This window comes from Micromonospora sp. HM134, from assembly GCF_007833915.1.
Taxonomy (GTDB): Bacteria; Actinomycetota; Actinomycetes; order Mycobacteriales; family Micromonosporaceae; genus Micromonospora; species Micromonospora wenchangensis.
Window position 1 is genome coordinate 907,686 of the sequence record NZ_CP041061.1, and the last position, 55,783, is coordinate 963,468.

Consider the following 55,783-nt stretch of genomic DNA (forward strand, 5'->3'; position numbering starts at 1 on the left):
GGCCAGCTCGCGCACGTCGACCCCGTCGACCAGCACCGTGCCGGCGGTCGGGTCGACCAGCCGGGGGATCAGGGTCAGCAGGGTGGTCTTGCCGGCGCCGGTCGAGCCGATCACGGCGGTGGTCCGCCCCGGGGTGGCCCGGAACGAGATGTCGTGCAGCACCGGCGCGCTGGCCCCCGGGTACTGGAAGGCGACGCCGCGCAGTTCCAGCTCCCCGTGGCCGTGGACCCGGGTGACCGGGTTGGCCGACGGGACCACCGAGGACTCGGTGTCCAGCACCTCGGTGACGCGTTCGGCGCAGACCGCCGCACGCGGCACCATCATCAGCATGAAGGTGGCCATCATGACGGCCATCAGGATCTGCATCAGGTACGCCAGGAAGGCGGTCAGCGCGCCGATCTGGATCTGCCCGGAGTCGACCCGTTGGGCGCCGAACCACAGCACGGCGACGCTGGAGACGTTGAGCACCAGCATCACCACCGGGAAGATCAGCGCCATCAGCCGGCCGACCCGCAGGGCGGTGGCGGTCAGGTCGGCGTTGGCCACCCCGAACCGCTGCGTCTCGTACGGCTCGCGGACGAACGCCCGGACCACCCGGATGCCGGTGATCTGCTCGCGGAGCACCCGGTTGACCGTGTCGATGCGGGTCTGCATAAGCCGGAAACCGGGCACCATCTGGCGGATGACCAGGCCGAGCGCGACGGCGAGCACCGGCACGCTGACCAGCATCAGCCAGGACAGGCCGATGTCCTCCCGCAGCGCCATCACCACCCCGCCGACGCTCATGATCGGCGCGGCGACCAGCATGGTGCAGCTCATCAGCACGAGCATCTGCACCTGTTGCACGTCGTTGGTGTTGCGGGTGATCAGCGAGGGCGCGCCGAAGCGGGCCACCTCGCGGGCGGAGAACCGGTTGACCTGCCCGAAGATCGCCGCGCGGACGTCCCGGCCGAAGGCCATCGCGGTCCGCGCGCCGAAGTAGACCGCCGTCACCGCGCAGGCGATCTGGACCAGACTGACCAGCAGCATCCAGCCGCCGGTACGGATGATGTAGTCGGTGTCGCCCCGGGCCACCCCGAGGTCGATGATGTCGGCGTTGAGGCTCGGCAGGTAGAGCGAGGCCATCGTGCCGACGAACTGGAGCAGCACCACCGCGCCCAGCGGCCGGTGGTAGGGCCGCAGGTAGCGGCGCAGCAGGCTGATCAGCACGGACGGCTCCCGGGCCTCGGGTGGTCGGTCGATTCCTGGTCCTGTGTTGTTGTCAACCTCTTGTCCTCCCCGTCGGACATGGTCGTGATGACCTCGATCAGGAAATCCCGGATCACCTCGCGTCGGGCCGGGTCGGCGTCGACGGGGGTGAGCGGGGTGTCGGTGCGCATCCGGTCGACCAGGGAGCGGGTGTGTTCCCGCCCCTTGTCGGTCAGCGCCAGTCGTACGCTGCGCCGGTCGGCGTCGTCGCGGCGACGCTCGACGAAGCCGTCCCGTTCGAGGGTGTCGACGATCCCGGTGAGGGTGGCGGGCCGGACGAAGCAGCGGTCGGCGACGTCCCGGTGGGTGGCGTCGTCGAGGTGGTTCAGGGTGAACAGCACCCGCATCCCGGCCGGGGTCAGGCCGTGGTGTTCGGCCAGGTAACGACCCCAGTGCTGGTCGACGAGGTGGCCGGCGACCGACAGCAGCCGCCCGAGCGGCACGTCACGGAGCACGGCGGGAAAGACGATAAGTGGTTCCCTCTGCACGCTGAGTATGTTAGCCCCCAAACCGTCAGGGGCCAAACAGAATGGTCAGGGCGGTGCCGACGTACACGATCTGCATCGCCGTACGCGTGCCGAGCGGGGTGACCGGGCGGCCCGCCAGCGTCAGGCGTCGCCGGGCCGCCGAGACGTTCGCGGGGAACATCGCCACCAACAGCAGTGCCAGCCCGGCGGCGGCCGGACGGGCGGTGGCCGGGATCAGCAACCCGACCGCGCCGGCCAACTCCAGCACGCCGGTGACCGTGACCAGCATGCCGGGTCGGGGTAGCCGGGGCGGGACCATGGCGATCAGATCCTCCCGGCGGGGCGAGACGAAGTGAGCGAAACCGGTCATGACGAACAGTAGTGCCAGCCCGACGCGGAGTGCGGGGTGCCAGCCGTCGAGCGCGTCCACGCCGGCCAGCCCGGCCAGACGCGCGACGACGGAGCCGACGATCAGAGCGATAAACGGAACCACGGCTACCTCCTCGGTGGCAAATCTTTATGCTGACAAGATTTGATCGCCGATGGCCTTCTTGTCAATGCAAAGTTATCCTGGTGTCATGACCGTCACCCGGCCCTACCACCACGGCGACCTGCCCCGCGTCCTGCTCCAGGCGGCGGTGACGGCGATCGAGGAAGCCGGGCCGGCGGCCCTGAGCCTGCGCGACCTCGCCCGCCGCACCGGTGTCTCCCACGCCGCCCCGACCCACCACTTCGGCGACAAGGCGGGGCTGCTCACCGCCCTCGCCGGCGAGGGGTTCGACCTGCTCGCCGCCGCCCTGACCGCAGCCGGCGACGACCTGCTCGACGTGGGCGTGGCGTACGTGGACTTCGCCGTCCGCCACCGGGCGCACTTCGAGGTGATGTTCCGACCCGACCTCTACCGGGCCGACGCCCCCGAGGTCCGGGCCGCCCGGGAACGGGCCGGCGCGGCACTGCACACCGGCGTGGCGACCCTGCCGCCGGACCGGGCCGAGCCGGGCGAGGCGCGCACGGACGCGCTGGCCGCCTGGTCGATCGTGCACGGCTTCGCCACCCTCTGGCTCTCCGGCGCACTCCCCCCCGACGTCGAGGCCGACCCCCGCACCGCCGCCCGCACCGTCATCCGCCGCCTCTTCCCCCCACCCTGACCCCCACCGGCCTCCCCTCCCAGCCCGTCCCCCTCACGTCCGCCCTCCCCGCCCCGGCCCGTCTCGCCCCGGCCCGTCTCGCCCCGGTGATCAAGAAGTTTGCGTCAGACCACCGCTCTGAGTTGGCGCAAACTTCTTGATCACCGACGTCGGCGGGGTGGGCGGGGCGGTGATCAAGAGGAAAAGGTCAGCCATCGGGGTGGGGGTGACGTAAACCTCTTGATCACCGGGGCGGGGCAGGGGGAGAGACAAGGGCGGGGAGAGGGCGCGGGGCGGGGGCGGGGGAGGTGGGAGGGAGGCGGGGTAGGAGGAGGAGTTACCAGCTAGTGGGGAGGGGCATGCCTTCGGTGTAGCCGGCGGTGCTCTGGATGCCGACGAGGGCGCGCTCGTGGAACTCGTCCAGGGTGCGGGCACCGGCGTAGGTGCAGGCGCTGCGTACCCCGGAGACGATCTCGTCGATCAGGTCCTCGACGCCGGGCCGGGCCGGGTCCAGGTACATCCGGGCGGTGGAGATGCCCTCCTCGAAGATCGCCTTCCGGGCCCGGTCGAAGGCGCTGTCCTCGGCGGTCCGGGCGCTGACCGCCCGCGACGAGGCCATCCCGAAGCTCTCCTTGTAACGTCGCCCGTCCGGCTCGGTGTAGAGGTCACCCGGCGACTCGTAGGTGCCGGCGAACCAGGAGCCCACCATCACGTTGGACGCCCCGGCGGCCAGTGCCAGCGCCACGTCCCGGGGGTGGCGTACCCCGCCGTCGGCCCAGACGTGCCGGCCGAGGGCGCGGGCCGCCGCCGCGCAGTCCAGCACGGCGGAGAACTGGGGCCGGCCGACCCCGGTCATCATCCGGGTGGTGCACATCGCGCCCGGCCCCACCCCGACCTTGACGATGTCCGCGCCCGCCTCGACCAGGTCGCGTACCCCTTCGGCGGTGACCACGTTGCCGGCCGCCACCGGCACCGGGGGGTCGAGCTTTCGGACCGCCCGCAGCGCGGACATCATCCGTTCCTGGTGCCCGTGCGCGGTGTCCACCACCAGGGTGTCCACCCCCGCCGCGAGCAGCGCCTCGGCCTTGCCGGTGACGTCACCGTTGATGCCGACCGCCGCCGCGATGCGCAACCGTCCCCGGTCGTCGACGGCCGGCTTGTAGAGGGTGGCCCGCAGCGCGCCCTGCCGGGTGAGCACCCCGACCAGGCGGCCGTCGTCGTCGACCACCGGGGCCAGTCGCCGCCGTCCCGCGTTGAGCCGCTCGAATCCGGTACGGGGGTCGGCGTCGGCCGGCACGGTGTGCAGCTCGGTCGACATCACGTGCTGGAGTTGGGCGAACCGGTCCACCTCGTGGGTGTCCGCCTCGGTGACCACCCCCACCGGCCGGCCCGCCTCGTCGACCACCACCACCGCGCCGTGCGACTTCTTGGGCAGCAGGTGGATGGCGTCACCGACGGTGTCGGTCGGGTGCAGCGTGATCGGGGTGTCGTGCACCAGGTGCCGCTGCTTGACCCATTCGACCACGGTGGCGACCACCTCGATCGGGATGTCCTGCGGGATGACCGCGATCGCGCCGCGCCGGGCCACCGTCTCGGCCATCCGGCGGCCGGCCACCGCCGTCATGTTCGCCACCACCAGCGGGATGGTGGTGCCGGTGCCGTCACCGGTGGACAGGTCGACGTCGAGCCGCGAACCCACCTCGGACCGGGCCGGGGCCATGAAGACGTCGTTGTAGGTCAGGTCGTGCGCGGGCACCGCGCCATGAAGGAACCTCACCCGGCCATCATTCCCGCTTCCGGCCCGTCCCGCCGCCGTCGGTGGCTCACACCACCCTGCCCCGGTGGGCGTACGGCGGCGAATCAGGAGATGGTGCAGATCGCCGCTCCGGCGGTGAGCACCGCGCCCACCTCGGCGGCGAGCCCGGTGACCGTGCCTGCCTTGTGGGCGTGCAACGGCTGCTCCATCTTCATCGCCTCCAGGACGACGACGAGGTCCCCCTCGGCGACGGTGTCCCCGTCCGCGACGGCGATCTTGACGATGGTGCCCTGCATGGGGGAGGTGAGCGCGTCGCCGCTGACCGCCGTACCCGTGCCGGTGCCGCCACCCCGGCGGGCCGGCCTGCGGGCGGCGGGGGCGGCGGTGGTCGTACCCCCGGTGAGGCCGGCGGGGACGGTGACCTCCAGCCGCTTGCCGCCCACCTCGACCACGACGGTCTCGCGTGCCGCCGCCGTCTCGGCGGGGGCGGCGGTCGGGGTGAACGCCGGGACGGTGTTGTCGAACTCGGTCTCGATCCACCGGGTGTGCACGGTGAACGGCTCGGTGGTGAACGCCGGGTCGCGTACGACGAGGCGGTGGAACGGCAGCGCGGTGGCCATCCCCTCGACGACCATCTCGTCGAGCACCCGGCGGGCCCGCTCGATCGCCTCGGCGCGGGTCTCGCCGGTGACGATCACCTTGGCCAGCAGCGAGTCGAAGTTGCCGCCGATCACGTCGCCCGCGCTCACCCCGGTGTCGACCCGGACGCCGGGGCCGGTGGGCAGGCGCAGCGCGGTGATGGTGCCGGGCGCGGGGAGGAAGTTGCGGCCCGGGTCCTCGCCGTTGATCCGGAACTCGATGGCGTGCCCGCGCGGGACCGGGTCCCCGGTGAACCGCAGTTTCTCACCGTCGGCGATCCGGAACTGCTCGCGGACCAGGTCGACGCCGGCGGTCTCCTCGGTGACCGGGTGCTCCACCTGGAGTCGGGTATTGACCTCCAGGAAGGAGATGGTGCCGTCCGCGCCGACCAGGTATTCCACCGTGCCCGCGCCGTGGTAGCCGGCCTCCCGGCAGATCGCCTTGGCGCTGTCGTGGATCTGGCTGCGCTGCGCGTCGGTGAGGAACGGCGCGGGGGCCTCCTCGACCAGCTTCTGGTGCCGTCGTTGCAGGGAGCAGTCCCGGGTGCCGACCACGATCACGTTGCCGTGCCGGTCGGCCAGCACCTGCGCCTCGACGTGCCGGGGCTGGTCGAGGTAACGCTCGACGAAGCACTCGCCGCGACCGAACGCGGCGACCGCCTCCCGGGTGGCCGACTCGAACAGGTGCGGGATCTCCTCCAGGGTGCGGGCCACCTTGAGGCCGCGCCCGCCGCCGCCGAAGGCGGCCTTGATGGCGACCGGCAGGCCGTGTTCGACGGCGAAGGCGGTCACCTCGTCGGCGTCGGCGACCGGATCGGCGGTGCCCGGGACCAGGGGCGCGCCGGCCCGCTGGGCGATGTGCCGGGCGGTGACCTTGTCGCCGAGGTCGCGGATCGCCTGCGGGGTCGGGCCGATCCAGGTCAGGCCCGCGTCCAGCACGGCCTGGGCGAAGTCGGCGTTCTCGGAGAGGAAGCCGTAACCGGGGTGTACGGCGTCCGCGCCGGCCCGCCGGGCCACCTCGATCAGCTTGTCGATGCGCAGGTAGCTGTCGGCGGCGGTGTCACCACCGAGGGCGTACGCCTCGTCGGCGAGGGTGGCGTGCAGGGCGTCCCGGTCGGAGTCGGCGTAGACGGCGACGCTGCCCAGACCGGCGTCGCGACAGGCCCGGATGACACGGACGGCGATCTCGCCACGGTTCGCGATGAGTACCTTGCGCACCTGGTGCTCCTCCCGGGGTCGTTGCCTGGGGAGTGTATCGGCAGCCCGGAGGCCCCCTAACGATCACTCAGTGTGGGATGTCGCACTGTGGGCCCGGTCGACTAGTCAAACTTGGTTATTACGCTTGTACGGTGTCTGCGACTCGGTTGATGATCCTGGGGCTGGTCCGGTGGATGCAGCCCGTGCACGGCTACGACGTACGCCGCGAGCTGTTGAGCTGGAGTGCCGACAAGTGGGCGAACGTGCAGCCCGGCTCGATCTATCACGCGCTGCGCAAGCTGGCCGAGGAGGGACTGTTGCGGACGGTCGCCACCGAGCAGGTCGGTGCCCGACCGGCGCGCACCACGTACGAGGTGACGCCGAAGGGGGACGACGAGTTCGAGACGCTGCTGCGGGCGCAGTGGTGGCAACTGCACGAGGTGGCCGACCCGTTCGTGGCGGCCTTCTCCTTCCTGCCGGCGATGCCCCGCGAGGAGGCGGCGGCGGCGCTGCGCAACCGGGCGAACCTGCTGCGCGCCGGTGTCGAGTCGATGCGTGCCTCGTTGGACTCGGACTGGGTGCGCACCAGCAAGCCGGTGCACGTGAGCTGGATGTTCGAGCTGTGGCTGGCCCGGGCCGAGGCGGAGATGGCCTGGTGCGGGCGGATCGCCGAGCGGATCGACTCGGGGGTGTCGTACCTGCCTGCTGGGCTGACGGGGACGGAGGGCTGGTCCGGCTGGACCGACGGCGGTCCGCCGCGCGACAAAAAAAGCAATAATCAACGTTGACCATAAGAGCTATATCGCGTTAGCCTGCTTCCGGCCCGTTGGCGGGAGCACGCCGCATGGCGTCACGGGGGCAGACGACGGCCGGCACCACCCGGCCCGGACGACCAGGAGCAGAGATGATCGAGACCAGGGGGCTGCGGAAGTCGTTCCGCTCCCGGCAGGGTCGGGAGACGAAAACGGTCGACGCCGTCCGGGGGGTGAACCTCCAGGTCCCGGCGGGGGAGATCTTCGGCTTCCTCGGCCCCAACGGCGCCGGCAAGACCACCACCCTGCGGATGCTCGCCACGCTCATCGAGCCGGACGGCGGTGAGGCCACCATCGCGGGCGCCGACCTGCGCAAGGACCCGGCCGAGGTGCGCCGCCGGATCGGCTACGTGGCCCAGGGCGGCAGCACCTGGGACGAGTGCACCGCCCGCGAGGAACTCGTCCTGCACGCCAGGATGTACGGCATCGGCAAGGCCGACGCGCACCGCCGCGCCGTCCGCGCCCTGGAGGCCTTCCAGCTCACCGAGTACGCCGACCGCAAGTGCAAGACCTACTCCGGCGGCCAGCGGCGACGGGTGGAGATCGCCCTCGGCATCATCCACGAGCCGAAGATCGTCTTCCTGGACGAGCCGACCACCGGCCTCGACCCGCAGAGCCGTGCGCACATGTGGGACGAGATCCGCCGGCTGCGTACCGAGGGGATGACCGTCTTCATCACCACCCACTACCTCGACGAGGCCGACGCGCTCTGCGACCGGATCGCGATCATGGACCACGGCGAGGTGGTCGCCGAGGGCACCCCGGCCGAGCTGAAGCGGGAGATCTCCGGCGACGTCGTGCTGGTCGGCCTGGACGTGGCGAGCACCCCGCAGGCCGCCGAACTCCTCGACGGCGAGGAGTACCTCAACAAGCTGGAGACCGTCGACGAGGGCGGGCTGCGCCTCTACGTCGACGAGGGTGCCACCGCCATCCCGCAGATCCTGCGCCGGCTCGACCACGCCGGGCTGGTCATGAGCTCCATCGAGCTGCACCGCCCCAGCCTCGACGACGTCTTCCTCACCAAGACCGGCCGCTCGCTGCGCGAGTCCTGAGACACCGGAGACCACGGATGAAATTCGCCCGCGACACCTGGCTGATCTTCCAACGCCAACTCCAACTGCTGCTGCGCAACCCGGTCTGGGTCTTCGTCGGCGTCTTCCAGCCGGTGATGTACCTGCTGCTCTTCGCCCCGCTGCTCAAGCCGGCGCTGAACGCGCCCACCCAGGCCGCCGCGTACAAGATCTTCGTACCCGGCCTGCTGGTGCTGCTGGCCATCTTCGGCGGGCTGTTCCAGGGCTTCGGCCTGATCGCCGAGCTGCGCGCCGGGGTCATCGAGCGGTCCCGGGTCACCCCGATCAGCCGGCTCGCCCTGCTGCTCGGCCGCTCCCTGCGCGACGTCGTCTCGCTGATCGTGCAGGCGGTCATCATCACCCTGCTGGCGCTCCTGTTCGACCTGCGGGTCTTCATCGGGGACCTGCTGCTGGCGTACCTGATGCTGGCCCTGATCGCGCTGATGACCTCGGCCGTCTCGTACGGCGTCGCGCTCAAGGTCAAGAGCGAGGACGCGCTCGCCCCGCTGATGAACACCGTGGCCCAGCCGGTGCTGCTGCTCTCCGGCATCCTGCTGCCGCTCACCTTCGCCCCCGGCTGGCTCCAGGGGGTCGCCGAGTGGAACCCGTTCTCCTGGGCGGTCGACGGCACCCGCGCGTTGTTCGCCGGTGACCTCGCCAACGACAAGGTGTGGCAGGGGCTGGCCATCATCGCGGTGCTCGCCGCCGCCGGCGTCTTCTGGGCGGCCCGCCAGTTCGCCCGCAGCGTCCGCTGAGGGTCGTCGCCACCCCGGGCGGGGCCCGGTCACGCGCTCGTCGCGTCAGACCGGTGCCCCGCCGTGGGGGAGGTGATCGACCTCATGTCGCCAATTCAGCGGTATCGGTGCGAGGTGGACACCACAACATCGGCCCAGGGGAGGCGATCTTGCCAGGCTCCCCCGACCGGCCGGTCAGCGCACCCGGGCGAGGGTGACGCCGTCGGCGAGAGGCAGCAGTACCGCGTCGACACGTACGTCGGCCAGCACCTCGTCGTTGAAGGCGGCGATCGCCCGGTCGGCCTCGTCGCGCGGGGCGAGCACCCGGCCGGCGCGCAGCGTGTTGTCGACCGCGATCACCCCGCCCGCCCGCATCCGGGGCACCAACTCCGCCCAGTACACCGGATAGCCGACCTTGTCGGCGTCGATGAAGGCGAAGTCCAGGTGACGCTCGTGCGGCAACTCCCGCAGCGTCTCGGCGGCCGGACCGATCCGCAACTCGATCCGGTCGGCCACCCCCGCCCGCTGCCAGTACGACCGCGCGATGCCGGTGAACTCCTCCGAGATGTCGAAGCAGGTCAACCGGCCGTCCTCGGGCAGCCCCCGGGCGATCGCCAGCGACGACAGCCCGGTGAACGTGCCCACCTCGACGGCCTGCCGTACGCCCAGCAACCGGGTCAGGAAGGTGAGGAACGCCGCCTGCTCCGGCGCCACCTGCATCTCGGCGTGCGCCGGCAGCACCGCCCGGGTCTCCTCCGCCAGGTCACGGATGATCTCGTCCGGCGGAGAACCATGGGCGACGATGTAGGCCTGTAGTTCCGGCGTCAGCGGCAACGGCTTCGTGGTCATGACCGGACGTTAGCCGAGCGGCTCGACCTCCTGGGCTCCCGGCGCGACCTTCGTCCACAGGTCCGTGATGCTCAGCCGCAGATCGTGCAGGAGTTGACGGAGCAGCGGCAACGACAACCCGACCACCGTGCCCGGATCACCCTCGATCCCGGTCAGGAACGCCCCACCCAACCCGTCGATGGTGAACGCGCCGGCCACCGCCAACGGCTCGCCCGTGGCCACGTACGCCGCGATCTCCGCATCGGTGACGTCGGCGAAGTGCACGACCGTCGAGGCCACCGCCCCGACCCGCGATTCGTGCCCCACGTCGACGAGGTAGTGGCCGGTGTGCAGCACCCCGCTGCGTCCGCGCATCCGCTCCCACCGGCGGGTCGCGTCGGCCGCGTCCGCCGGCTTACCGAGGATCTCACCGTCGAACGCGAGCACCGAATCACAGCCCAACACGAGCGTCCGCTCGTCCGGAGTGGAACGCAGCCGGTCGGCGACGGCCTGCGCCTTGCGCCGGGCCAACTCCAGGCACAGATCCTCGGCCCGTTCCGCGACCACCAGGGATTCGTCGACGCCGCTGACCAGCACGTCGGGTTCGATCCCGGCAGCCTGGAGCAACTTGCGGCGGGCGGGGCTCTGCGAGGCGAGCACGAGACGGAGCGGCAGGGAGTTCGACACGGGACCGACGCTACCGGCTGATTCTCGGCGGCGGGTCGTCGGCACGTCGACGTCGACGCCACACCAGGAACCCGCCGCCGGCCGCCACGATCACCCCCAACGTGACCCACCCCCGCACGGCGGCACCGCCGTCGCCGTCACCGCCGGCAGGCTGCGCGGCGGCACTCGTCGCGCCGCCCGGCGGGGTCGCCGTCGCACCCTCGAAACCGAGCGGTGGTACGTCGGCGGTGAGCGCGGCCACCAGGTCGATGACGCCGTAGCCGTACTGGTCGTCCCGGCCGGGCGGACCCTTGTCGACAGCCGTCGCGGTGAGGCGGTGGACGACCTCGGCGGCGGGGAGGTGGGGGTACTTCGAGCGGACCAACGCCGCCGCCCCGGCCACAATGGCGGTGGCACTGGAGGTCCCTGTCCCTTTGGAGTATTTACCACCGGTGCTGGTGCTGTAGATGTCTACAGCTGGCGCGGTGATGTCGATTCGTTTTCCCGTTACTGAGATGTCGGCATGGTTTCCGTGCTGATCAATTCCCCCAACTGCAACAACTTTGTCTTCCAGTGCTGGGTAGCTGACTCCCGAATCCTCGGGCCGATTGCCCGCTGAAGCCACCACGACGACGTCGGATTGGATTGCTGCTCGTAGTGCTGCTTTTAGTCGGATGGTTGTTCCAGAAACTGCGGAAATGTTGATTATGTCCGCGCCGTTGGAGGTTGCCCATTCGACGGCGGCGGCCAAATCTTCTGGGTTGCCGGCGTTGTTCTTAATCTTAAATTTGACGGGCAGGATTTTCGCTGCGGGAGCGATTCCTAATGCTCCTGATTGAGAGCCGCTCCCATGGGCGGCTATCAAGCCGGCCATTGAGGTGCCATGGCTGTCCTGGTCGACGTAGCTGTCTCCGCCCTTGCCGGGCGTAAAATTTCTTCCTGGAAGCAGGTTTCGATGTAGGTCTGGATGCTGATCGACCCCAGTGTCCAGTACCGCTACTGTCACTCCAGCGCCATCGGATATACTGTTTGCGTCAGTGCTCCTCAAGTATCGTAGATGCCATTGATCTCGCCTTACAGAATCTGATCCAGGGGCGCCCAAGGCCGCCTCTGCTGGTGGTGGAAAGACCGCCAGGGGAGCGATGTTCGCAATTATTGCTATAGCTAAGGTGGCTGCTTTTGTGATCAACTTCACCTGCTAAGGCCAATTGCTGGTCCTGGGTCAATCGGGCCCTCATCTTCAGGTGGACGAACGACTGGAGGGACTCCCTCTGCGGTTTCCCACGGATGGTCCCGATCCCAAGGTGTTGCCCGGTCCTTCCCCTGCTCTTCCCAGCCTGTCTGAGCCGGGGTGATCCCTCTGGGCGACGTGGATGTACCTCCCACTGAGGACAAACCGTAGGGGCCGCCGGCTTGTGAGCGGCCCTGCCCGGGGCGGGATCCCGCTGATCCTGCGGGGCCAGTTCCTGCTCCGCCGCCACCGATCAGGCCCCCGATGGGGTTGATTTTCCGCGACGAGTTGCTGGTTCCTGCCTGGCCGGTACCCAACCCTGGAGTTCCACCTATGAGACCTCCGGGCGGCATGGCGTGAGGAAATCCGGAGCGTGCGCTGTGCGAAGAGCTGCGCCTGTTAGTTGCTGATTGATCTTCAATTCCACTTCGGCCGTGTGGCGATTCTCCCATAGGAGGGTTTTTGGTTCCGTTGGCGGCCCGAGGAATCGTAGGGAAAGCGGGGAATCCATATCCGGGCGCGGAGCTTGCGCTGGGAAGTGTGACGCCAATTCCCCCCGTATGAGGTGGGGTTATTGGGTTTATCGACCCTGCCGCGCCAAGAATGGGTCCCATACTTTTACCCGTCTGGGAGGGGGTGCGGTCGGCCTTCGAAGGGCCTGTGGCTGAGGCGTTGGATCGTGTGGCTGTAATCGGGACTGGCATTATCGGAGGGATAACTGGCGCTGAGCTCCCTGCATATACGTCAGAGTTTTCGTTCTGCCTGCCAGGAGTAGGTCTAGGTGGGGGTTTTTGGAGCATGGCTTGGGCTTGTTGGAGTTCGCTGCTGAGCCCGAACATCAACCCCCGTGCCTGCACGTTGAGCCGTTCCAGGTCCGCGTCGGTCACCGGCGGGTCCACCACCCGGCTGCCGGCCGCCGCTTTGGGGTCGGCCAGCGTCGCCTCGTACCCGCGCTTGCGGGCGAGCTTTTCGGCGTAGTCGTCGCGTATCCGCTTGAGTTCCGGCCTGGTGCTGTCGATGGCGCGGGTGACGGCGGCGAGGGCGTCGTGGTTGGCGGCTGCCGTGTCGTGGGTGCGCTGCACCTTGCTGATCAGCTCGTCCAGTTCCCCGAGGTATGTCCTGGCGGCGGCGTTCGTGGCCGGCGGCCACGCCTCGGCGAGGCCGGCGCGGTACTGCCGGAGTTGCCGCAGGTGGTTCTGGGCGAGTTCACAGACCTTGCGCCATCCGGCGACGTGCTTCCAGTGCCCCGGCGTCTCCTGGTCCTGGAGGCACGCCCACATGCTGAGCACGTCCATCAGTTGCCAGTCGGTGAGGCCGGACGTCCGGCCGCTGCCCCGTTCGATCACGGCAGCACCACCGGGCCCGGGTTCTCCGGGCTGTTGGGTTCGGGGGCCGTCCACGAGGAACGGTCGGTGAGCAGGGTGGACGCGGTGCTCTGCGGGTTGTGCAGGGCGCGTTCGACGTCGGTCACCCGGGCGTCGGCGAACGCGTCGGAACCCTGGTAGTCGGCGGCGATCCGGTGGGCGGCGGCGGCCAGCCGGCCGGTGTTGCCGGCCAACCCGTGCACCAGGTCGGAGGTGGCCTGCTGAGTTTCCCAGTGCGCCTGGAGGAAGTGCACCAGTTCGATGAAGGCGTCGCACGGGTTGGGCACTGCGGCGGTCATGTCGTCGGCGATGTACCGCAGGTGCGGCGTGTAGTTCCGGTCGACCTCGTGCTGGAGCCGGTCGGCGAACTCCCGCATCTGTCGGATGTCGGCCTCGATGCCGCCGTAGCCACCCGACCCGGAAGCTGGGCGGCCCTCCTCTGGGATCACTGGTCCTCCCGACTGTCACGACGCCGTCTCCCAGAGTGAGGTTAGTGGCAAGGCGTCGATCTCGGCAGCCCCGGGCCGAGTGGCGGGGGCGACTGCGCGTACCCGAGCCGCGCAGCGGGGGAGAGCGTCAGCGGGGCAGGCCGGAGGCGCGCCAGGCACCGTGACCGGGCGCGGGGGTCGCGCCGGCCGGGCGGGCGCTGCGCGCCCACGCGGACCCCGCCACCGGCGGGGGCGGGCCGGCCGGCCGGGAATGGAGCGCGAGCGCGCCCACCAGCGCGGCCAGTTCCTCGGCGGTCGGGACCCCCCGGACGATCCGGAACAGCGGCTCTTCGGCAGACATGACGCCAGGGTACGCGTCGACAACTTGACCCACGTCGCACAGTGGCGTGCCGGCGGTGTACGCGTTGGTGGGGCCGGGTACCGTCTCACCGATGTCTGACGTACCTTCCCAACTCGTCGCTGACCGGTACCGGCTGCTCTCGCCGCTCGGTCAGGGCGGCATGGGCCGGGTCTGGAAGGCCCGCGACGAGGTGCTGCACCGGGACGTCGCCATCAAGGAACTCGTCCCGCCGCCCAGCCTGACCGACGACGAGCGCCGCGAGATGCGGGAACGGTCGTTGCGGGAGGCGCGGGCGATCGCCCGGCTCAACCACGTCAACGTGGTCCGCATCTTCGACGTGCTGCGCACCGACGGCGACCCGTGGATCGTCATGGAGTACGTGGCGTCGAAGTCGTTGCAGGACACCCTCGCCGAGGACGGTCCGGTTCCGGCGTCCCGCGCGGTGGAGATCGGGCTGGGCGTGCTGGGCGCGTTGAAGGCCGCCCACAAGGCCGGTGTCATGCACCGGGACGTCAAGCCGGGCAACGTGCTGCTCGGCACCGACGGTCGGGTGGTGCTGACCGATTTCGGACTGGCCACCATCCCGGGCGACCCGAACGTCACCCGCACCGGCATGGTGCTCGGTTCACCGGCGTACATCGCGCCGGAGCGGGCCCGGGACGGCACCGCCGGGCCGGAGGCGGACCTCTGGTCGTTGGGGGCGACGCTCTACGCGGCGGTGGAGGGCAAGTCGCCGTACGCCCGGCCGTCGGCGATCGGCACCCTGGCCGCGTTGGCCACGGAGCCGTTGCCGCCGGCCAGGAACGCCGGCCCGTTGAAGCCGGTGCTGACCGGCCTGCTCCGCAAGGACCCGACCGAGCGGATCACCGCCGAGGTCGCCGAGCGCATGCTGCGCCGCGCCGCCGGCAAGCGGGCCAGGGGCATCTCCCTGCTCGACGGGGTCCGCCGACCGGGGCCGAACGGTCCGCGCGAGCCACGTACCCCGGTGGTGCCGGCGCCCCGCCCGGCGCAGGGCGGGACCGGCGCGAAGACCTCGTCGTCCCTGGCCGCCGCAGCGGGAGCCGCCACCGGTGCCGCAGCCGCGAAGGCGGCGGCGGACAGCGCCACCGCGAACGACAGCGCTGCCACGCGGGTCACGGCGGGCGGTGCCACCGCGACGGGTGGCGCGGCGGAACCGACGGTCGTCACCGGCGCGTCGACGGTGGGTGCGGACGCCACCGCGACGGTGCCGGCCGGGGTGGACGCCGGACCCACCACGAAGGTCACCCCGCCGACCGGGGCCGACGCCGCGTCGACCGGCCCGGGGGATTCGGCCGACGCCCCCGCGACCGGCGAGGCTGTCGCACCGGCCGACGCGGACGCCGCACCGACCAGCAAGATCGACCCACCGGTCCGCGCCGGTCGTTCCGACCAGCCCCCGCCGGCCAACCCCACCGCCGTGCTGGACGCGCCGGTCAGCCCGCCCGCCGGGTCCGCCGGGGTCGCCTCCGTCCCGGTGTACGACGGGACGCCACCGGACCACAAGCGCCGTAACCTGCTGATCGGTGCGCTGGTCGCGGTGCTGCTGGTGGGGTTGGCGCTGGCCGTCCCGCTGCTCACCCGCTCCGACGACCCGGAGAACGGCACCCCGCAGGCCACCGACCCGACGAGCGCCGCCGCCTCCTCCGCCGCCCCCACGTCGGCTCCGGCACCCCCGCCCCCGACCAGCGCCGCGCCCAGCCCGACGCCGTCGGCCACCCCCTCCACCGACCCGAACGCGCTGCCCGAGGGTTGGGAGATGTACCAGGGGCCGACGTTCAAGGTCCCGGTGCCGAAGGGCTGGCGGCGCAGTGTCCGTTCCGACTCGGTGGTCATCACCGAGCCGAACGGGGTGCGGGAGCTGTTCATCCAGTGGACGTCCAGCCCGCTCAAGGACGCGGTCGCCGACTGGAAGAGCAAGGAAGCGGACCGGAAGAAGTACGTCAACAACTACGAGTACATCGACATCAAGGCGTGCGGCGGCTACCGCACCTGCGCCGACTGGGACTGGCTGGAAACCCGGGACAACACCCGCATCCACGTCCGCAACCGGGGCTTCGTCACCGCCACGAACCGGGGCTACGCGATCCGGTGGGAGGTCGCGGCGAAGGAGTGGAACGCCAACCTGGCCAACCTCGCCCTGATCACCAGCCGGTTCGTGCCGGACCGGAGGAACTGATCCCGGGGGATTCCCGCCGGGGGTGAAATCGTTTCGCATGACTTTCCGTCATCCGGGGTATCTGACCCGGGACGACGGAAGGAGGTAGCGAGATGAGTTACCGACGCAGGGACGCCCGGCCGCGACTGGCACTGTGGATGCTCGTCGCTCTCGGCGATGTCGTCCTGCTGCTGCTCAGCGCCGGCGTGGCCGCGCTGGTCGTGTCGATCGCCGTCGTGACGGTCGCCGCCGCCGGGGTCGCCGCCTGGCGGCTGAGCCGACGGGCCGCGACGACCACCGCCACGGATGCCGTGACCATGCCGTTGACCAGCCGGAAGAGCGCCTGACCCGACGCCGGTCGTCGACCGCGACGGCGGCAGCGGGACCAGCCATCGACCGTACGGTGATGGCTGGTCCCGCTGCCGCCGAGCCGTCTGCGGGGGCGGTCAGGTGTTGTTCGCCAGCGCGATCAGCCGGGAGCGGTCGCCGTTCCAGTAGTTGCGGTCGACGTTGCCGCTGATCCCGGAGACGCTGCCGGTGCTGGTGTACTGCCAGAAGCTCCAGACCGGGGCGCCCGCCGGCAGGGTCCCCGGCGCGCTCGCCCAGCGGGCCAGCCAGAGCGGGTGGTTGGCCCACGGGCCCGTCCAGCTGCCGGTGCACTGGTTCCACCAGCTGGTGGTGGTGTAGATCACCGCGTACCGGCCGGTGCGGGAGCGGTAGGTGTTGAGGAAGTCCTGGATCCAGTTGCGCATCCCGGTGGTGGACAGCCCGTAGCAGGTACCGCCGCTGTACGGGTTGGCCTCGATGTCCAGCGCCGCCGGCAGGGTGCGGCTGTCCGCCGACCAGGCTCCGCCGTTGCTGGCCAGGTAGCCGGCCTGGGTGGCGCCGGAGGAGGCGTTCGGCAGGGCGAAGTGGTAGGCCCCGCGGATCACCCCGGCGTTGTAGGCGTTGACGTAATTGGTGTTGAAGTTCGGGTCCTTGTAGGTCGTACCCTCGGTGGCCTTGATGAAGGCGAACTCGATGCCGGCGTTGCGGACGCTGGTCCAGTTGATGGAGCCCTGGTAGCGGGAGACGTCGACGCCGGCGGTGGTGGCGGCGGCCGCAGGTCCGGCCGTGACGACGAGGGCCGCGGCCGCGGTGGCGGCCACGGTGAGACCGGCGGCGAACAGCCGGCGCATCGAGAATCTGGTACGGGTCATGGATTCCTCCAGGGACGCCAATCGATTGACGCCAATCTTTGGAGATTCCTGCCCTTGATCGCAAGAGGGCTTAAGGAAACTTTCATCGACAACGGTCGACTCGACGTGCGGTGATCTGAACCGGTCAGGGCAGGCCGGAGGCGGTATCAGGCAGCGGGTCGGCTCAGCGCAGCGTGGCCGGGTCGAGCTGCCAACGGAACGGCTCGGCCAGGGTCAGCGTCTCGCCGGCCTTCGCGACCCGGTCCTCCACGGCGTTGCCCGGCGAGACGATCTCGCAGACCAGGGCCACCTCGCCGGCCTCGACCACCGTGCCCTCGTCGTCGGTGTCGGCGACCACCACGTCGGGAATGACGATCCGGTTCGGGGTGTCGCCCATGGCGAGGTAGCCGGCCTCGGTCCAGGGGCCGACGTGGTGGTCCAGGGGAGCCGGGTCCACCGGCCCTCACCTACCGCTCCGCTCGGCGCCCGGTCAGGTCTCACACGGTACGGGGCGACGACCGTCGAGTGACACGATCCGGCCGGGTAGGCTCCCCGGCCATGGTGTCGATCGACGGGCTGGGCGACCTCTGGGACCGGCTGTTCAGCGCCCAACCCGACCCGCCGCCCCTGCTGGTGGTGCTCACCGCCGTGGCCGCGCTGGTGGTCGTCGCGGTCCGGTCGTCCTGGCGGGTCGCCCGCAACGCGGTGACCATCGCGCACGAGGGCGGTCACGCCCTGGCGGCGCTGCTCACCGGACGACGGCTGCACGGCATCAGGTTGCACTCGGACACCTCCGGCCTCACCCTCAGCGCCGGCCGTCCCACCGGCCCCGGCATGATCCTCACCCTGCTCGCCGGGTACGTCGCGCCGTCCCTGGTCGGCCTGGGCGGCGCCTGGCTGCTCGGCGGCAACCGGATCACCCTGCTGCTCTGGGTCGCGGTCGCGCTGCTGCTCGCCATGCTGCTGCTCGTCCGCAACGTCTTCGGGGTGCTGTCCCTGCTGGTCACCGGCGGGGTGGTGCTCGTCGTCTCCTGGTACGCCACCCCGCAGGTGCAGGCCGTGTTCGCCTGGACGTCGGTCTGGTTCCTGCTGTTCGGCGGCGTCCGGCCGGTCTTCGAGCTGCAACGGCTGCGCAGCCGGGGTCGGATGCCCGAGTCCGACGCCGACCAACTGGCCCACCTGACGCCCTTCCCGGCGCTGCTCTGGGTGCTCGTCTTCGGGCTGGTCAACCTGTTCGCCCTCGCCGTCGGCGCGGTCCTGCTCGCCGGCCCGCTGCTCGCCGAGGCGGGCATCCCACTCTGACCCGGGGCGGGCGTCCCGCGTCGGGCCGGGGGCGGGCGTCCCGCGCTGACCGGATACGGCGTCCCGCGCCGGTCGGGGAGCGTCCGATCGGGCCCGGGGTGACCGGTGGCACCCCGACGTCGGGTCGCCGACCTGGGCGGATGCGGGCAGAATCGGTCGGGTGCGATACCTGATCATCGGAGCGGGCGCGGTCGGCGGCACCATCGGCGTACTGCTGGGGGAGGCCGGCCGGGACGTGACGCTGGTGGCGCGCGGGCCGCACCTGGCGGCGATCCGGCGCGACGGGCTCACCCTGCGCACCCCCGGGCGGGCGGTGACCTGGCGGGGGCCGGCCACCGACGGGCCGGGACCGCAGCCGTTGCCCGCCGACACCGTCCTCGTGCTGACGGTCAAGTCGCAGCACACCTGGGCCGCCCTGGACACCTGGGCGGACGCCCCGGTCGCCGGGGGCGGTACGGCGGGCCAGCGGCTGCCCCTGTTCACCGCGCAGAACGGGGTGGCGAACGAACCCACCGCGCTGCGCCTGTTCGCGCAGGTGCATCCGGTCTGCGTGTGGCTGCCGGCCACCCACCTCGACCCGGGCGTGGTGATCGCCAGCGGCCACCCGTACCCGGGGATGTTGCACCTCGGGCGCTACCCGGGCGGTGCCGACGAGGTCGACGCGGCGGTGTCGGCGGACCTGACCGCCGCCGGTTTCCTCGCCCCCGTCCGCGACGACGTGATGCGCTGGAAGTACGGCAAACTGCTCAACAACCTCGGCAACGGGGTGCAGGCCCTGTTCGGTGCCGGCCTGCCGGACCGGCTGCTCGACCGGGTCCGGGCCGAGGGCGTCGCCGTGCTCGCCGCCGCGGGCATCGCCCACCCCTTCGACGAGGAGGAACGCGCCGAACGCGGGGACCGGGTAGGCACCCGGCCGGTCGACGGGCAACCGCGCAGCGGCAGCTCCACCTGGCAGAGCCTCACCCGGGCCGCCGGTACCACCGAGGTCGACCACCTCAACGGCGAGATCGTGCTGCTCGGCCGCCGGTACGGGGTGCCCACGCCGGCCAACGCCGCCGTGCAGACGGCGGTCCGGCGGCTGGCCCGGGAACGCCTCCCCGCCGGCACCTTCCCGCTCGCCGAGCTGACCGACCTGCTCGACCGGGCAGAATGACCGGCTGACCACGCAACCCACCGGGGCGCGGCACGCGTGTCACCTCTGACCGCCACGGGGGAGGTAACCAGGGTGCCGGACGTCGACGGCTTCGACGAGTTCTACCGGGGCAGCCGGCAACGGCTGCTCGGCTTCGTCTACGCGCTCACCGGCAACCTGGCCGAGGCGCAGGACGCCGTGCAGGAGGCGTACATCCGGGCCTGGCAACGCTGGTCGACGGTGAGCGGCTACGACGACCCGGAAGCCTGGGTACGCGTGGTGGCCTCCCGGATCGCGGTGAGCCGGTGGCGCAGCCTGCGCAGCCGGGCCCGCGCCTACCTGCGGCACGGGGTGACGACCGAGAGCGTGCCCGGCCCCGGCACCGAAACCCTGGAGGTGGTCGCCGCCCTGCGGCAACTGCCCGAGGAGCAGCGCACCGCGCTCGCCCTCTACTACCTGCTCGGCATGCCCGTGGCCGAGGTGGCCCGGGAGACCGCGGCCCCGGTGGGCACGGTCAAGGCCCGGCTCTCCCGGGGGCGTGCCGCGCTCGCCGGGCTGCTCGCCGGTGGCGACCTGGAGGAGGTCCGATGAGTGAGGAGCTGGCCTTCGTCGACCGGCTGCACCGGGACCTGCGTGAGGTCCGCTGGCCCGAGCCGGCGGAGCTGCGGGCCCGCGCCCGCCGCCGCAGTCGTCGTACGGCGGCGCTGTCGGCGGCGACGGTGCTCGTCGTGCTGGCCGGTGCCGCCGTGGCGGTACGGGAGCGGCCCACCGGGCCGGCGACGCCCACCGCCCCGGTCGCGGCCCCCGTGTCCGCCCCCGCGTCGGCCCCGGTTCGGACGGAGATCCCCCTCGACGCCCTGCTGACCCCCGCCGACCTGCCCACGAAGACCGGCGTACGGCTCGGCGACACCGGCCTGGGGGAGATCGTCCGGATCGATCCGCTGCTCGAATCGTGCGGGCGGGAACGCGACGTCAGGGCCCAACTGTCGGTGTCCCGCGCCTCCCGGTCGCAGACCCTGCTCCGCCCGACGACCCGGGCCGGCCGGCCGGCCACTCCGGTGCTCAGCCAGGACGTCTACCGCATCGAACTGGCCCGGGGGCGGTTGCTGTTCGGCGAGATCGACCGGCTGCTCAACGCCTGCGCCGAGTGGACCCTCAACGCGTCGACGCTCGCCGCCGACCAGCAGCCGGTGGCCACCGGGCAGGAGCACCGCTGGGAGCCGACGGCGCGGGACTTCGCCGGTGACCAGTCGGTGCTGCTGCGGCACGTCGCGTCGCAGCCCCTGGCGCAGACCGGCGGGAAACCGGTCGGCGCGGCGGCGACCGTCGAGACCACCCTGGTGGTCCGGGTCGGTGACCTGGTCACCGTGGTGGTGCCCGCCCCGGACACGGTCGCCGACCGGGTCGACGGCACCGGGTCGGGGATGAGCCAGGCCGACCTGCTCGCGCTGGGCGGGACCGCCGCGAAACGCCTCTGCCCGGCCGCCGACGCCCCCTGCTGACGGGCGTGGCCACGCCGGCCACGCCCGCGCGCCCCGCCGCTCGGTGCGGGTCACGCGGAAGGGGCCGGCCGGAGCAGCGCGGCTACAGCGGGATGTTGCCGTGCTTCTTCGGCGGCAACGTCTCCCGCTTGGTCCGGAGCACCCGCAGCGCCCGGACGATCTGGGTCCGGGTCTCGTGCGGCGGGATCACCGCGTCGACGTACCCGCGTTCGGCGGCGACGTACGGGTTGGCCAGGGTGTCCTCGTACTCGGCGATCCGCTCGGCGCGGACGGCGGCCGGGTCCTCGGCGGCGGCCAGTTCCTGCCGGTAGAGGATGTTCACCGCGCCCTGCGCGCCCATCACCGCGATCTGCGCCGTCGGCCAGGCGAAGTTCAGGTCCGCCCCGAGGTGCTTGGAGCCCATCACGTCGTACGCCCCGCCGTACGCCTTGCGGGTGATCACGGTGACCTTCGGGACGGTCGCCTCCGCGTACGCGTAGATGAGCTTCGCGCCCCGGCGGATGATGCCGTCCCACTCCTGGCCGGTGCCGGGCAGGAAGCCGGGAACGTCCACGAAGGTCAGCACCGGGATGTTGAACGCGTCGCAGGTGCGCACGAACCGGGCGGCCTTCTCGGAGGCGGCGATGTCCAGGGTGCCGGCGAAGTGCATGGGCTGGTTGGCGACCACCCCGACGGGACGGCCCTCCACCCGGCCGTAGCCGACCACCATGTTCTGCGCGTAGAGCGGCTGCACCTCCAGGAACTCGCCGTCGTCGAGGACGTGCTCGATGACCCGGTGCATGTCGTACGGCTGGTTGGCCGAGTCGGGGATCAGCGTGTCCAGGTCCCGGTCGGCGTCGGTGACGTCGAGGTCGGCGGGCGCGTCGAGGACGACCGGCTCGTCGAGGTTGTTCGACGGCAGGTAGGACAGCAGCGCCTTGACGTAGTCGACCGCGTCGTCCTCGTCGGTGGCGAGGTAGTGCGCGTTGCCGCTGCGCGTGTTGTGGGTACGCGCGCCACCCAGCTCCTCCATCGCCACGTCCTCGCCGGTGACCGTCCTGATGACGTCCGGCCCGGTGATGAACATGTGCGAGGTGCGGTCGACCATCACGGTGAAGTCGGTGACCGCCGGGGAGTAGACCGCGCCGCCCGCGCACGGGCCCATGATCAGGGAGATCTGCGGGATGACCCCGCTGGCCCGCACGTTACGGAAGAAGATCTCGCCGTAGAGGCCGAGTGAGACGACGCCCTCCTGGATGCGTGCCCCACCGGAGTCGTTGATCCCGACCACCGGGCAGCCGATCTTCATGGCCAGGTCCATCACCTTGACGATCTTTTCGCCGAAGACCTCGCCGAGGGAGCCGCCGAAGACCGTGAAGTCCTGTGCGAAGACGCAGATCTGCCGGCCGTCGACGGTGCCGTAGCCGGTGACCACCCCGTCGCCGTACGGGCGGGTGCGGTCCAGCCCGAAGTTGGTGGACCGGTGCCTGGCGAACTCGTCCAGCTCGACGAAGGAGCCCTCGTCGAGGAGCATGTCGATCCGCTCCCGGGCGGTCTTCTTGCCCCGTGCGTGCTGCTTCTCGACGCCGCGTGCGCCCGCGTGCACCGCCTCGTCGACCCGGCGCTCCAGGTCCGCCAGCTTGCCCGCGGTGCTGTGGATGTTGGTCCCGGTATCGGTAGTCACCCTGGGAATATAACGATGGTTCAGGCCGACGCCGCTGTGCAGTACGCCTCAGTGGCCTGCGCCGGAGGCGGGCCGGGCGGCGGTGTCGACCCGGGCCGTAGGCTGGCGGGATGCCGGGTTCGCCGTACACCGATCTGGACCGACCGCCGCTGTCGGCGGCGCGGCTGTCCCGGGCGTTGACCGCGCCGTCGGGCCCCTGGCGTCGGCTGGACCTGCGGCCGGAGACCGGCTCGACCAACGCCGACGCGGTCGACGCCGCGCGGGCCGGCGAGCCGGAGGGCCTGGTCGTGGTCGCCGAGCGGCAGACCGCCGGCCGGGGCCGACGCGGCCGGGCCTGGCAGTCCCCGCCCCGGGCGGGTCTCGCGACGAGCGTGCTGCTGCGGCCCGGCGAGGCCGTCACCGCCCGCGACTGGCCGCCGGCCGCCCCCACCGGGTACGGCTGGCTGCCACTGCTCGCCGGTGTCGCGCTGGTCGAGGCGGTCTCCCGGCTAGCCGAACTGGACGCCGGTCTGAAGTGGCCCAACGACCTGCTGATCGGGGACGCCAAGTGCGCCGGCATCCTGGCCGAGGCGGTGCCGGCCACCGGCGCGGCGGAGCCCCCCGCGATCGTGCTCGGCATCGGGCTGAACGTGACGCTGCGCGCCGACGAGCTGCCGGAGAACCCGACCGGGCTGCCGGCGACCTCGCTGCAACTGGCCGGGGCCACCGCCACCGACCGGGACCCGCTGCTGCGGGCCCTGCTGCGCGCCCTCGCCGACTGGTACGACCGGTGGCGGCTGGCCGGCGGGGACGCCGACGCGTGCGGCCTGCGGGAGGCGTACCTGGCCTCCTGCGTCACGGTGGGCCGTCAGGTGCGGGTGCTGCTGCCCGACGGCACCAGCCTGACCGGGCTCGCCACCGGGGTGGACGCCGACGGGCACCTGCTGGTCGACACCGCCGCTGGGCAGCGTCGGCTGGCCGCCGGGGACGTGCTGCACCTGCGGTGACCGGACGGCCCTGCGGTCGGTTCGTGCGCGGGGTGCACGGCGGGCCGCCCGGCTGATCCGGTGGGTCGCCCCGACCGGTTACGGTCAGCGCGTCCGATTGTCGCCGAGGAGGTTCCCGTGGCGTTCCCCGAAGACGTGCTCACCGAGGACGAGCACGTCGTCCTGCACCTGCACCCGCACTGGAAGGCGCTGCTGCGGCCGATCCTGGTGCTGGTCCTCGGTGTCGCGGCGGTGGTGGCGGGCTGGCTCCTGCTGCCTGACGGCGACGGTGGCGCGCTCGTGCTCGCCGTGGTCGCCGGACTGTTCCTGATCGCGGTGCTCTGGCTGGGGTTGTGGCCGTTCCTGGTCTGGCGCAGCACGCACTACCTGTTCACCAACGAGCGGGTACTGCTCCAGGAGGGTGTCTTCTCCCGGCACCGGCGGGACCTGCCGCTGGCCCGGATCAACGACCACTCGATGACCCAGCGGTTCACCGAGCGGCTGCTGGGCTGCGGCACGCTCACCATCGAGTCGGCCGGCGAACGGGGCCAGTCGGTGCTGGTCGACGTGCCCCGGGTCGACCGGGTGCAGACCACCCTCTACGAGCTGGTGGAGGCGCAGCACGACAAGCACACGTTGGGCGACGGGGAGATGCGCGACATCCTGGCCGACATGCGGGAGGGCAAGCCGTTGCGGGACACCAGCGGCTGATCCTCGCGGGAACCGGCCCGCCGGCCCCGGGGTCGGTCAGGGGCGCGGCGTGCGGCGGGTGCTGCCGGCGTGCAGCTCGGCGGCCAGCTCCGCGTCCAGGTCGCCGCCCGCGACGGCCGGGCCGAGGGTGCCGCCCCGGCCCTGCTTGAACACCGGTTCGACGGTCGGGGCCGGCGTCCCGGTCACCGGGGCGGTGCGGTCCTCGGCCTGGCCCTGGGCCTCTTCCAGTTCGCTCACCGATTCGGCCAGCTCGGCGACCGGGTCCAGCTCGGCCATGGTGTCCCACTCGTCCCGCTTGATGGAGTGCCAGGTCTCCTCGGCGTGCTTGGGGACCGGCTGGAAGACGAAGGTCCGGTAGGACCAGAACCGGAACAGGGTGGCGAGCAGCACACCGCCGGTCTTGGCCACGTTGAGCGCGAGCAGGCTGTTGAACCCCAGGCCGTACTTGGCGGCGGCGAGCACACCGAGTTCGATGATCAGACCGGCGCCGTTGAACAGGAAAAACAGGGCGTACTCGCGCCGAAGGGCCGATTTCGGCCGGTCCCGGTACGTCCAGTGACGATTCATCAGATACGACGTGATCGTCGCCACGATGGTGGCGATGACCGTCGCCTTCAGTTGACCGTCGACAAAAACGGTGAGTGCCAGAGCATTGAACACCGCGTAATTGATGACGGTGTTGACGCCCCCGACGATGCCGAATTTGAGCGCCTCGCGGATGAACTTCTGCCAGCGCTCGGGCAGCAGACGGACAAGACGCATGCGCAACACCTTAGGGCTGAGGACGGGTGCCGGGAACTCCGGCTGGACGGGGTGGACGACCGGTCACGACCCGGACGACGGGTCGCTGGTCGCCTCCGTGACGGCGGGAGTTCCCGCTTCGACGAAGACGAACCGTCGGTACGACCAGAACCGGAACAGCGTGCCGAGCGCGGTGCCCACCACGTAGCTGGCGATGTTGTCGGCCAGCGGGGTGCGGAACACGCCGGGCCAGATGCTGCCCAGCCCGTAACGGCTGCCCGCCAGGCAGGCCACCGCGATGCCCAGGCCGACCGCGTTGAAGAAGAAGAACAGCGCGTACTCGCGGGCCGGGTTGGAGCGGACCCGGTGCCGCCAGGTCCAGAACCGGTTGCCCACGAACGCGACGGTCGCCGCGATCACCGTGGAGATGACCCGTGCGGTCACCGGTTCGACTCCGCGCCCCAGCGTGAGGTAGTTGAACAGCGCGAAGTCGACCAGGAAGGCCACCCCGCCCACGGTGGCGAACTTGCTCAACTCGCGCAGCAGGTGGCCGAACCGGTCCAGCAACGAACGGACCAGACCCGGGCGGGTCTGCGGGGCACCCGGCTGGTCCCCGGTCATCGTCGCGGCCACCTCGCGAGCGTACCGGTAACCGGCGTCGCGGACGGGGCACCACCGGCGACCCGCCGCGCGCGGTGGGCCGACCCGGGCCGGCACCCGGTTCCCCCGTTGTCCGGGTGCCGTTCCCGCGCCCGCCGACAGTTCGTCGAAGGATTTGCGTGAAAGTGCGCGTGAAAGCGGGTATCAGCTCGTGTTACCGCAGCCGGGCCGTACCTTGTGCAGTTCTTCACAACCAGTCCCACTGACTCGCGGGTCCGCCCGGTTTACGCTGAGGCCAATCCCAGGTTTCCACGAAGGCGACGCGGCCCGCGTCCGCCGAGACTCGTGCATCCCATAAATCGGTCAGCGTCGACCACAAGGAGATGAGTCATGGTTGCTCCGGCTACTGTGCGGGGGATCGATCAGGCCCCCACGACCCACCCCAAGCTGCTCGCCTGGGTCCGGGAGATCGCGGAACTGACCACCCCCGACCGGGTGGTCTGGGTGGACGGATCCGACGAGGAGTGGCGGCGTCTCACCGACGAACTCGTCGACAACGGCACCCTCGTCCGGTTGAACCCGGAGAAGAAGCCGAACTCCTTCTACTCCCGCACCGACCCCACGGACGTCGCCCGGGTCGAGGAGCGCACCTTCATCTGTTCCGTGGACGAGGCGGACGCCGGCCCCACCAACAACTGGATGGCGCCGGCCGAGATGAAGCGGACGATGACCGAGCTGTACCGGGGTGCGATGCGCGGCCGGACGATGTACGTCATCCCGTTCTGCATGGGCCCGGTCGAGGCCGAGAACCCGATGTTCGGTGTCGAGATCACCGACAGCCCGTACGTGGTCGCCTCGATGCGGATCATGACCCGGATGGGCGCGAGCGTGCTCGACGCGATGGGCGACGACGCCGACTTCGTGCACGCGCTGCACTCCATCGGCGCCCCGCTCGCCCCCGGCCAGTCCGACGTCGCCTGGCCGTGCAACGAGACGAAGTACATCTCGCACTTTCCGGAGACCCGGGAGATCTGGTCCTTCGGCTCCGGGTACGGCGGCAACTCGCTGCTCGGCAAGAAGTGCTACTCGCTGCGGATCGCCAGCGTGATGGGGCGGGACGAGGGCTGGCTCGCCGAGCACATGCTGATCCTCAAGATCACCTCTCCGGAGGGGAAGGTCTACCACGTGGCGGGCGCGTTCCCGTCCGCCTGCGGCAAGACCAACCTGGCCATGCTGGAGCCGACAATCCCCGGCTGGAAGGTCGAGACCATCGGCGACGACATCGCCTGGATGCGGTTCGGCCCCGACGGCCGCCTCTACGCGGTCAACCCGGAGTACGGCCTGTTCGGCGTCGCGCCGGGCACCGACTGGAAGACCAACGCCAACGCGATGCGGACACTGGACCGGGGCAACTCGATCTTCACCAACGTCGCCCTCACCGACGACGGCGACATCTGGTGGGAGGGCATGGGCGAGCCGCCGGCCCACCTGATCGACTGGAAGGGCAACGACTGGACGCCGGAGAGCGAGGACCTCTCCTCCCACGCGAACAGCCGGTTCTGCACCCCGATCACCCAGTGCCCGATCCTGGCCGACGACTACTTCGACCCCAACGGCGTGCCGATCGACGCGATCCTGTTCGGTGGCCGTCGCCGGGACACCATCCCGCTGGTTACCGAGGCCCGCGACTGGGTGCACGGGGTGTACCTGGGGGCGACGCTGTCCTCGGAGACCACCGCCGCCGCGTCCGGCGCGGTCGGCGTGGTGCGCCGCGACCCGATGGCGATGCTGCCGTTCATCGGCTACCACGCCGGTGACTACTTCAACCACTGGATCGAGATGGGCAAGGGCGTCGACGGCGACGCCGCCAAGCTGCCCAAGATCTACTACGTGAACTGGTTCCGCAAGGACGCCGAGGGCAACTTCCTCTGGCCCGGCTTCGGCGAGAACTCGCGGGTGCTCAAGTGGGTCGTCGAGCGGATCGAGGGCAGCGCCGACGCGGTCGAGACCCCGATCGGCATGGTCCCGACCGCCGACGCGCTCGACGTCGAGGGGCTCGACATGACCCCGGAGGACGTCCGGATCGCCCTGAAGGTCGACCCGCAGGAGTGGCGCGACGAGCTGCCGCTGGTCACCGAGTGGTTCGAGAAGTTCGGTGACAAGCTGCCGGCCGTCCTCTGGTCGGAGCTGGACGCCCTGCGCGCCCGGCTCGACGCGGAGCAGCCCCGGTAGCAGGTGTGCCGCCCGCCCGTACCGGGCAAGACCGGAAGCCATGAGGACGGCCGCCGTGACCCCACCGGTCCGGCGGCCGTCCGCCGTCCGGGCGCTGACCACCCTGCTCGCGTCGACCGCCGCCGCCACCGTCGCGGTCGAGCTGCTCAACTGGTGGTACGCCCCGGAGCAGGAGTTCGGCCTGGCGGTGCGCACCGGCTGGGCGATGCTGCGGTCGCTGGGCTTCCTGGTGCTGATCGGGCAGGTGAACCGGGGGCGGGCCGGGGCGAAGCCGTTCGGGCTGATCCTCGCCGTGACCACCGTCTTCGCGGTCGGTCGGCTGGTGGTGCCCCGGCAGGGCGTGCCGCCGCTGCCCGGCCTGCTCGGCTTCGCCGTGCTCACCGCGCTCTGCGTGGCCGTGGTCGTGCTGCTCTACCGCTCCGACGCGGTCGCCGGGCACCTGGTGCGCCACCGCAAGGGCCTGGTCGTCGAGGGCGGCACCATCAGCTGGCGGGAGGTCGCGCCGAAACGCCCCGCGGTGACCGGCTGGCTGCTGACCAGCCGGGTGGCCGCGTTCACGTACAGCCCGTTGATGCTGGTGCCGGCGCTGGTGGCCGGCGGCGCGGTGCTGGACGGCCGGCTCGCCGTCGTACCGGTGGTGCTGGCCTGGTTCGCTGCCGGCATCGTGGTCAGCTACCTGGTGCTGTTCTGTACGGCGTTCCTGCTGCGCGGCAGGCGGTGGGCCCGCCGCCTGCTGGTGACGATCACCCTGGGCGTGCTCGCGGTGAACCTGCCGCTGTGCTGGTGGCTGCTCGGCCTGGACGGTCTGGTCCGCGACGGCGCACCCCTGCTGGCGGCGGCCACCCTGGCCCTCTACGCCCTGCACCGCGCCCCCGCCCCCGACGCCCCGCCCCGGTGATCACACGCCCCCGCTCCGGTGATCAAGAGATTTCCGTCAGTGGACGAACCCGCCGACGACGTATTTCTCTTGATCACGCGCGGAGTGCGCCACCGAGGCACTGATGTTCGGTGTGGGTCGCTACGCTGCAAGGTGATGACTCTGCGGAAACTTCTCTACTCCGTCTACGAGCGCCGGCTGACGGCCAGGCTCGCGGGTCGACCGGTGCCCCGGCACGTCGGCGTGATGTGCGACGGCAACCGCCGGTGGGCGCGGGAGATGGGCTTCGTCGACCCGAACGACGGGCACCGGATGGGCGCCGAGCGGATCAAGGAACTGCTGCGCTGGTGCGACGCGGCCGGCGTCGGCCACGTCACGCTCTGGCTGCTCTCCACCGACAACCTGTCCCGGCCGGCGGAGGAGCTGGACCCGCTGCTCCAGATCATCGAGGATCTCAGCACCGAGCTGGCCGAGGAGGGCAACCCCTGGCGGCTGCGGATGGTCGGCGCGCTCGACGTGCTGCCCAACCAGCACGCCCAGGCGCTCAAGGCCGCCGAGGAACGCACCCGGGAACGCACCGGAGGCGCGCAGGTCAACATCGCCGTCGGGTACGGCGGCCGGCGCGAGATCACCGACGCGGTGCGGTCGCTGCTGGTGGAGCACGCGGCCAAGGGCGGCACCATCGAGGAACTGGCCGGCACACTGGACGTCGACCACATCTCCGAGCACCTCTACACCCGGGGCCTGCCCGATCCGGATCTGATCATCCGGACCAGCGGCGAACAGCGCCTGTCCGGTTTCATGCTCTGGCAGTCGGCGCACTCGGAGTTCTACTTCTGCGAGCTGAACTGGCCCGACTTCCGGCGGGTCGACTTCCTGCGCGCCCTGCGTTCCTACGGCACCCGGCAACGCCGCTACGGCACCTGACCCGCCGACGCGACCGGCGGGTCGTCCACCCGGCGCCCCGGTCGACGCCCGCGCGGGCACGCTCAGGTCAGGTGGTGCACGGCCCGGGTGAGGAAGTCGCCAAGCGCGGCGGGGGAGTCGATGGTGAGGTCGGCGGCCTCGGCGACCTCCCGCCCGGTCTCCGGGTTGGCCACCGCCACGCAGATGCCGAGGAACCCCGGGTCGGCGGCCGACCGGGCGCGCAGCGCCGCGAACGCCTTGATGTCGGAGACGTCGTCGCCGAAATACCACGCGCCGCCGGCGTCCCGGACCACCTCGCCGATGACCAGCCCCTTGTCCCGGTCGACGGGGGGCTTGAGTTCCAGCACCATCCGGCCGGCCTGCACCCGCAGCCCGAGCTGTTCGGCCTGCGCCCGCCCCCACTGCTCGACCGCCGGGCCGAGCTGCTGCGCGGTACGCCAGTGCAGCGCCACGCTCAGCCGCTTGAACTCCACCAGCGCCCCGGCGGGCAGTTCGGCGCGGGCCCGGTCGGCCAGTTCGGCCATGGTGGGCACCCACGGCAGCGCGGCGGGTTCGGTGACGGTCTCGCCGCCGGAGTGGCTGTGCTCCAGACCGTACAGTCCGTAGAGGTCGATCCCGGTGAGGCCGCCGAGGTGGTCACGGAGGAAGTCGACGGGTCGGGCGGAGACGATCGCCACCCGCTGCACCACCGGGGCGAGCGCCTCCAGTGCGGCGAGCACCTTGGGGGCGGGGCGTACCGCGGTGGGGTCGTCGTCGACCGGCGCGAGGGTGCCGTCGAAGTCGAAGAAGAGGACGGTGTCGGCGGCCCGCTCGGCGGTGGTACGCCAGGCGTGCTCAGCATCCAGCGGGGTCTGCGGCTGCTGGTTACCCAGATTCAACGGCGGCACGCGCGACAGCGTACCCCGGCGGCGGTGGCTGATTCGTGGCTTCGGAGTGGCTTCTTGACACCGCCGGGGTGTGTGGTCCGTGAGTGCCCCTCAGCGTTCGGCGGCTCCCCGCCCCCGCCGACCCAACGGCACCACGGTGGCCTCCTGGCCCTGGTTGAGCAGGTAGCCCTCGACGAAGCCGGTGTTCCGGTCGCCGGTGCGGGTCTCGATCTCGTTGAGCCGCGCCACCAGGAACTCAGTGAGCGCGCTGACCCGGTCGTCGAGCCGGTCGTGCAGTTCGGCGACCACCGCCAGGACGACGGCGGTGCCGGCGACGGTCAGCGCGAAGAGGTTGAACACCAGCGGGATCTGCCCGCTCCCGCCCACGCCGGCCACCAGGTTCGCGGTCACGCACGCGGTCAGGGAGACTGCCGCGACCACGACTGCCCACCACTTCAGGGTCATGGACAGACCCCTCCTTCTGTCCCGCAGGGCTGAGTTCGGCCTTGTCCCGTCCCCCCGCCGACGACGAGCCCAAGCAGTACGAATAGGGACGCTAGCGTGCCCGTTGCCGGCCCGGAGCGAAACGATCGGGTCTGCTCAGGCGTTCTTTCGCCATCTGAGGAACTACCCGGCCTGCTCTCCGCCCTTTCGGACATCGAGCGGGAGAGTGGGGCGGTATGCGAGGTAACGAATGGTTTCCCGGATGTGGAACTTCTCCGCGTCCGACACGGCGGGGTCGACCAGCCGGCGCAGCAGCGCCTCGACGTCCGGGTCCATCGGGGGAGTGCCGGGGGCGCCCCGGGGGGTGGCGGCGCGGTCCCAGCCGAGGGCGGCGAAGGCGGCGGCCGGGTTGAGGCCCAGCCCCTCACAGAACGCCACCACCCGTTCCGCCTCCGGGTCGCTGGCCCAGTCGCCGCGGACCCACCTGTTGATCGTCTGACGGGAGACGCCGGTGCGGCGGGAGACCTCGGTGCCGGTCCAGGCGCGCATCGCCCGGGCGTCGTCGAGGGCCCGACGAACGAAGGTGGCGAATGCGATCTTCCGGGCGGGGGCGGTCTCGGTCACCCCGAAACCGTACGACCGCAGCGCCCCTCCGGGCTGCCCGGGGCGGATCTTTGTCACGCATGTGAGACGACCTCATCGGGTCGTCCGTACCCGCTCAGGAGTCGGTGCGAAGGGGTCTCACCTGGGCATAATACCGCCAAGCGAGGCAACCGGGAACCGGACGAAAAGCTGATACTGTCACGCTCATGGGACAATCTACGGTGTGTCACGTGCTTGAGACGATCAGTGCTCACATGCGTCACGCTCCCGGTGCGAGGGGGACCCGGTGACCGAACTCGCGACCCGTGCCCAGGCCTTCGGCCTGATCGCGGAGGGGGTCGCCGCCGGCCTGAGCGCGCCCTGGCGGCTCTACCTCGCCCGGGGTTGCCGCTACCTGTCACTGAGCGTCGGCGACCGCGATGAGTGGAACGCCTGGCGGACCCATCTCGGCTGCCCGGAGATGAGCGTCCGGGTCTACGACGCCGGTGGCGAGATCCGCCGCTCCTCGATGGCCGAGGTCGTCCTGGACGGCTGCCGGATCAGCGTCGAACTGGTCGAGGAGGTCAGCACCGAGGACCTGGAACGGCTGCTGGTCGTCGACCCGAGCCCGGCCGAGCCGGAGGACCGGTGACCCGGCCGGCGCGGCCCACCGGAGCCGCCCGATGAGCCCCCTGCTCGCCCTGTTCCTCGTCCTCGTCCTCGGGGCGACCAGCTACGCCGCCGGCCGGTTGCACGGTCAGCTCAGCTACCGGATCGGGTACCGCTTCGGCTACCGGCAGGGCTACTTCGACGGGGACCGGGGGGCCTGGAACCGTCGGCGGCGCGACGCCCAGGCCGTGCTCGCCTCGGCGCTCACCGCCCCGGCCGTGCCGGCCAACGCCGCGCGGCGTCCCACCACCGCGGTCCGCCAGGGCACCACGTACACCGGCTCCTCGTTCGCCAGCCCGCCGGGCCCGGTCGCCGGTCGGCACCCGACCGGCACCCTGGTCCGCCGGCCCGGCTGAACCCACGGGGGCCGGGAGCCGTCGGTACGGCGTGCCGACACGACCGCGTCGACCGGTGACGCGGTTGCACCGGCCGGGATGCGCGCAGGGGGCAGGCATCCCGGCCGGTCCGCGCCGCCCGCCGGGCGGGGCGTGCCCGGTGCGGGGGAGATCCTCGTCCGCCCTCTAGCCGAGGCGGCCCGGCGCCGCTAGCGTCTAGGCATGACCCGGGGTTTTCCCGGGTCAGCCGGCCGCCCGGATCTGCGACCTCGCGCACGGGGTTCCGCATCCGACCCCGTGTCCCCGGGCACCGGAGGAGGCGGAACGCGGATGGCGGATGCCCGTCCGTCGGAGCAGGCCTGTGACGACTCGCCGTACGCCCGCCGGTGTCGACCAGATCCCGGCCGCGACTGCCACGACCCGCCGAGCCACCCGGAGCCGCCGTCCGGCGGCCGCCGCCCCGCCCGGCCCCGAGGAGCCCGGCCCAGCCGGCCAGGTGTTCGTTCTGGACACGTCGGTGCTCCTGTCCGACCCGGCGGCCTTCCACCGCTTCGCCGAGCACGAGGTGGTCCTGCCGCTCGTGGTGATCTCGGAGTTGGAGGGCAAACGACACCACCCGGAGCTGGGCTGGTTCGCCCGCCAGTCCCTGCGCATGCTCGACGAGCTGCGGGTCCGGCACGGTCGACTGGACCGTCCGGTGCCCGCCAACGAGTCCGGCGGCACGCTCACCGTGGAGCTGAACCACTCGGACGACGGCGTCCTGCCCCCCGGGTTCCGCAACGAGTCCAACGACGCGCGCATCCTGTCGGTGGCGCTGAACCTGGCCGCCGAGGGGCGGGAGGTGACGCTGGTCAGCAAGGACATGCCGCTGCGGGTCAAGGCCGCCTCGGTCGGGCTGCGGGCCGACGAGTACCGGCACGGCCAGGCCAGCGACCCGACCTGGACCGGGATGGCCGAGCTGGAGCTGGGCGAGGACGAGATCGGCCGGCTCTACGCCGGGGACTGCCTCGACCTGGACGCCGCCGCCGGCCTGTCCTGCCACACCGGCCTGGTGCTGCACTCCGCCCGGGGATCGGCCCTGGGTCGGGTGCTGCCCGACAAGACCGTCCGGCTGGTACGGGGCGACCGGGAGGCGTTCGGCGTACACGGCCGCTCGGCCGAGCAGCGGATCGCGCTGGACCTGCTGCTCGACGAGTCGATCGGCATCGTGTCGCTGGGCGGCCGGGCCGGCACCGGCAAGTCGGCGCTGGCGCTGTGCGCCGGGCTGGAGGCGGTGATGGAGCGCCGCCGGCACAAGAAGGTGGTGGTCTTCCGCCCGCTCTACGCCGTCGGCGGGCAGGAGCTGGGCTACCTGCCCGGTTCCGAGTCGGAGAAGATGTCGCCCTGGGCGCAGGCCGTGTTCGACACCCTCGGGGCGGTGGTGCACGAGAACGTGCTGGAGGAGGTCACCTCGCGGGGCATCCTGGAGGTCCTCCCGCTGACCCACATCCGGGGCCGGAGCCTGCACGACGCCTTCGTCATCGTCGACGAGGCCCAGTCGTTGGAGCGGGGCGTGCTGCTCACCGTGCTGTCCCGGATCGGGCAGGGCTCGCGGGTGGTGCTCACCCACGACGTCGCCCAGCGGGACAACCTGCGGGTGGGGCGGCACGACGGGGTGACGGCGGTGATCGAGGCGTTGAAGGGTCATCCGCTCTTCGCGCACGTCACGTTGAACCGGTCCGAGCGTTCCCCGATCGCGGCGATGGTGACCGATCTGTTGGAGGACATCCCGGGCTGACCGTCGCGGGGGGCGAGGTCCGCCCCTCATCGTCCGCATTCACTTTGTGGCGCAGGTCACAAAACAGCCGGTCCGTTTCCCATGCGCCTCACTGTGCGCAATCGTGTCCCACGAGCGTCCACGTCCCGGCGGGGGTGTTGGTGACCGTTCGTCCCCTTCCGGGGACGGGTAGTCACCCCCCTGTCGGTGCGTCGGTAGCGACCGGCTCAGGTCGGGGCGCTCGCGGTACGACCGCGCCCGTCGAGGGCCGGTCCGCGCCGCGTCCTTGCCCCCGACGAAGGGACACTTCGTGAGTCGGCTGTGGAGCCGGTTCGGTGCCCGTACGGCCGCCGTCGCACTGCTCTCCGTGGGCGTTGCCGGCGGCTTCTATCTGGGCGAAGACCGGGAAACCCAGCAACAGGGCCTGACCGCACAGGTCGGCCTCCAGGTCGACCAGGCCGAGTACGACTACCAGCGCGACCGGCAGGCCGACCACCGGCGGGAGTCCGCCAAGCAGCGGGCCGCCGAGTACCAGGCGAAGCTGCGGGCCGCCGCGGCGGCCAAGGAAGCCGCCCAGCGGGCCAAGGCCGCCGAGGCCGCCGCCGCGTCGCGGAAGAAGGAGCGCGAGGCCGAGGCCAAGGCCAAGGAGGAGGACGGGAAGATCAAGCCCTTCGCCGGCCCGATCCCCGCCTCGTGCAACTCGTACAGCGGGCACCGCAAGACCGGCTGCGCGATGCTCCTCAAGGAGGGCTTCAAGATCGACCAGATGCCCTGCCTGGACAGACTCTGGACCAAGGAGAGCGGCTGGAACCCCAAGGCCAGCAACTCCTCGTCCGGCGCGTACGGCATCCCGCAGGCGGTGCCGGGCAGCAAGATGAGCTCGGTCGCCAGCGACTGGAAGACCAACCCGGCCACCCAGATCAAGTGGGGCCTCGGCTACATCGAGGGCCGGTACGACAACCCGTGCGGCGCCTGGGCCAAGAGCCAGAGTTCCGGCTGGTACTGAGCGACGACCGGAACGGCGGGGCGGGTGGGCGACCACCCGCCCCGCCGTCGTCGTACCCCCCGGTGGCGCGGGACCCGGGTGGCGGTCGGCGAAGAATGCTGATAGCCATGGTGGGGTGACCCTGCACCCGACGGGCGGCGACCCCGACCGGTTCGGCACCGAGGCGTTCTACGCGTCGCTCGGCCGGGCCTTCGTCGCCATGTGCGCGGTGGTGCCGTTCCTCTTCCTCATCGAGGCCCTCGACCAGGGGCTCGGCTTCGGGCTCGACGTGGCCGCCGGGATCATCCCGCAGCGCATCCAGGGGCTCGACGGGGTGTTCTTCTCGCCGTTCCTGCACCACGGCTTCGACCACCTCTACAGCAACAGCATCCCGCTGATCCTGCTGGGCACCTTCGTGCTGGCCGCCGGCACCCGCCGGTTCCTCTGGTCCACCCTGGTCATCATCCTGGTCAGCGGGCTCGGCGTCTGGTTCACCGGCTCGCCCAACTCGGTGGTCGTCGGGGCGAGCGGGGTCATCTTCGGCTACCTGGGCCTGCTGTTCACCCGGGGCATCGTCGAGCGGAGCTGGTGGAACTTCGGGGTGGTGCTGCTGGTCGGCCTGCTCTACGGCTGGCAACTGCTCGGCATCCTCCCCACCGACGAGCGGATCTCCTGGCAGGGGCACCTGTTCGGGCTGCTCGGCGGGGTGGTCGCGGCGATCCTGTTCCGGCGTCGCCGCCCGTACGACCCGTACCGGGAGTACCGGGTGGAGTCCACCCTGACGCCCTGAGCGGGGCGACCCGCCCGGCCCGCGTGGCGGGGGCGGGACATGCTTGCCCGGGCCGCACGTCGGGCCTACCGTCGGCAGCAGCACGCGTCGCCCGCCACCGGCGCGGCGCACGTTGATCGCCAGCGGAAAGCGACGGTACGCCCATGCGCGAGGTCGATGTCGCCGTGATCGGAGCCGGCCCGACCGGGCTGTTCGCCGCGTACTACGCGGGTTTCCGGGGGCTGTCGGTGGCGGTCGTCGACGCGCTGCCCGAGCCGGGCGGGCAGATCACCGCCATGTACCCGGAGAAGCTGATCCTCGACGTCGCCGGCTTCCCCGCCGTCAAGGGCCGGGACCTGGTCGCCAACCTGCTCGCCCAGGCCGCGCCCTACCACCCGGAATACCTGCTGGGCACCCGGGCCGAGAAGCTCGCCCACACCGACGGCCGGCCGGTGCTGGGCCTGGCCGGCGGCGAGCAGTTGCGCTGCGGCGCGGTGCTGGTCACCGGCGGGCTGGGCAGCTTCACCCCGCGCCCGCTGCCGGTCGCGGACAGCTTCGTCGGCGGCGGGATCGTCTACTTCGTACCGGAGCCGACCGCGCTGGCCGACCGGGACGTCCTGATCGTGGGCGGCGGGGACTCGGCGTTCGACTGGGCGGCCACCCTGCAACCGCTGGCCCGCTCGGTGACCCTGGTGCACCGTCGGGAGCGGTTCCGGGCGCACGCCGCGACCGTCGCCCGGGTGCTGTCGCTGCCGGTGCGGGTCGTGGTCAACGCCGAGGTGACCCGGCTTTACGGCGACGACACCGTCACCGCCGCCGAGATCACCGTCCGGGGCGGGGCGGCCGAGACGCTGCCGGTCGACACGGTGGTCGCGGCGCTCGGCTTCACCGCCGACCTGGGGCCGCTGGCCGAGTGGGGGTTGCGGCTGGACCGCCGGCACATCGTGGTGGACAGCGCGATGGCGACCAACCTGCCCCGGGTCTTCGCCGCCGGTGACATCACCGAGTACCCGGGCAAGGTACGGCTGATCGCCACCGGCTTCGGCGAGGCCGCGACCGCCGTCAACAACGCCGCCGTCGCCATCGACCCGGCGGCCCACCTCTTCCCCGGCCACTCCTCCGACGCCGGCTGACCCACCGCGCGTCGCGCCGGCCGATCCGCCGCTCGTGGCCGGCCGCCGGGGCAGTGCCACAAGGCGGGCGTACCCGGCCCGACCGTGGTGCGGGCCGCTCCGGGCGGTGTTCCGGCGGGCCGGGTCAGGGCAGGCCGACGAGGTCGGCCATCAGGGCGGTCTGGTGGTCGAAGTAGGCGTCCCGGTGCGGGACGACCGGGTCGAGGCGGCCGAAGAGGTCGAAGCTGATCAGCCCGAAGAGCTGGGTCCAGCCGGCCATGCCCCGGGCGAGCAGGGCTTCGGGCAGGCCGGGGAAGAGGCCGGCGGCGATCTCGGCCAGGTCGGCCCGGACCGGCTCGGGCAGGTCGTCGTCGGGCGGGGTGATCCGGCCGGCGGCCACCCCGTCGCGGAGGATGCCGAGCAGGGTCAGCGGTGGGCGCTGCGCGGGGAGCACGGTGTCGACGGGGGCGGCGTACCCGGGCACCGGGCTGCCGTAGAGCAGGGCGTACTCGGCGGGGTGGGCCAGCGCCCAGGTGCGGGCGGCCCGGCAGACGGCGTGCCAGCGTCCGCGCAGGTCGGCCCGGCCGACGGCGGCGTCGGCGGCCTCCACCGCGTCGCCGAGCGCCTGGTACGCCTCGATGATCAGCGCGGTGAGCAGGTCGTCCCGGCTGGGGAAGTAGCGGTAGATCGCGGACGACACCATCCCCATGTCCCGGGCGACCGCCCGCAGCGAGAGGTCGGCGCCGTCGCTGGCGAGGTGGCGGCGGGCCACCGCCTTGATCTCGTCGATCATCTCGGCGCGGACCCGGGCGCGGATCGAGGAAGCCGGCATGCCTGCACTCTGCCACGGAACAGAGCGCCAATCAAAATAGAGAGCACTGCTCTTGACTTGGTCGATCGGGTCGGCGATGCTGGACGCAGCTCGACGAGAGCAGTGCTCTCTATTCGGTCTCCTGCTTCGAAAGGTTCTCCCATGTCGCTGCACGTGATCGTCGGTGCCGGCCCGGTCGGCACCGCCACCGCCCACCACCTCGCCGAGCGGGGCGAGCAGGTCCGGCTCGTCACCCGCCGGGGCACCGGCCCCGTCGACCCGGCGATCGAGCGGATCGCCGCCGACGCCGCCGACGCCGACCGGCTGACCGCCCTCACCGACGGGGCGGTCGCGCTCTACAACTGCGCCAACCCCGCCTACCACCGGTGGGCCACCGACTGGCCGCCGCTGGCCGGCGCGCTGCTCACCACCGCCGGGCGCACCGGCGCGGTGCTCGCCACCGTCGGCTGCCTCTACGGCTACGGCCCGGTCGACGCGCCGATGACCGAGGACACCCCGCTCGCCGCCACCGGCACCAAGGGGCGGGTCCGCAACCGGATGTGGACCGAGGCGCTCGCCGCCCACCGCGCCGGCCGGGCCCGGACCACCGAGGTACGCGGCTCGGACTACCTCGGCGCCGAGGGCAACTCCCTGCTGCCGCTGGTGCTGCCGAAGGTGCTCGCCGGCCAGCGGGTCCTCCTGCCGGTGAACTGGGACGCCCCGCACACCTGGACGTACGTCGGGGACGTGGTGCGTACCCTGGTCGCCGCCGCGACCGACGAGCGGGCCTGGGGACACGCCTGGCACGTGCCGAGCGGCCCGCCCGTCAGCGTCCGCGAGGTGGCCGTCCGGGCGGCCGAACTGGCCGACGCCCCGCCGCCGAAGCTGACCCGGCTGCCCTACCCGCTGCTCTGGCTCGGTGGCCTGACCGACCCGTTCGCCCGCGAGCTGCGGGAGACCGCGCACCAGTTCGCCCGGCCGTTCGTGATGGACTCGACCCGGGCCGCCACCGTCCTCGGCATCACCCCGACCCCGCTGGACGAGGCGCTGACCGCCGCCGTCCGCACCCTCACCGACGCCCTCGGGACGCCCACCCCGGCGGGCGCGGCCCACTGACCGCCGCCGGTCCGCCCGCCCGCACGGTCGGGTCGGGGCGGGTCAGCGGCGCGGTGCCGGGCCCAGCGCCGCCACCAGCACCGCGACCAGGGTGAGCGTCGCACCGGCCAGGGTGGCCGGGCCCGGGTGCGACGCCGACGTCGGCAGCACCACGTCCAGCACGACGGCCCCCACGACCTGGCCGGCGATGGTGGCCAGCCCCAGCAGCAGGACCCCGGTGAACCGGACGATCGCCGCCGCGACCGTGATGAAGACGATGCCGATCGGGCCACCCAGATAGAGCCACGGCTCGGTCGGCAGCGCGCCACCGGGAGCACCCCGGACCGCCAGGTCCACACCGAAGGTGATCAGCAGGGCCACCGTACCGACGGCGAAGTTGACCAGAGTGGCGGTGAGCGCACTGTCCGAAGCCGCCCGGACCAGCCCGTTGACCGCCTGCTGCCAGGCCAGCCCCAACCCGGCCAGCAACGGCAGCAGGGCCAGCGCCAGGGTGCCCGGGTCGCCGAGCCGGTCACCGACCGCCAGCAGCACGGCCAGCACGGTCAGCACCGCACCGGCCAGCCGGGAGACGGTCACCGGCTGCCGCCCGCCCGGCCCGATCCCCGCCCGGTCCACCGCCAGGCTGCTGGCCGACTGCCCGGCCACCACCGCCACGGTGAACACCGCCACGCCGAGCGCCCCGATGGTGAGGCCCTGGGTGGCGACCAGGAACGCCCCGCACACCCCGCCCAGCAACTGCCAGGGGCGCAGCGCCCCGGACCGCAGCGCCCCACGCAGGTCGGCCAGCCCACGCCGCCCCCCGGGCAGGGCCGGGACCAGCACCAGCAGCACCAGCAACCCCAGGCCGAAGGAAACCACCGCGGCGGCGATGCCGTCGGCCAGGCGTACGCCCAGCTCGCCGTTGATCCGGGACTGGACGGCCACGCCGACGCCGGCGGCGGTGGCCAACCCGATGCCGGCGATCCGACGGGCGGCGGGCAGGACGGGAGGGGCGGCGGTGCCGGAAACGGTCACTCCTGCTCTGCCAGGGGCCTGCCGTCGAAGTCCACCGCCGAGTAGAGGGCCAGCTTCTCCAGCCGGTGGTACGAGTCGATCACCCGGATCGTGCCGCTCTTGGATCGCATCACGATCGACTGGGTGTACGCCCCACCGGCCTGGTACCGCACCCCGCGCAGCAGGTCACCGGAGGTCACCCCGGTCGCCACGAAGAAGCAGTTGTCCCCGGTGACCAGGTCGTCGGTGCCGAGCACCCGGTCCAGGTCGTGCCCGGCGGCGAGCGCCTTCTCCCGCTCCTGCGCGTCCTGCGGCCAGAGCTTCGCCTGCATCGCCCCGCCCATGCACTTGAGCGCGCACGCCGAGATGATCCCCTCCGGGGTGCCGCCGATGCCCATCAGCACGTCGACGCCCGACTCGCCCCGGGCGGCGGCGATCGACCCGGCGATGTCGCCGTCGGAGATGAACCGGATGCCCGCCCCGGTGCGCCGGATCTGCCCGACCAGGTCGTCGTGCCGGGAGCGGTCCAGCACGCAGACGGTGACCTCGGCCACCTCGGTGCCCTTGACCTTGGCGATCCGCCGGATGTTCTCCGCCGGGCCGGCCTCGATGTCCACCACGTCGGCGTACTCCGGGCCGACGGCCAGCTTCTCCATGTAGAAGACGGCGCTCGGGTCGAACATCGCCCCCCGCTCCGAGACGGCCAGCACGGCGAGCGCGTTGGGCATGCCCTTGCTCATCAGCGTGGTGCCGTCGACCGGGTCCACCGCCACGTCCACCTCGGGACCGGTGCCGTCGCCCACCTGCTCGCCGTTGAACAGCATCGGCGCGTTGTCCTTCTCGCCCTCGCCGATCACCACGATGCCACGCATCTGGATCGAGTTGATCAGCTTGCGCATGGCGTCGACTGCTGCCCCGTCGCCACCCTCCTTGTCGCCCCGGCCGACCCACCGGCCGGCGGCCATCGCCGCGGCCTCGGTGACCCGGACCAGGTCGAGGGCGAGATTGCGGTCGAGATCCTGCGGGACCCGCGTCCTGGTGTTCGTCATGGCGGCTTCCTCCTCGCGACGGTGCGGGGTGGGCCGGCGGGACGCAGGTCGCCCCCTGCCGGCTGTGTCGCTGATCCTCACACGATGCCAGGTCCGGGGACGGGGCGGGGCGATGGTGGGCGGGATCGCCCCACCGGGCGGCTGCGAGAATGGGCCGGTGGAAGCCGCACAGCCTGCCGACCGCGTACCCGCCGACCCGACCCCGCCGGACGGCCGGCCCCCGGTGCCCCCGGCCGCCGACGACGCACCCACCGGGTCCGCGCCCGGCGCGGGTGCCACGGCCGGCGGGGACCCGGAGCCGGCGCTCGTCGCCGGGGACCCCGGGCCGGCGCCGGCCGCCGGGGACGGGTCGCCGGGCCGGGCCGCGACGGCGCGTCCCGGACGCCCGGAGCGGCCCCGCTCCGAGCGTTCGCCCAAGGACATGGCCCTGTCGCTGCTGGTGCTGCTGGTGCCGATCGCCCTGCTGCTCGCCTTCTACCGGGGCTTCCTCGGCGGCGAGCAGCCCACCACGGTCGACGCCGCCCCCGCCTACGAGCAGGCCCGCGCCGCGAACGTCTTCCCCGTCGCCGAGCCGTCCGGGCTCGGCGACGGCTGGCGTACGGTCAGCGCCAGCTTCCGTACCGTCGACGACGGTGCGAACCTGCGGGTGGGGTATCTCACCCCGGAGGGGCGGGGCGCCCAGTTGGTGCAGAGCAACGTGCCGCCGGAGCGGCTGATCCCCGCCGAGCTGACCGCCGAGGGGCAGCCGCAGGGGCCGGCCGACCTGGGCGGGGCGAACTGGCAGCGGTACACCGGGCGGGGCAACGAGCAGGCCCTGGTGCTCCTCGAACCGGACCGTACGGTGATCGTGGTGGGGGACGCCCGCGACAACGAGCTGCGTGAGCTGGCCGGCGCGCTGCGCTGACCGGCGGCGGCACGGTGACCCGTGCCGGGGGGATTGCGGAAGGCGACGTCCGGGAACAGAAGGGACACGACCCCGGGCCGGCCCGACCGGGCGGGGACCGTGCGCCGCGCGGGAAGTGTCACGCCCGCGACGGCACGCCCCCGGTGCCCGCCGGGGGTCGGACGACCCGACTGGAGAACCTGACGTGACCATTCGACGTTTCAGTACGGCGGTCTTCGCCGCAGCGCTGCTCACCCCCGGCCTGGCCGCCTGCAACAACTCCGGCACCGGCGAGGCGGGGACCTCCGCGTCCCCGTCGGTCTCCGGCAGCGTCGCCCCGGGCAGCGCCTCGCCCGGCACCTCCGAGGCCAAGCAGGCCCTGCTGAACTCCACCAACGAGATCCGCAACGGCAACTTCCGGTTCACCATGAGCGGGGTGGGGTCGACCGCCGAGGGGCAGGTGCACCAGCCCAGCCAGAGCGCCCAGATGAAGCTGAGCATCGGTGACGCGTCGTCGGACCTGATGATGAACCTGGATCTGATCCACGCCAAGCCGGACAGCTGGGTCAAGCTCGACCTGGGCGGCAAGTCCGCCAGCAGCATCCCGGGTGCGCAGAAGCTCAACCTCGGCAAGTACCAGCACCTCGACCAGACCCGGATCAAGGGCAACAAGTCGCTCGGGTTCGACTTCGAGAAGCTCGACCCGGCCGGCAGCGCCGTGCTGACCCAGGGCATCACCGAGGTCCGGCAGACCGGCGAGGGCAGCTACGCCGGCACCCTGGACGTGTCGAAGGCCGCCGAGGCCGGTTCCGTCGACCAGACGCTGATCAGCGCCCTGGGCGCGCAGGCGCAGTCGGTGCCGTTCACCGCGAAGCTCGACCCGCAGGGCCGGCTCAGCGAGCTGGTGCTCCAGATCCCGGCCGCCGGCCAGAGCGCCGCGCAGGACATCAAGATCACCTACTCGGACTACGGCAGCGCCACCGCCGCCCAGAAGCCCGCCGCCGACCAGGTGGTCGAGGCACCGCAGGAGTTCTACAACCTGTTCAGCTGAGCCGGCGCACCGACGGCGGGGCGGCCCCGGGGCCGCCCCGCCGTCGTCGTGTCCGCCCCGCGCCGCGCGCTGCGGTCAGCCCCGGCTCAGAGCAGTTCCAGGTAGTCGTTGACCCGGTCGTAGGCCACCGTCAGCAGGGTCAGCGGCTCGTCCGAGGCGGCCAGCAGCCGGCGGCACGCGGCGATGTTCGCGCCGGTCGACGGCCCCGCGCCGATGCCCTCGGACTCCATCAGCCGGCGCATCCCGTCGATCGCGTCCGCCTCGCTCACCGTGACCATCTCGTCGATGATCCCGGTGTTGAGCACCGGCGGGATCATGCCGATGGACAGCCCCTGGATGCGGTGCGGGACGAACACGTCGGCGAACATGTCGCACCCCTCCGGCTGCACGCCGAGGATGCGCAGCCCGCCCTGGTGCTGCCGGAGCACCTCGCCGATGCCGGTCAGGTGACCGCCGGTGCCGATGCCGGCCACGTAGCAGTCCACCCGGGTGCCGTCCAGGTCCGCGATGATCTCGCGGACGGTGGTCAGCCGGTGGATCTCCGGGTTGGCCGGGTTGGCCGCCTGGTTGAGCATCACGTACTCGGGGTGCTCGAACTGGATCTCGGTGGCCAGCTCACCGTGCGAGTTGTTGCCCCGGGTGCTGTCCGAGAGCCGGACCTCCACCCCGAAACTGGCCAGCAGGCGACGCTTCGACTCGCTGTAGTTGTCCGGGATGACCAGCACCACCCGGTAGCCGAGCACGGCGGCGGCGATCGCGATCCCCATCCCGGTGTTGCCGCCGGTGGGCTCCAGGATGGTCTGCCCGGAGCCCGGCTTGAGCAGGCCCTCCCGCTCCGCCGCCCGGATCATGTTCAACGCGATGCGCATCTTGTGGCTGCCGCCCGGGTTGTTCAGCTCCAGCTTGAGCAGGATCTCCCCGGGCAGGTCGGCGGTGAGCCGGCTGAGCCGCACCAGCGGGGTGCCCCCCACGGTGTCCAGGATCGAGTCACGGATGCCCATCTCAGCCGACCTCCGCCGTACGCCGGTCCGGGCCGGGTAGGAAACGCAGCTCGGTGTACTCGCCGTCGACGCACCGGAACAACCGGGCCTCCCGGACTCCGGTGTCGTCGATGCCGACCACCAACTGCTCCAGCGTCGGATAGAGCGGCACCCCGTCGACCAGGGCGTTGCGCCGGTCCTCGTCGCTGAAGTAGGCCCGCCCGTTGGGGTGCGAGTGGTAGAGCACCACCACCGGATCGTCCACGTCGAGGTTGTCCTCCAGGTACATCAGATCGGCCGGGGCCAGCACGTAGCCGGTGGTGGCGGTGCGCGGGAACCGGACCGGGTCCTGGCGGTGCATCTCGTCGGCCGTGTTGCGGGCCGCGTGCACCCGCCCGCTGGCGTGCACGAAACCGCACGCCTCGCCGGGGTAGGCGACCCGGGCGTGCTCGTAGATCGTGTCGAGGGTGGACCCGTCGAGCGTCGCCCCGTCGTCCGGGGTCACCGGCGCGGGCGTCGCCGCCGACCCGCCCCCGGTGGCCTTCTTGGTCAGCCCGAACGCGGCCAGCATCACCACCGCGAGGACCACCGCCAGGGCCGGCAGCGTGGCGTTCTCCAGCAGCGCCGACCCGAACAGCGCCACCACCGGGAAGAGCACGAAGACGTACGACACCAGGACCGCGTCGACGTGCTGGAGCAGGTAGAAGTAGGCGGCGAAGCCGATCACCGAGCCGACCAGGCCGAGGTAGAGCACGCCGGTCAGCGATCGGCCGGAGATCGCGCCCAGGTCGGGCCGCTCGACGAACGCCCCGAGCACCACCAGCCCCACCGCGCCGAGCCCGATCGGCAGGGTCTCCTGGGTGAGCACGTGCACCGTGCCGCCGTAGCGGGCCATCACCGCGTACGTCAGGGCGTGCATGACCGCGGCGAGCAGCACGGCGGCCGGGGCGAGCACGCCCCGGGCGCTGATCCCGGCGGTCAGCTGGACGATGCCGACCAGGCAGCCGAGCCCGACCACGACGCCGGCCCACTGCGTCCAGCTCACCGAGATCCGCGAGATCAGCACCGAGAAGAGCAGCAGGAAGACCACGACCGACGAGAAGATCAACGCCGCCAGGCCGGAGCTGATGTGCTGCTCGCCGTAGTTGATCAGCGCGTACGGGACGGCGATGTAGACCACCGCGATGAACGGCACCACCCAGCGCCGGCCCGGCGGCGGCAGCAGCGACACCCCCGGCGCGGCGAGGCAGACGGCGAGCAGGAACGGGAAGGCCACCAGGAAGCGCAACCCGGCCGCGGTGATCGGCGGCAGCGTCTCCACACTCATCTTCATGCCGTACCAGGTGGTGCCCCAGATCAGGCACACCAGCAGGTAGAGCAGCCCGAGCTGCCAGCGGCCGGCGCGGGCGCCGGTGTGGTTCGTCATGTCATCTCCTGGTCACGCGAAGCCGAACTCGTCGAGCGCCCGCCAGAGTTGCTGGAGGTTGTAGAGGACCGTCTCGTTCCCGCAGGTGTCGATGATCCGGAGCCGCTCGTCGGTGCCGGGGCGGTTCACCGCGCACCGGACCCGCCGGTCGTCGCGCTCCAGGACCACCACCGGACGGTGCTGGCCGGTGCTGGTCACCAGGTCGACCTCGATCGAGGCGAGGCCGGTGCCGTGCACCTCGACCACACCCTCGCAGACCGGCACGACGCCGAAGACCCGGACGTTGCACTCGCCGGAGGTGCCCTGGTACTGGTTGAGCAGCCGGACCCGGCGGTGGCTCGGCACGTCGGTGGTGACGATGATCCCGGGGCCGATCAGCACGTCGTCGCCGACCGTCACCGCGCCGAGGATGCGGGCGAACGCGCCGACCTCGACCCGGTCGCCGAGCCGGGGGTGCCGCCGGCCGCTGGGGTTGTCGGCGATGCCCCGCGCGCCGAGCACGACCCCCTGGAGGATGTACGCGTCGTCGCCGATCTCGGTGGTCTCGCCGATCACCGTGCCGAGCCCGTGGTCGATGATCAGTCGTCGCCCGATGCCGGCGGCCGGGTGGATCTCCACGCCGGTACGGACCTTCGCGGCCTCGGAGACCCGGCGGGCCACGGCGAGCCGGACGTCCCCGCCCAGCGGGGTGTCCCCGGCCCGGTGGACGGCGTGCGCCACCCGGTAGGCGAGGGTCGCCCGGTAGGCGACGTAACTGTCCCAGACGTACTGCCACGATCCGCCGGCGGCCGGGTCCCGGCGGGCCAGCGCGAGCAGGTCCTCCGTGGCGAGTTCGCAGATGGCGCGCAGCCGTTGCGGGGTCAGCAGCGCCTGGGTCACCGCCGGGGACGCCTCGGCCTCGACGAGGCGGACGACCTCCTGGCGCAGCAGCGGCCCGAGGGCATCGGTCGACGCGGGGTCGGCCGGCGGCGGTGTGCCGCCCGGGGGAGTGGCCGGTCCGGACGCGGCGCGGGGGGCCGGTACGCGCTGCCCCGTGCCGTTCGAGCCCGCGGCTGCGTGCAACGACGACTCCATGCGGCTCCCGCTCCCCGTTCTGCTTGGAACCGTCTCCTTCGGCGGCTCGAGTGAGGTGACACTCGGTGCGGCGTCACGCCTCGGAAGCGGACCTGGCCGCAGAGCGGGCAGGTGCGGTGCCAGATCGTAGTCACAGCCCCCCGCTAACGTGACGATGGAATATTGCTCAAGTCAGTGGCTGAGGGAAATAGCCAATCCTCAGTCCATTGGGGGGAGAGCATGAACGCGGAAGAGTTGGCCGCTCAGCTCGGTGCGTGGAAGGACGACCAGACCCGGCTCTACCGCGGGCTGGCCGAGCAGCTGCGGCTGCTGATCCGGCTCGGATCGCTGCCCCCGGGCAGTGAACTGCCCCCGGAACGCCGGCTCGCCGTGGCGCTGGCCGTCAGCCGGACGACCATCGCCCAGGCGTACAGCCTGCTCAAGGACGAGGGCTGGCTGGTCAGCCTCCAGGGCAGCGGGACCCGGGTGGCGCATGCCCAACCCGCCGTCGCGCCTCCCGCCGACTACGGCGCGGCGGCGAGCGGCTTCATCGCCGACGTCGTCCGCGACCGGGTGCGTACCGTCGACCTGACCGTCCCGTCGCCCCCGCCCGGCCCGTGGCTGATGACGGCGATGGCCCGGCTGCCCGCCCTGGCCGCCGCCGCGCTGCCCGGCCGGGTGTACGAACCGGCCGGCTACCCCGCGCTGCGGGACCGGATCGCCGGCAAGCTGACCGCCGACGGCCGGGTGACCGCCGCCGAGGAGGTGATCGTCACCAACGGCGCGACCCAGGCGCTGTCCCTGCTGGCGGGGGTGCTGACCCGGCGGGGCGACACCGTGCTGGTCGAGGAGCTGACCTGCCCGACGGTGCTGGCATCGCTGCGGACCGCCGGGTTGCGGCTGGTCGTCGTGCCGATCGAGCGGGAGGGCGCCGACCCGCAGGCGGTCGAGGCGGCCGTCCGCCGGTACGAACCCTCCTTCATCTACGTCATCCCGACATACCACAACCCGACCGGGTGGACGATGACCGAGCGTCGGCGCGCGGCGCTGGCCTCCATCGCCCGCCGGTACGGGGTGCCGCTGGTGGAGGACCTCACCCTCGCCGACACCCGGATCGACGGCCCGCTCCCGCCGCCGCCGATCGGCGCGTACGCCCCCGGCGCGCAGATCTACACGGTCGGCAGCCTCAGCAAGGTCTGCTGGCCGGGGCTGCGGATCGGCTGGCTGATCGGCCCCCGCCGCGAGCTGCAACGGATCGTGCACCTGCGGGCCATGTACGACCTGGGCTGCCCGCTGCCCACCCAACTGCTCGCCGTCGAACTCCTCGACGACCTGCCGCAGATCCGCCTCGAACGGCAGCGGGAACTGCTCGGCCGCCGCGACGCCCTGCTCGCCGCCCTCGCCGAACACCTGCCGCAGTGGCGGCACGAGTCACCCCACGGCGGGCTCAGCGTCTGGTGCGCCACCCCCCGGCCGCTGCAACAGCTCAACCACGTCGCCCAGCACCACGGCATGCAGTTGATGCTCGGTTCGCACTTCGCCGTGGGGGCACGCTCCTACCTGGACCACGTCCGCCTGCCCTTCACCCTCGACGAGGCGGAGCTGGTCGAGGTGGTCAAGCGGCTGGCCGGCTACTGGGCCGAGGCCGGGCGTGGCTAGTCTCACCGTGCGCGACGATCGGTAGTACGCTGCGCCCCCATGGGCATCTCCCACCACGGACGCACCGAGCGTCTCGACCTCGCCGACCCGTCCCTGCGCGAGTGGACCAGCCGAGTGGTGCACGTCGATCCCGAACGTGGCATCGTGCTGGACCGCTCCGCCTTCTACCCCGGTGGCGGCGGCCAGCCGCCGGACCACGGCGTGCTGCTGTGGCAGGGGGTGCAGACCCGGATCGTCGGCACCCACAAGGGTGACGACCTCTACCTGATCCCCGCCGAGGGCGACCCGGTGCCGCCGGTCGGCGCCGAGGTCCAGGGCGCGATCGAGGACGAGCGTCGGTTCACCCTGATGCGCACCCACTCCGGGCTGCACGTGCTCTGCGGCGTGGTGTTCCGCGACTTCGGCGCGCTGGTGACCGGCGGCAACATGGAGCCGGGCGAGGCCCGGATGGACTTCAACCTGCCGCAGCCCCCCGAGGGCTTCAAGGGCCTGCTCGAAGAGGCGGTCAACAAGGAACTCGCCACCGACCGGCGGGTCTCCGTGCGGGTGCTGCCCCGCGACGAGGCGCTGGCCATCCCCGACATCGTCCGCACCCAGACCAACCTCATCCCGCCGGACGAGCAGGAGGTCCGGATCGTCGACATCGAGGGTCTCGACGTGCAGGCCGACGGCGGCACCCACGTCGCGTCCATCGGGCAGGTCGGGCGGATCCAGGTGGTCAAGGTGGAGAGCAAGGGCAAGCAGAACCGCCGGGTCCGCATCCGCCTGGTCAGCTGACCCCGGGTCAGGCCTCGGCGGCCGGTCGGGCGGCGTCGATCCGGGCGCGGGCACCGTCGAGGGAGCGTTGGCAGGCGGCGGCGAGCCGCTCGCCGCGCTCCCACAGCGCCAGCGACTCCTCCAGCGACGTGCCGCCGGCCTCCAACCGCTCCACCACCTGGGCCAGCTCGGCCCGGGCCTGCTCGTAGCTGAGCTGCTCGTCGGGTTTCCGATCGCTCATCTCGTCCTCCTCATCGCTCGACGGTCGCGGTCAGCTCGCCCTCGGCGAGGCGTATCCGCAGCGGGTCGCCGCCGGCCACCTCGCCGGCCGCCCGGACCACGTGCCCGTCGGCCCGCTGCACGATGGCGTAGCCCCGGTCGAGGGTGGCGGCGGGGGAGAGCGCCCGCAGCCGGGCCAGGGTGTGCCGCAGGTCGGCGGTGGCCGCGTCGAGCCGGTGGTCGAGGCTGCGGCCGGCCCGGTCCCGCAACGCGGACACCTCGGCCGCCCGCTGCTCGACCATCACCTGCGGCCGGGCCAGCACAGGCCGGGACCGCAGCAGGGTCAGCCGGTGCGACTCCCGGTCGACCAGGTTGCGGACCGCCCGCTCCAGCCGGGAACGGGCCTGGCCGATCAGCCGCACCTCGTCGGCCAGGTCGGGCACGACCCGCTTGGCGGCGTCCGTCGGGGTGGAGGCGCGGACGTCGGCCACGTAGTCGACCAGCGGGGCGTCCGTCTCGTGGCCGATCGCGCTCACCACCGGGGTACGGCAGGCGAAGACCGCCCGGCACAGCGCCTCGTCGGAGAAGGGCAGCAGATCCTCGATGCCGCCGCCGCCCCGGGCCAGGATGATCACGTCGATGCTCTCGTCGGCGTCGAGGACCCGCAGCGCGTCGACGATCTGCGACACCGCGCCCGGCCCCTGCACGGCCACGTTGACCGTGCGGAACTCCACCGCCGGCCAGCGCCGCCGGGCATTGGTCAGCACGTCCCGCTCGGCGGCGGACGCCCGACCGGTGATCAGACCGATCCGCTGCGGCAGGAACGGCGGCCGGCGCTTGCGGGCCCGGTCGAACAGCCCCTCGGCGGCGAGCAGCTTCTTGAGCTTCTCCAGCCGGGCCAGCAACTCACCCAGCCCCACCTGGCGGATCTCGTCGGCGCGCAGGCTCAGCGTGCCCCGCGCGGCATAGAACTCCGGCTTGGCGTGCAGCACCACCCGGGCACCCTCGCGCAGCTCCGGCGCGCCCGAGTCGAGGACGTCCCGGTTGGTGGTGACGGTGAGGCTGAGGTCGGCCGACGGGTCGCGCAGGGTGAGGAAGACCGTGCCCGCCCCGGGGCGGCGGCTGATCTGCGCCACCTGCCCGTCGACCCAGACCCAGCCGAGCTTGGCGATCCAGGCGCCGACCTTCTGGCTGACCACCCGGACCGGCCAGGGTTCCTCGGGGGTGCTGCGGGGGGCGTCGGTCACCCGCCCACCCTACGGTCCACCTCCGACGACCCGGGGCAGCCCCGACCGCCCGTGCCGCGCGTCCCGGCGTACCCCCGCTGTGGTACGGGTCGCAGCTCCTGCCGGTGGAGATGCCGGCACGTACGATGGGCGGGTGACCGAGGCTGAGGCGACCCCCAAGACCGGCAAGCGCGTGCTCCTGGCCAAGCCCCGCGGCTACTGCGCCGGGGTGGACCGGGCGGTGCAGACCGTCGAGGAGGCGCTGAAGCTCTACGGCGCGCCGATCTACGTCCGCAAGCAGATCGTGCACAACAAGCACGTGGTGCAGACCCTGGAGGCGCGGGGCGCGATCTTCGTGGAGGAGAACGAGGAGGTGCCCGAGGGCGCCACCGTCATCTTCTCCGCGCACGGCGTCGCCCCCGAGGTGTACGAGCAGGCCAGGGCCCGGTCGCTGCGGGCGATCGACGCGACCTGCCCGCTGGTGACCAAGGTGCACCAGGAGGCCAAGCGGTTCGCCGCCGAGGACTACGACATCCTGCTGATCGGTCACGAGGGGCACGAGGAGGTCATCGGCACCGCCGGGGAGGCCCCCGCCCACATCCAGCTCGTCGACGGCCCCGACGACGTCGACCGGATCACCGTGCGCGACCCGAACAAGGTCGTCTGGCTCTCCCAGACCACGCTGTCGGTGGACGAGACGCTGGAGACGGTGGCCCGGCTCAAGACCCGGCTGCCGCTGCTCCAGTCGCCGCCCAGCGACGACATCTGCTACGCCACCTCCAACCGGCAGCACGTGGTCAAGGAGATCGCCCCCGACTGCGACGTGGTGATCGTGGTCGGCTCGCGCAACTCGTCCAACTCGGTACGCCTGGTCGAGGTGGCCGTGGACGCCGGGGCCCGCGCCGGGCACCTGGTCGACTTCGCCCACGAGATCGACGACGCCTGGCTGGCCGACGCCCGGACGGTGGGGCTGACCTCCGGCGCGAGCGTGCCCGACGAACTGGTCCACGAGGTGCTGGCCCACCTGGCCGCGCGGGGCTTCACCGACGTCGACGAGGTGGTCACCGCCAACGAGCGGCTGACCTTCTCGCTGCCGCAGGAACTCAAGCGCGACATGAAGGCCGCCGCCCGCGGCTGACCTGGACCGGGGCGGGCGGGGATCGTCCTCGTCGCGCTGACCCGGCACGGGGCGGTGCGCCGACCGGGGCCGGCGTCGGCGTGTCCGTCGGTGGCCTGCCGGCACCGGTGTCCGTCGGCGGCGGGTTCCCGACGGACGGAACGGATCACGGGTGGGGCGCGTCCCAGTGGGTATGAGAACTCCTCGGATGGCGGTCGTCGTGCTGCTGGCCGCCGGTGTGGCGCTCGCCGGCTGTGGTGACGGTGCCGACGTCACCGGCCCGCCGGCCACGCCGACCGGTTCCCCGACCCCCACGGCCACCCCGTCGGACACCGTCACCCCGTCGGACACCGTGCCGCCGGCATCGGTGGCCCCGTCCGCACCACCGGCCGGGTCGGTGCCGCCCGGCGGGGTGAAGCCGCCGCCCGGCGGCCCGCGGCTGCCGCCCGGTCCGGGCGCGACGGAGCTGACCGGCACCGTCGAGGCGGGGGTCGAGCCGGGGTGCCTGCTGCTCGACGGTCACCAGTTGGTCGGCGGCCCCACCGACGTGCTCGTGAAGGGAGCCCGGGTCACCGTCACCGGCCGGGCCCAACCCGACCTGATGAGCACCTGCCAGCAGGGCGTCCCGTTCCTGGTGGAATCCGCCCGCCGCTCCTGACCCGCCCGCCCACGCCCGTCCGGACGCCGCGATGTCACCGGAAGGGCGGTATCCGGTCGCTCCGATACCGCTACACCGGCGACAGTGCGCCCGCCCGGGGCGGCCCGCGTCAGGGGCGGTCGTCGGTGGGGAGGAGTTCGGGGGCCTGGGGTTGTCGGGGGGCCAGCTCCACCTGGGCCGGGACGGTCAGCTCCTGGTCGGAGACGCCCAGCTCGGCCAGCTTGCGCGCGCTGACCAGGACCCGGGCCTCCAGCGACCCGACCGCCCGGTTGTACGCCGTCACCGCGCCACCGAGCGAGCTGCCGAGCTTGCCGACGTGGTCGCCCAGGGTGGACAGTCGGCCGTACAGCTCGCGGGCGAGCGCGTGCACCGCCACCGCGTTGCGGGCCAACGCCTCCTGCCGCCACGAGTACGCCACCGTCCGCAGCAGCGCGACCAGGGTCGCCGGGGTGGCCAGCACCACGTTGCGGGCGAACGCGTGCTCCAGCAGCGTCGGGTCACGCTGCAACGCCACGTCCAGGAACGGGTCGGCCGGCACGAACAGCACCACGAACTCCGGGCTGTCGTCGAACGCGGCCCAGTAGGTCTTCGCGGCCAGCGCGTCGACGTGCCCGCGCAGGTGCTTCGCGTGCCGGTCGAGGTGGGTGTCCCGGCCGCGTTCGTCGCGTGCCTCCATCGCCGTCAGGTAGGCGTCGAACGGCGCCTTGGCGTCCACCACCACCGTCCGCCCGCCGTGCAGCCGGACCACCAGGTCGGGGCGGACCCCCTGGTGGTCGGTGGCGGCGGTGACCTGCTCACTGAAGTCGCAGTGCTCCAGCATGCCGGCCGCCTCGACGATCCGGCGGAGCTGGTGCTCGCCCCAGCGTCCGCGCACCTGCGGGGCGCGCAGCGCGGCGACCAGCTGCTTGGTCTCGGTGCGCAGCTCACCGGAGACGGCCCCCATCGAACGGACCTGTTCGCGCAGCTCGGCGTAGGCGTCGACGCGGTCGCGTTCCAGCTCGCCGACCCGTTGCTCGTAGCGGCGCAGGGTGTCGTGCAGCGGGGCCACCGCGCGGGCCACCGCCTCCTGGGACTGGGCGGTGGCCTCGTAGCTCAGCGCCCGCATCGACTGTTCGAGCCGGCCCTCGCCCTCCCGGGTGGCGGCGAGGGTGGCCTCCAGCCGGGCGATCTCGGTGGCCGACCGGGAGCGGGCGGCGTACCAGCCGACCGCCCCGCCGGCGGCGAGGCAGACCACCACCACGGCCAGCGTCGAGAAGTCCATCACCAGAGCTTGCCAAACAGGTACGACTCGACGCCCCCGGGTACGTTCGGAGAATGGAATTTCTGCTCGTGCTCATCCTGGTCGCCATGCTGGCCGGTGGTTTCGTCTGGTGGCGGCGGGAGAAGGCGGCCCGGGAGGCGCGCAGCCTCGCCGACGTACGCGCCGACGCCCAACGCTGGTACGAACGCCTCGGCGGCCAGGTGATGAACCTGCACGGCGACGACCCGGCGGTACGCCAGGCGCTGGTCGACGCGGGTGAGCGGTACAACGCGGCGGGCAGCCAGTTGGAGCAGGCCCGTACGGTGCACCAGTTCCGGCTGGCCCGGGAGACCGCGTTGGAGGGGCTCGCCTACGCACGGGCGGCCCGGGTGGCGCTCGGCCTGGACCCGGGCCCGGAGCTGCCCCCGCTGGCCGCCGCGCAGGGGGCCGGGGAGATCACCCGGGAGCGCCAGGTGGACGTGCAGGGGCAGACGTTCAGGGCCGGCCCGCAGCCCGGCCGGGACACCCCGTACTACTACCCGGGCGGGCGTTACCAGGGCCGGCCGGTGCCGGCCGGCTGGTACTCGACGCCGTGGTGGAAGACCGCGTTGGGGGCGGGCGTCGGGGTGGTGGGCGGGATGCTGATCGCCGACGCGCTCTTCTCGCCGGCCTTCGCCGACCCGGGGTACGACGCCGGCTACCAGGAGGGCTTCGGCGACGGTGCGGACTTCGGCGGCGACTTCGGCACCGCCGGGGATGCCGGCGGCGACTTCGGCACCGCCGGTGACTTCGGCGGCGGTGACTTCGGTGGCGGTGGGTTCGGCGGGGGCGACTTCGGTGGTGGGGACTTCGGGGGCGGCGACTTCTGAGCCGACGCCGTCGGTCGGTGGGCGGCCCGCCCCGCAGGCGCGGCCGCCGTCCCGGCCGGTACCGCCACGAAGGCCCCTGCCACGAAGGCCCGCCGCAACGGCCCCTGCCACCGCCTGTGGCGGCGGCAGGGGCGGGCGTCCGTCAGCCGGTGTTGCGCATCCCGGCGGCGATGCCGTTGACCGTGGTGAGCAGGGCGCGTTCCAGCGCCGTACCGTCGCTGGGGGCGCGTCGGCCGCCCGGCGCGGTGACCACCGCCCGGCCGGCGGCGCCGGAGTCCCGGTACTGCCGCAGCAGCGCCACCTGGAGGTGGTGCAGCGGCTCCAGGTAGGTGTCGCGCACCGCCAGGGTGCGCTGGAGCACCGGCGAGTTCTCCAGCAGGGCCGGCGACGAGGTGACCGCCAGCACCTCCTGCTTGGTCAGCTCGTACTCCTGCTCGATCTTGTCGAAGATCGGGTGCAGTTCCTCGGGGACCAGCGTCTCCACGTACCGGCGGGCGATGCTGAGGTCGGTCTTGGTCAGCATCATCTCCACGTTCGACAGGAACGTGCGGAAGAAGTGCCAGTTGCGGTGCATCTCGGCCAGCACGTCCTCCAGGCCGGCCGCGCGGGCGGCGGCGAGGCCGGAGCCGACCCCGAACCAGCCGGGCACGATCTGCCGGGTCTGCGTCCAGCCGAACACCCACGGGATGGCCCGCAGGCCGCCCAGGCCGGCCCCGGTGTTCGGCCGCTTCGCCGGCCGGGAGCCGATGTTCAGCGCGCCGAGCAGCTCGGTGGGCGTGGACGCCCAGAAGTACGCCGGCAGGTCCGGGTCCTCCACCAGGCCCCGGTACGACCGGAAGGCCGACTCGGAGACCACGTCCATCGCCGCGTCCCAGCGTTCCAACTGCTCGGCGGGCTGCCGGGGGGCGGTGTGCAGCAGCGTCGCCTGGAGCACCGCGGCCACGGTCAGCTCCAGGTTCTCCCGGGCCAGCGCCGGCAGGGTGTACTTGTCGGAGATGACCTCACCCTGCTCGGTCACCTTGATCGCGCCGTCCAGGGTGCCGTACGGCTGGGCCAGGATCGCCTCGTGGGTGGGGCCGCCGCCGCGCCCGACGGTGCCGCCCCGGCCGTGGAACAACCGCAGGTGTACGCCGTGCTGGGCGGCCACGTCCCGCAGCGCCCGCTGGGCCCGGTGGATGGACCACTGGCTGGTGGTGATGCCGGCCTCCTTGTTGGAGTCGGAGTAG

The 55,783-nt window shown here is 72.2% G+C and carries 57 protein-coding genes (2 of these 57 only partly in view); 29 read left to right on the forward strand and 28 right to left on the reverse strand.

The features are described from left to right. The 3 genes in view from FJK98_RS04415 to FJK98_RS04425 are tightly spaced (at most 25 nt apart) and all read right to left on the reverse strand, a layout consistent with a single transcriptional unit that may run on beyond the window. Nucleotides 1-1,209: the 5' portion of an ABC transporter ATP-binding protein gene (locus tag FJK98_RS04415; protein ID WP_145917882.1), read on the reverse strand. 525 nt of this gene lie to the left of the window's left edge; only the first 1,209 of its 1,734 coding nucleotides appear in the window; its start codon is at nt 1,207-1,209; its stop codon lies beyond the left edge, outside the window. After that, entirely contained in the window at nt 1,203-1,736 is a 534-nt protein-coding gene (locus tag FJK98_RS04420; protein ID WP_145917883.1) for a MarR family winged helix-turn-helix transcriptional regulator, read from the reverse strand. The genes FJK98_RS04415 and FJK98_RS04420 overlap by 7 nt, the downstream gene beginning before the upstream one ends. Before the next feature lie 25 nt (nt 1,737-1,761). Continuing rightward, nucleotides 1,762-2,208: a DoxX family protein gene (locus FJK98_RS04425; protein WP_145917884.1), complete on the reverse strand. Its 447-nt coding sequence runs from the start codon at nt 2,206-2,208 to the stop codon at nt 1,762-1,764. A gap of 85 nt (nt 2,209-2,293) precedes the next feature. Between FJK98_RS04425 and FJK98_RS04430 the strand changes: the two genes are divergently transcribed. After that, a complete protein-coding gene (locus FJK98_RS04430; RefSeq protein ID WP_145917885.1) occupies nt 2,294-2,863 on the forward strand; it encodes a TetR/AcrR family transcriptional regulator in 570 nt (189 codons plus the stop codon). A gap of 316 nt (nt 2,864-3,179) precedes the next feature. Here FJK98_RS04430 and FJK98_RS04435 read toward each other — a convergent pair whose 3' ends face one another. Beyond that, nucleotides 3,180-4,619: a GuaB1 family IMP dehydrogenase-related protein gene (locus FJK98_RS04435; protein ID WP_145917886.1), complete on the reverse strand. Its 1,440-nt coding sequence runs from the start codon at nt 4,617-4,619 to the stop codon at nt 3,180-3,182. Nucleotides 4,620-4,702: 83 nt separating this feature from the next. Beyond that, nucleotides 4,703-6,454: a biotin carboxylase N-terminal domain-containing protein gene (locus tag FJK98_RS04440; RefSeq protein WP_145917887.1), complete on the reverse strand. Its 1,752-nt coding sequence runs from the start codon at nt 6,452-6,454 to the stop codon at nt 4,703-4,705. Nucleotides 6,455-6,600: 146 nt separating this feature from the next. On the opposite strand from FJK98_RS04440, the gene FJK98_RS04445 reads away from it, so the two are divergent. From FJK98_RS04445 to FJK98_RS04455, 3 genes are all read left to right on the forward strand, one after another. After that, nucleotides 6,601-7,221 (forward strand): PadR family transcriptional regulator, encoded by a 621-nt coding sequence (locus tag FJK98_RS04445; RefSeq protein ID WP_145922565.1) that lies wholly within the window; start codon nt 6,601-6,603, stop codon nt 7,219-7,221. Nucleotides 7,222-7,337: 116 nt separating this feature from the next. Next, complete coding sequence (locus FJK98_RS04450) at nt 7,338-8,297, forward strand: ATP-binding cassette domain-containing protein (protein ID WP_145917888.1); 960 nt, start codon at nt 7,338-7,340, stop codon at nt 8,295-8,297. A gap of 17 nt (nt 8,298-8,314) precedes the next feature. After that, the gene (locus FJK98_RS04455; RefSeq protein ID WP_145917889.1) at nt 8,315-9,070 is read left to right on the forward strand and encodes an ABC transporter permease; all 756 of its coding nucleotides are present in this window, start codon (nt 8,315-8,317) and stop codon (nt 9,068-9,070) included. Nucleotides 9,071-9,244: 174 nt separating this feature from the next. On the opposite strand, the gene FJK98_RS04460 is transcribed toward FJK98_RS04455, so the two are convergent. The 5 genes from FJK98_RS04460 to FJK98_RS04485 all read right to left on the reverse strand — a co-directional run bounded on the left by FJK98_RS04460 (nt 9,245) and on the right by FJK98_RS04485 (nt 13,927). After that, the gene (locus tag FJK98_RS04460; protein ID WP_145917890.1) at nt 9,245-9,898 is read right to left on the reverse strand and encodes an O-methyltransferase; all 654 of its coding nucleotides are present in this window, start codon (nt 9,896-9,898) and stop codon (nt 9,245-9,247) included. 9 nt (nt 9,899-9,907) lie between these two features. After that, complete coding sequence (locus FJK98_RS04465; RefSeq protein ID WP_145917891.1) at nt 9,908-10,564, reverse strand: nucleoside triphosphate pyrophosphatase; 657 nt, start codon at nt 10,562-10,564, stop codon at nt 9,908-9,910. Between the two features lie 10 nt (nt 10,565-10,574). Continuing rightward, nucleotides 10,575-11,729 (reverse strand): type VII secretion-associated serine protease mycosin, encoded by a 1,155-nt coding sequence (gene mycP / locus FJK98_RS04470; protein WP_145922566.1) that lies wholly within the window; start codon nt 11,727-11,729, stop codon nt 10,575-10,577. A 1,387-nt stretch (nt 11,730-13,116) separates the two neighbouring features. Beyond that, nucleotides 13,117-13,587 (reverse strand): hypothetical protein, encoded by a 471-nt coding sequence (locus FJK98_RS04480; protein WP_145917893.1) that lies wholly within the window; start codon nt 13,585-13,587, stop codon nt 13,117-13,119. 127 nt (nt 13,588-13,714) lie between these two features. Then, nucleotides 13,715-13,927, reverse strand: coding sequence for an acyl-CoA carboxylase epsilon subunit (locus FJK98_RS04485; RefSeq protein WP_145917894.1), 213 nt, complete (start codon nt 13,925-13,927; stop codon nt 13,715-13,717). Between the two features lie 91 nt (nt 13,928-14,018). On the opposite strand from FJK98_RS04485, the gene FJK98_RS04490 reads away from it, so the two are divergent. Together FJK98_RS04490 and FJK98_RS04495 are read left to right on the forward strand one after the other, a co-directional pair. Then, the gene (locus FJK98_RS04490; protein ID WP_145917895.1) at nt 14,019-16,124 is read left to right on the forward strand and encodes a serine/threonine-protein kinase; all 2,106 of its coding nucleotides are present in this window, start codon (nt 14,019-14,021) and stop codon (nt 16,122-16,124) included. 92 nt (nt 16,125-16,216) lie between these two features. Continuing rightward, entirely contained in the window at nt 16,217-16,450 is a 234-nt protein-coding gene (locus FJK98_RS04495; RefSeq protein ID WP_145917896.1) for a hypothetical protein, read from the forward strand. Nucleotides 16,451-16,549: 99 nt separating this feature from the next. Here FJK98_RS04495 and FJK98_RS04500 read toward each other — a convergent pair whose 3' ends face one another. Together FJK98_RS04500 and FJK98_RS04505 are read right to left on the reverse strand one after the other, a co-directional pair. Then, entirely contained in the window at nt 16,550-17,302 is a 753-nt protein-coding gene (locus FJK98_RS04500; protein WP_145917897.1) for a GH25 family lysozyme, read from the reverse strand. A 163-nt stretch (nt 17,303-17,465) separates the two neighbouring features. Beyond that, nucleotides 17,466-17,738, reverse strand: coding sequence for a hypothetical protein (locus FJK98_RS04505; RefSeq protein ID WP_145917898.1), 273 nt, complete (start codon nt 17,736-17,738; stop codon nt 17,466-17,468). 101 nt (nt 17,739-17,839) lie between these two features. On the opposite strand from FJK98_RS04505, the gene FJK98_RS04510 reads away from it, so the two are divergent. The 4 genes from FJK98_RS04510 to FJK98_RS33075 all read left to right on the forward strand — a co-directional run bounded on the left by FJK98_RS04510 (nt 17,840) and on the right by FJK98_RS33075 (nt 21,217). Beyond that, nucleotides 17,840-18,583, forward strand: coding sequence for a M50 family metallopeptidase (locus tag FJK98_RS04510; protein ID WP_145917899.1), 744 nt, complete (start codon nt 17,840-17,842; stop codon nt 18,581-18,583). A 160-nt stretch (nt 18,584-18,743) separates the two neighbouring features. After that, complete coding sequence (locus tag FJK98_RS04515; protein ID WP_145917900.1) at nt 18,744-19,736, forward strand: ketopantoate reductase family protein; 993 nt, start codon at nt 18,744-18,746, stop codon at nt 19,734-19,736. A 72-nt stretch (nt 19,737-19,808) separates the two neighbouring features. Next, entirely contained in the window at nt 19,809-20,306 is a 498-nt protein-coding gene (locus FJK98_RS04520) for a SigE family RNA polymerase sigma factor (RefSeq protein ID WP_145917901.1), read from the forward strand. Beyond that, nucleotides 20,303-21,217 carry a hypothetical protein gene (locus tag FJK98_RS33075; RefSeq protein ID WP_168222383.1) on the forward strand — a complete coding sequence of 305 codons (915 nt, stop codon included), beginning with the start codon at nt 20,303-20,305 and terminating at the stop codon, nt 21,215-21,217. The genes FJK98_RS04520 and FJK98_RS33075 overlap by 4 nt, the downstream gene beginning before the upstream one ends. Nucleotides 21,218-21,299: 82 nt before the next feature. On the opposite strand, the gene FJK98_RS04530 is transcribed toward FJK98_RS33075, so the two are convergent. Beyond that, nucleotides 21,300-22,880 (reverse strand): acyl-CoA carboxylase subunit beta, encoded by a 1,581-nt coding sequence (locus FJK98_RS04530; RefSeq protein WP_145917902.1) that lies wholly within the window; start codon nt 22,878-22,880, stop codon nt 21,300-21,302. A 110-nt stretch (nt 22,881-22,990) separates the two neighbouring features. Here FJK98_RS04530 and FJK98_RS04535 point away from each other — a divergent pair, with 110 nt between their 5' ends. Beyond that, nucleotides 22,991-23,866, forward strand: coding sequence for a biotin--[acetyl-CoA-carboxylase] ligase (locus tag FJK98_RS04535; protein ID WP_145917903.1), 876 nt, complete (start codon nt 22,991-22,993; stop codon nt 23,864-23,866). A 117-nt stretch (nt 23,867-23,983) separates the two neighbouring features. After that, entirely contained in the window at nt 23,984-24,556 is a 573-nt protein-coding gene (locus tag FJK98_RS04540; RefSeq protein ID WP_145917904.1) for a PH domain-containing protein, read from the forward strand. Between the two features lie 36 nt (nt 24,557-24,592). Here the strand turns inward: FJK98_RS04540 and FJK98_RS04545 are convergent, their stop codons facing one another. Then, nucleotides 24,593-25,318, reverse strand: a complete 726-nt coding sequence (locus FJK98_RS04545) for a GtrA family protein (RefSeq protein WP_145917905.1) — start codon at nt 25,316-25,318, stop codon at nt 24,593-24,595. A 63-nt stretch (nt 25,319-25,381) separates the two neighbouring features. Next, entirely contained in the window at nt 25,382-25,918 is a 537-nt protein-coding gene (locus FJK98_RS04550; RefSeq protein WP_145922567.1) for a GtrA family protein, read from the reverse strand. 369 nt (nt 25,919-26,287) lie between these two features. On the opposite strand from FJK98_RS04550, the gene FJK98_RS04555 reads away from it, so the two are divergent. The 3 genes from FJK98_RS04555 to FJK98_RS04565 all read left to right on the forward strand — a co-directional run bounded on the left by FJK98_RS04555 (nt 26,288) and on the right by FJK98_RS04565 (nt 29,933). Further along, nucleotides 26,288-28,129: a phosphoenolpyruvate carboxykinase (GTP) gene (locus tag FJK98_RS04555; protein WP_145917906.1), complete on the forward strand. Its 1,842-nt coding sequence runs from the start codon at nt 26,288-26,290 to the stop codon at nt 28,127-28,129. Nucleotides 28,130-28,169: 40 nt separating this feature from the next. After that, on the forward strand, nt 28,170-29,027 hold the full coding sequence (locus tag FJK98_RS04560; RefSeq protein ID WP_145917907.1) for a hypothetical protein: 858 nt from the start codon (nt 28,170-28,172) through the stop codon (nt 29,025-29,027). A gap of 135 nt (nt 29,028-29,162) precedes the next feature. Continuing rightward, nucleotides 29,163-29,933, forward strand: a complete 771-nt coding sequence (locus FJK98_RS04565; RefSeq protein ID WP_145917908.1) for an isoprenyl transferase — start codon at nt 29,163-29,165, stop codon at nt 29,931-29,933. 62 nt (nt 29,934-29,995) lie between these two features. Here FJK98_RS04565 and otsB read toward each other — a convergent pair whose 3' ends face one another. From otsB to FJK98_RS04580, 3 genes are all read right to left on the reverse strand, one after another. After that, nucleotides 29,996-30,820: a trehalose-phosphatase gene (gene otsB, locus FJK98_RS04570; RefSeq protein ID WP_145917909.1), complete on the reverse strand. Its 825-nt coding sequence runs from the start codon at nt 30,818-30,820 to the stop codon at nt 29,996-29,998. 90 nt (nt 30,821-30,910) lie between these two features. After that, the gene (locus FJK98_RS04575) at nt 30,911-31,264 is read right to left on the reverse strand and encodes a hypothetical protein (RefSeq protein ID WP_145917910.1); all 354 of its coding nucleotides are present in this window, start codon (nt 31,262-31,264) and stop codon (nt 30,911-30,913) included. 162 nt (nt 31,265-31,426) lie between these two features. Beyond that, on the reverse strand, nt 31,427-31,867 hold the full coding sequence (locus FJK98_RS04580; protein ID WP_145917911.1) for an XRE family transcriptional regulator: 441 nt from the start codon (nt 31,865-31,867) through the stop codon (nt 31,427-31,429). A 265-nt stretch (nt 31,868-32,132) separates the two neighbouring features. Here FJK98_RS04580 and FJK98_RS04585 point away from each other — a divergent pair, with 265 nt between their 5' ends. From FJK98_RS04585 to FJK98_RS04610, 6 genes are all read left to right on the forward strand, one after another. After that, complete coding sequence (locus FJK98_RS04585) at nt 32,133-32,477, forward strand: hypothetical protein (protein ID WP_088643976.1); 345 nt, start codon at nt 32,133-32,135, stop codon at nt 32,475-32,477. Between the two features lie 31 nt (nt 32,478-32,508). Continuing rightward, a complete protein-coding gene (locus tag FJK98_RS04590; RefSeq protein WP_145917912.1) occupies nt 32,509-32,850 on the forward strand; it encodes a hypothetical protein in 342 nt (113 codons plus the stop codon). Nucleotides 32,851-33,190: 340 nt separating this feature from the next. Beyond that, nucleotides 33,191-34,606 carry a PhoH family protein gene (locus FJK98_RS04595; protein ID WP_145917913.1) on the forward strand — a complete coding sequence of 472 codons (1,416 nt, stop codon included), beginning with the start codon at nt 33,191-33,193 and terminating at the stop codon, nt 34,604-34,606. Nucleotides 34,607-34,895: 289 nt separating this feature from the next. Next, nucleotides 34,896-35,591 carry a transglycosylase SLT domain-containing protein gene (locus FJK98_RS04600; RefSeq protein WP_145917914.1) on the forward strand — a complete coding sequence of 232 codons (696 nt, stop codon included), beginning with the start codon at nt 34,896-34,898 and terminating at the stop codon, nt 35,589-35,591. Nucleotides 35,592-35,706: 115 nt separating this feature from the next. Beyond that, on the forward strand, nt 35,707-36,360 hold the full coding sequence (locus FJK98_RS04605; protein ID WP_145917915.1) for a rhomboid family intramembrane serine protease: 654 nt from the start codon (nt 35,707-35,709) through the stop codon (nt 36,358-36,360). Nucleotides 36,361-36,503: 143 nt separating this feature from the next. Continuing rightward, nucleotides 36,504-37,472, forward strand: coding sequence for an NAD(P)/FAD-dependent oxidoreductase (locus FJK98_RS04610; protein WP_088643981.1), 969 nt, complete (start codon nt 36,504-36,506; stop codon nt 37,470-37,472). A 124-nt stretch (nt 37,473-37,596) separates the two neighbouring features. Here FJK98_RS04610 and FJK98_RS04615 read toward each other — a convergent pair whose 3' ends face one another. Then, the gene (locus FJK98_RS04615; RefSeq protein WP_145917916.1) at nt 37,597-38,283 is read right to left on the reverse strand and encodes a TetR/AcrR family transcriptional regulator; all 687 of its coding nucleotides are present in this window, start codon (nt 38,281-38,283) and stop codon (nt 37,597-37,599) included. A gap of 141 nt (nt 38,284-38,424) precedes the next feature. On the opposite strand from FJK98_RS04615, the gene FJK98_RS04620 reads away from it, so the two are divergent. Continuing rightward, complete coding sequence (locus FJK98_RS04620; RefSeq protein WP_145917917.1) at nt 38,425-39,378, forward strand: NAD-dependent epimerase/dehydratase family protein; 954 nt, start codon at nt 38,425-38,427, stop codon at nt 39,376-39,378. A gap of 42 nt (nt 39,379-39,420) precedes the next feature. On the opposite strand, the gene FJK98_RS04625 is transcribed toward FJK98_RS04620, so the two are convergent. Continuing rightward, nucleotides 39,421-40,392: a DMT family transporter gene (locus FJK98_RS04625; RefSeq protein ID WP_145917918.1), complete on the reverse strand. Its 972-nt coding sequence runs from the start codon at nt 40,390-40,392 to the stop codon at nt 39,421-39,423. Next, a complete protein-coding gene (gene glpX / locus FJK98_RS04630) occupies nt 40,389-41,420 on the reverse strand; it encodes a class II fructose-bisphosphatase (RefSeq protein WP_145917919.1) in 1,032 nt (343 codons plus the stop codon). Before glpX ends, FJK98_RS04625 begins: the two co-directional genes overlap by 4 nt. 157 nt (nt 41,421-41,577) lie before the next feature. On the opposite strand from glpX, the gene FJK98_RS04635 reads away from it, so the two are divergent. Beyond that, entirely contained in the window at nt 41,578-42,324 is a 747-nt protein-coding gene (locus FJK98_RS04635) for a DUF4245 domain-containing protein (RefSeq protein ID WP_145917920.1), read from the forward strand. A gap of 184 nt (nt 42,325-42,508) precedes the next feature. Beyond that, nucleotides 42,509-43,354 (forward strand): hypothetical protein, encoded by an 846-nt coding sequence (locus tag FJK98_RS04640; RefSeq protein WP_145917921.1) that lies wholly within the window; start codon nt 42,509-42,511, stop codon nt 43,352-43,354. Nucleotides 43,355-43,440: 86 nt separating this feature from the next. On the opposite strand, the gene FJK98_RS04645 is transcribed toward FJK98_RS04640, so the two are convergent. The 3 genes from FJK98_RS04645 to FJK98_RS04655 are packed head-to-tail and all read right to left on the reverse strand — an operon-like array spanning nt 43,441 to nt 46,822. Beyond that, nucleotides 43,441-44,355: a PLP-dependent cysteine synthase family protein gene (locus FJK98_RS04645; protein WP_145917922.1), complete on the reverse strand. Its 915-nt coding sequence runs from the start codon at nt 44,353-44,355 to the stop codon at nt 43,441-43,443. A gap of 1 nt (nt 44,356) precedes the next feature. Next, complete coding sequence (locus tag FJK98_RS04650) at nt 44,357-45,760, reverse strand: EamA family transporter (protein WP_145917923.1); 1,404 nt, start codon at nt 45,758-45,760, stop codon at nt 44,357-44,359. A 12-nt stretch (nt 45,761-45,772) separates the two neighbouring features. Then, nucleotides 45,773-46,822 carry a serine O-acetyltransferase gene (locus FJK98_RS04655; protein WP_145917924.1) on the reverse strand — a complete coding sequence of 350 codons (1,050 nt, stop codon included), beginning with the start codon at nt 46,820-46,822 and terminating at the stop codon, nt 45,773-45,775. A 231-nt stretch (nt 46,823-47,053) separates the two neighbouring features. On the opposite strand from FJK98_RS04655, the gene FJK98_RS04660 reads away from it, so the two are divergent. Further along, entirely contained in the window at nt 47,054-48,472 is a 1,419-nt protein-coding gene (locus FJK98_RS04660) for a PLP-dependent aminotransferase family protein (RefSeq protein ID WP_145917925.1), read from the forward strand. Between the two features lie 39 nt (nt 48,473-48,511). After that, nucleotides 48,512-49,249, forward strand: a complete 738-nt coding sequence (locus FJK98_RS04665) for an alanyl-tRNA editing protein (RefSeq protein ID WP_145917926.1) — start codon at nt 48,512-48,514, stop codon at nt 49,247-49,249. A gap of 7 nt (nt 49,250-49,256) precedes the next feature. Here FJK98_RS04665 and FJK98_RS04670 read toward each other — a convergent pair whose 3' ends face one another. Together FJK98_RS04670 and xseA are read right to left on the reverse strand one after the other, a co-directional pair. Further along, nucleotides 49,257-49,469 carry an exodeoxyribonuclease VII small subunit gene (locus FJK98_RS04670; protein ID WP_145917927.1) on the reverse strand — a complete coding sequence of 71 codons (213 nt, stop codon included), beginning with the start codon at nt 49,467-49,469 and terminating at the stop codon, nt 49,257-49,259. A gap of 10 nt (nt 49,470-49,479) precedes the next feature. Next, nucleotides 49,480-50,694 carry an exodeoxyribonuclease VII large subunit gene (gene xseA, locus FJK98_RS04675; protein WP_145917928.1) on the reverse strand — a complete coding sequence of 405 codons (1,215 nt, stop codon included), beginning with the start codon at nt 50,692-50,694 and terminating at the stop codon, nt 49,480-49,482. Between the two features lie 133 nt (nt 50,695-50,827). On the opposite strand from xseA, the gene FJK98_RS04680 reads away from it, so the two are divergent. Both FJK98_RS04680 and FJK98_RS04685 read left to right on the forward strand, forming a co-directional pair. Next, the gene (locus tag FJK98_RS04680; protein WP_145917929.1) at nt 50,828-51,811 is read left to right on the forward strand and encodes a 4-hydroxy-3-methylbut-2-enyl diphosphate reductase; all 984 of its coding nucleotides are present in this window, start codon (nt 50,828-50,830) and stop codon (nt 51,809-51,811) included. Between the two features lie 172 nt (nt 51,812-51,983). Further along, nucleotides 51,984-52,448 carry a hypothetical protein gene (locus FJK98_RS04685; RefSeq protein WP_145917930.1) on the forward strand — a complete coding sequence of 155 codons (465 nt, stop codon included), beginning with the start codon at nt 51,984-51,986 and terminating at the stop codon, nt 52,446-52,448. A gap of 109 nt (nt 52,449-52,557) precedes the next feature. Here FJK98_RS04685 and FJK98_RS04690 read toward each other — a convergent pair whose 3' ends face one another. Further along, nucleotides 52,558-53,709: a DNA recombination protein RmuC gene (locus tag FJK98_RS04690; protein ID WP_145917931.1), complete on the reverse strand. Its 1,152-nt coding sequence runs from the start codon at nt 53,707-53,709 to the stop codon at nt 52,558-52,560. A gap of 53 nt (nt 53,710-53,762) precedes the next feature. On the opposite strand from FJK98_RS04690, the gene FJK98_RS04695 reads away from it, so the two are divergent. Continuing rightward, nucleotides 53,763-54,557 carry a hypothetical protein gene (locus FJK98_RS04695; protein WP_145917932.1) on the forward strand — a complete coding sequence of 265 codons (795 nt, stop codon included), beginning with the start codon at nt 53,763-53,765 and terminating at the stop codon, nt 54,555-54,557. Between the two features lie 142 nt (nt 54,558-54,699). On the opposite strand, the gene ppc is transcribed toward FJK98_RS04695, so the two are convergent. Further along, nucleotides 54,700-55,783, reverse strand: partial view of a phosphoenolpyruvate carboxylase gene (ppc, locus tag FJK98_RS04700; RefSeq protein WP_145917933.1) — the 3' end only. The gene runs 1,703 nt beyond the window's last position; 1,084 of the gene's 2,787 nt are visible here — the last part of the coding sequence; the start codon falls outside the window, past its right edge — the gene reads right to left on this strand; the stop codon is at nt 54,700-54,702.

Bases quoted from the DNA above. Each gene is read 5' to 3' on its own strand.
- FJK98_RS04500 (WP_145917897.1), bottom strand. From the start codon at position 17,302: ATGACCCGTACCAGATTCTCGATGCGCCGGCTGTTCGCCGCCGGTCTC.
- FJK98_RS04485 (WP_145917894.1), bottom strand. From the start codon at position 13,927: ATGTCTGCCGAAGAGCCGCTGTTCCGGATCGTCCGGGGGGTCCCGACC.
- FJK98_RS04450 (WP_145917888.1), top strand. From the start codon at position 7,338: ATGATCGAGACCAGGGGGCTGCGGAAGTCGTTCCGCTCCCGGCAGGGT.
- FJK98_RS04495 (WP_145917896.1), top strand. From the start codon at position 16,217: ATGAGTTACCGACGCAGGGACGCCCGGCCGCGACTGGCACTGTGGATG.
- FJK98_RS04670 (WP_145917927.1), bottom strand. From the start codon at position 49,469: ATGAGCGATCGGAAACCCGACGAGCAGCTCAGCTACGAGCAGGCCCGG.
- FJK98_RS04620 (WP_145917917.1), top strand. From the start codon at position 38,425: ATGTCGCTGCACGTGATCGTCGGTGCCGGCCCGGTCGGCACCGCCACC.
- FJK98_RS04615 (WP_145917916.1), bottom strand. From the start codon at position 38,283: ATGCCGGCTTCCTCGATCCGCGCCCGGGTCCGCGCCGAGATGATCGAC.
- FJK98_RS04575 (WP_145917910.1), bottom strand. From the start codon at position 31,264: ATGACCCTGAAGTGGTGGGCAGTCGTGGTCGCGGCAGTCTCCCTGACC.
- FJK98_RS04460 (WP_145917890.1), bottom strand. From the start codon at position 9,898: ATGACCACGAAGCCGTTGCCGCTGACGCCGGAACTACAGGCCTACATC.
- FJK98_RS04560 (WP_145917907.1), top strand. From the start codon at position 28,170: ATGAGGACGGCCGCCGTGACCCCACCGGTCCGGCGGCCGTCCGCCGTC.
- FJK98_RS33075 (WP_168222383.1), top strand. From the start codon at position 20,303: ATGAGTGAGGAGCTGGCCTTCGTCGACCGGCTGCACCGGGACCTGCGT.
- glpX (WP_145917919.1), bottom strand. From the start codon at position 41,420: ATGACGAACACCAGGACGCGGGTCCCGCAGGATCTCGACCGCAATCTC.
- FJK98_RS04535 (WP_145917903.1), top strand. From the start codon at position 22,991: ATGCCGGGTTCGCCGTACACCGATCTGGACCGACCGCCGCTGTCGGCG.
- FJK98_RS04590 (WP_145917912.1), top strand. From the start codon at position 32,509: ATGAGCCCCCTGCTCGCCCTGTTCCTCGTCCTCGTCCTCGGGGCGACC.
- FJK98_RS04660 (WP_145917925.1), top strand. From the start codon at position 47,054: ATGAACGCGGAAGAGTTGGCCGCTCAGCTCGGTGCGTGGAAGGACGAC.
- FJK98_RS04690 (WP_145917931.1), bottom strand. From the start codon at position 53,709: ATGGACTTCTCGACGCTGGCCGTGGTGGTGGTCTGCCTCGCCGCCGGC.
- FJK98_RS04565 (WP_145917908.1), top strand. From the start codon at position 29,163: ATGACTCTGCGGAAACTTCTCTACTCCGTCTACGAGCGCCGGCTGACG.
- FJK98_RS04545 (WP_145917905.1), bottom strand. From the start codon at position 25,318: ATGCGTCTTGTCCGTCTGCTGCCCGAGCGCTGGCAGAAGTTCATCCGC.
- FJK98_RS04695 (WP_145917932.1), top strand. From the start codon at position 53,763: ATGGAATTTCTGCTCGTGCTCATCCTGGTCGCCATGCTGGCCGGTGGT.
- FJK98_RS04555 (WP_145917906.1), top strand. From the start codon at position 26,288: ATGGTTGCTCCGGCTACTGTGCGGGGGATCGATCAGGCCCCCACGACC.
- FJK98_RS04490 (WP_145917895.1), top strand. From the start codon at position 14,019: ATGTCTGACGTACCTTCCCAACTCGTCGCTGACCGGTACCGGCTGCTC.
- FJK98_RS04645 (WP_145917922.1), bottom strand. From the start codon at position 44,355: ATGGGCATCCGTGACTCGATCCTGGACACCGTGGGGGGCACCCCGCTG.
- FJK98_RS04665 (WP_145917926.1), top strand. From the start codon at position 48,512: ATGGGCATCTCCCACCACGGACGCACCGAGCGTCTCGACCTCGCCGAC.
- FJK98_RS04650 (WP_145917923.1), bottom strand. From the start codon at position 45,760: ATGACGAACCACACCGGCGCCCGCGCCGGCCGCTGGCAGCTCGGGCTG.
- FJK98_RS04430 (WP_145917885.1), top strand. From the start codon at position 2,294: ATGACCGTCACCCGGCCCTACCACCACGGCGACCTGCCCCGCGTCCTG.
- FJK98_RS04510 (WP_145917899.1), top strand. From the start codon at position 17,840: ATGGTGTCGATCGACGGGCTGGGCGACCTCTGGGACCGGCTGTTCAGC.
- FJK98_RS04685 (WP_145917930.1), top strand. From the start codon at position 51,984: ATGAGAACTCCTCGGATGGCGGTCGTCGTGCTGCTGGCCGCCGGTGTG.
- FJK98_RS04610 (WP_088643981.1), top strand. From the start codon at position 36,504: ATGCGCGAGGTCGATGTCGCCGTGATCGGAGCCGGCCCGACCGGGCTG.
- FJK98_RS04455 (WP_145917889.1), top strand. From the start codon at position 8,315: ATGAAATTCGCCCGCGACACCTGGCTGATCTTCCAACGCCAACTCCAA.
- FJK98_RS04550 (WP_145922567.1), bottom strand. From the start codon at position 25,918: ATGACCGGGGACCAGCCGGGTGCCCCGCAGACCCGCCCGGGTCTGGTC.